Annotated in this window: 52 protein-coding genes and 3 pseudogenes; 30 read left to right on the top strand and 25 right to left on the bottom strand. The window is 69.2% G+C overall.

Annotated elements, in window-relative coordinates; translation table 11 throughout:
• Positions 1 to 326 precede the first annotated feature (326 nt).
• The gene (locus HCC78_RS10245; RefSeq protein ID WP_172328675.1) at positions 327 to 515 is read left to right on the top strand and encodes a hypothetical protein; all 189 of its coding nucleotides are present in this window, start codon (positions 327 to 329) and stop codon (positions 513 to 515) included.
• A 60-nt stretch (positions 516 to 575) separates the two neighbouring features.
• Positions 576 to 917, top strand: coding sequence for a TfoX/Sxy family DNA transformation protein (locus HCC78_RS10240; protein WP_172328674.1), 342 nt, complete (start codon positions 576 to 578; stop codon positions 915 to 917).
• 6 nt (positions 918 to 923) lie between these two features.
• Here the strand turns inward: HCC78_RS10240 and HCC78_RS10235 are convergent, their stop codons facing one another.
• Positions 924 to 1,349: a hypothetical protein gene (locus HCC78_RS10235; protein ID WP_172328673.1), complete on the bottom strand. Its 426-nt coding sequence runs from the start codon at positions 1,347 to 1,349 to the stop codon at positions 924 to 926.
• A 110-nt stretch (positions 1,350 to 1,459) separates the two neighbouring features.
• Positions 1,460 to 1,882: a nucleoside-diphosphate kinase gene (ndk, locus tag HCC78_RS10230; RefSeq protein ID WP_172328672.1), complete on the bottom strand. Its 423-nt coding sequence runs from the start codon at positions 1,880 to 1,882 to the stop codon at positions 1,460 to 1,462.
• A gap of 358 nt (positions 1,883 to 2,240) precedes the next feature.
• Here ndk and HCC78_RS10225 point away from each other — a divergent pair, with 358 nt between their 5' ends.
• From HCC78_RS10225 to HCC78_RS10190, 8 genes are all read left to right on the top strand, one after another.
• On the top strand, positions 2,241 to 4,094 hold the full coding sequence (locus HCC78_RS10225; protein WP_172328671.1) for an ABC-F family ATP-binding cassette domain-containing protein: 1,854 nt from the start codon (positions 2,241 to 2,243) through the stop codon (positions 4,092 to 4,094).
• A gap of 250 nt (positions 4,095 to 4,344) precedes the next feature.
• Positions 4,345 to 4,584 (top strand): glycerophosphodiester phosphodiesterase family protein, encoded by a 240-nt coding sequence (locus HCC78_RS34765; protein WP_371743804.1) that lies wholly within the window; start codon positions 4,345 to 4,347, stop codon positions 4,582 to 4,584.
• On the top strand, positions 4,476 to 4,916 hold the full coding sequence (locus HCC78_RS10215; protein ID WP_172328669.1) for a glycerophosphodiester phosphodiesterase family protein: 441 nt from the start codon (positions 4,476 to 4,478) through the stop codon (positions 4,914 to 4,916). Before HCC78_RS34765 ends, HCC78_RS10215 begins: the two co-directional genes overlap by 109 nt.
• A 2-nt stretch (positions 4,917 to 4,918) precedes the next feature.
• The gene (locus tag HCC78_RS10210; protein ID WP_172328668.1) at positions 4,919 to 5,449 is read left to right on the top strand and encodes a hypothetical protein; all 531 of its coding nucleotides are present in this window, start codon (positions 4,919 to 4,921) and stop codon (positions 5,447 to 5,449) included.
• 13 nt (positions 5,450 to 5,462) lie between these two features.
• Entirely contained in the window at positions 5,463 to 5,807 is a 345-nt protein-coding gene (locus HCC78_RS10205; RefSeq protein ID WP_172328667.1) for a hypothetical protein, read from the top strand.
• Positions 5,808 to 5,852: 45 nt separating this feature from the next.
• Positions 5,853 to 6,551 (top strand): L,D-transpeptidase, encoded by a 699-nt coding sequence (locus HCC78_RS10200; protein ID WP_172328666.1) that lies wholly within the window; start codon positions 5,853 to 5,855, stop codon positions 6,549 to 6,551.
• 223 nt (positions 6,552 to 6,774) lie between these two features.
• Entirely contained in the window at positions 6,775 to 7,407 is a 633-nt protein-coding gene (locus HCC78_RS10195; protein ID WP_172328665.1) for a MarC family protein, read from the top strand.
• A 58-nt stretch (positions 7,408 to 7,465) separates the two neighbouring features.
• A complete protein-coding gene (locus tag HCC78_RS10190) occupies positions 7,466 to 8,044 on the top strand; it encodes a TIGR02281 family clan AA aspartic protease (protein ID WP_172328664.1) in 579 nt (192 codons plus the stop codon).
• Positions 8,045 to 8,666: 622 nt separating this feature from the next.
• Here the strand turns inward: HCC78_RS10190 and HCC78_RS33155 are convergent.
• The 4 genes from HCC78_RS33155 to HCC78_RS10175 form a co-directional block, all read right to left on the bottom strand.
• Positions 8,667 to 8,897, bottom strand: a complete 231-nt coding sequence (locus tag HCC78_RS33155; RefSeq protein WP_216671103.1) for a hypothetical protein — start codon at positions 8,895 to 8,897, stop codon at positions 8,667 to 8,669.
• 5 nt (positions 8,898 to 8,902) lie between these two features.
• Complete coding sequence (locus HCC78_RS10185; protein ID WP_172328663.1) at positions 8,903 to 10,558, bottom strand: hypothetical protein; 1,656 nt, start codon at positions 10,556 to 10,558, stop codon at positions 8,903 to 8,905.
• A 125-nt stretch (positions 10,559 to 10,683) separates the two neighbouring features.
• Entirely contained in the window at positions 10,684 to 11,148 is a 465-nt protein-coding gene (locus HCC78_RS10180; protein WP_172328662.1) for a DNA polymerase III subunit chi, read from the bottom strand.
• Between the two features lie 4 nt (positions 11,149 to 11,152).
• Positions 11,153 to 12,619: a leucyl aminopeptidase gene (locus tag HCC78_RS10175; RefSeq protein WP_172328661.1), complete on the bottom strand. Its 1,467-nt coding sequence runs from the start codon at positions 12,617 to 12,619 to the stop codon at positions 11,153 to 11,155.
• A gap of 121 nt (positions 12,620 to 12,740) precedes the next feature.
• Here HCC78_RS10175 and lptF point away from each other — a divergent pair, with 121 nt between their 5' ends.
• From lptF to rsmA, 6 genes are read left to right on the top strand one after another with little or no spacing between them, the layout of a single operon-like run.
• Positions 12,741 to 13,877, top strand: a complete 1,137-nt coding sequence (gene lptF, locus HCC78_RS10170) for an LPS export ABC transporter permease LptF (protein WP_172328660.1) — start codon at positions 12,741 to 12,743, stop codon at positions 13,875 to 13,877.
• On the top strand, positions 13,874 to 14,968 hold the full coding sequence (gene lptG, locus HCC78_RS10165; RefSeq protein ID WP_172328659.1) for an LPS export ABC transporter permease LptG: 1,095 nt from the start codon (positions 13,874 to 13,876) through the stop codon (positions 14,966 to 14,968). The genes lptF and lptG overlap by 4 nt, the downstream gene beginning before the upstream one ends.
• Complete coding sequence (locus tag HCC78_RS10160) at positions 14,965 to 17,118, top strand: LPS-assembly protein LptD (protein WP_172328658.1); 2,154 nt, start codon at positions 14,965 to 14,967, stop codon at positions 17,116 to 17,118. The genes lptG and HCC78_RS10160 overlap by 4 nt, the downstream gene beginning before the upstream one ends.
• Positions 17,119 to 17,131: 13 nt before the next feature.
• Positions 17,132 to 18,337, top strand: coding sequence for a SurA N-terminal domain-containing protein (locus HCC78_RS10155; RefSeq protein ID WP_172328657.1), 1,206 nt, complete (start codon positions 17,132 to 17,134; stop codon positions 18,335 to 18,337).
• On the top strand, positions 18,337 to 19,311 hold the full coding sequence (pdxA, locus tag HCC78_RS10150; RefSeq protein WP_172328656.1) for a 4-hydroxythreonine-4-phosphate dehydrogenase PdxA: 975 nt from the start codon (positions 18,337 to 18,339) through the stop codon (positions 19,309 to 19,311). The genes HCC78_RS10155 and pdxA overlap by 1 nt, the downstream gene beginning before the upstream one ends.
• On the top strand, positions 19,308 to 20,150 hold the full coding sequence (rsmA, locus tag HCC78_RS10145) for a 16S rRNA (adenine(1518)-N(6)/adenine(1519)-N(6))-dimethyltransferase RsmA (RefSeq protein ID WP_172328655.1): 843 nt from the start codon (positions 19,308 to 19,310) through the stop codon (positions 20,148 to 20,150). The genes pdxA and rsmA overlap by 4 nt, the downstream gene beginning before the upstream one ends.
• A gap of 24 nt (positions 20,151 to 20,174) precedes the next feature.
• On the opposite strand, the gene HCC78_RS10140 is transcribed toward rsmA, so the two are convergent.
• Together HCC78_RS10140 and HCC78_RS10135 are read right to left on the bottom strand one after the other, a co-directional pair.
• A complete protein-coding gene (locus HCC78_RS10140) occupies positions 20,175 to 21,641 on the bottom strand; it encodes a hypothetical protein (protein WP_172328654.1) in 1,467 nt (488 codons plus the stop codon).
• Between the two features lie 528 nt (positions 21,642 to 22,169).
• A complete protein-coding gene (locus HCC78_RS10135) occupies positions 22,170 to 23,756 on the bottom strand; it encodes a hypothetical protein (RefSeq protein WP_172328653.1) in 1,587 nt (528 codons plus the stop codon).
• A gap of 142 nt (positions 23,757 to 23,898) precedes the next feature.
• On the opposite strand from HCC78_RS10135, the gene HCC78_RS10130 reads away from it, so the two are divergent.
• From HCC78_RS10130 to HCC78_RS10120, 3 genes are all read left to right on the top strand, one after another.
• Positions 23,899 to 25,200 carry a phosphatase PAP2 family protein gene (locus tag HCC78_RS10130; RefSeq protein ID WP_172328652.1) on the top strand — a complete coding sequence of 434 codons (1,302 nt, stop codon included), beginning with the start codon at positions 23,899 to 23,901 and terminating at the stop codon, positions 25,198 to 25,200.
• A 3-nt stretch (positions 25,201 to 25,203) separates the two neighbouring features.
• The gene (locus HCC78_RS10125) at positions 25,204 to 27,141 is read left to right on the top strand and encodes a hypothetical protein (RefSeq protein WP_172328651.1); all 1,938 of its coding nucleotides are present in this window, start codon (positions 25,204 to 25,206) and stop codon (positions 27,139 to 27,141) included.
• Positions 27,142 to 27,476: 335 nt separating this feature from the next.
• Entirely contained in the window at positions 27,477 to 28,133 is a 657-nt protein-coding gene (locus tag HCC78_RS10120) for a hypothetical protein (protein WP_172328650.1), read from the top strand.
• A 2,631-nt stretch (positions 28,134 to 30,764) separates the two neighbouring features.
• On the opposite strand, the gene HCC78_RS10115 is transcribed toward HCC78_RS10120, so the two are convergent.
• Positions 30,765 to 31,343, bottom strand: coding sequence for a hypothetical protein (locus HCC78_RS10115; protein WP_172328649.1), 579 nt, complete (start codon positions 31,341 to 31,343; stop codon positions 30,765 to 30,767).
• A gap of 108 nt (positions 31,344 to 31,451) precedes the next feature.
• Here HCC78_RS10115 and HCC78_RS10110 point away from each other — a divergent pair, with 108 nt between their 5' ends.
• Entirely contained in the window at positions 31,452 to 33,902 is a 2,451-nt protein-coding gene (locus HCC78_RS10110) for a ligase-associated DNA damage response DEXH box helicase (protein ID WP_172328648.1), read from the top strand.
• A 3-nt stretch (positions 33,903 to 33,905) separates the two neighbouring features.
• On the opposite strand, the gene HCC78_RS10105 is transcribed toward HCC78_RS10110, so the two are convergent.
• Positions 33,906 to 34,700, bottom strand: a complete 795-nt coding sequence (locus tag HCC78_RS10105; protein WP_172328647.1) for an enoyl-CoA hydratase — start codon at positions 34,698 to 34,700, stop codon at positions 33,906 to 33,908.
• Between the two features lie 265 nt (positions 34,701 to 34,965).
• Here HCC78_RS10105 and rplM point away from each other — a divergent pair, with 265 nt between their 5' ends.
• Both rplM and rpsI read left to right on the top strand, forming a co-directional pair.
• The gene (rplM, locus tag HCC78_RS10100; RefSeq protein WP_172328729.1) at positions 34,966 to 35,427 is read left to right on the top strand and encodes a 50S ribosomal protein L13; all 462 of its coding nucleotides are present in this window, start codon (positions 34,966 to 34,968) and stop codon (positions 35,425 to 35,427) included.
• A gap of 2 nt (positions 35,428 to 35,429) precedes the next feature.
• Complete coding sequence (rpsI, locus tag HCC78_RS10095) at positions 35,430 to 35,921, top strand: 30S ribosomal protein S9 (RefSeq protein WP_172328646.1); 492 nt, start codon at positions 35,430 to 35,432, stop codon at positions 35,919 to 35,921.
• Positions 35,922 to 35,996: 75 nt separating this feature from the next.
• On the opposite strand, the gene HCC78_RS10090 is transcribed toward rpsI, so the two are convergent.
• The 5 genes from HCC78_RS10090 to HCC78_RS10070 all read right to left on the bottom strand — a co-directional run bounded on the left by HCC78_RS10090 (position 35,997) and on the right by HCC78_RS10070 (position 40,024).
• Positions 35,997 to 36,581 (bottom strand): HNH endonuclease, encoded by a 585-nt coding sequence (locus HCC78_RS10090; RefSeq protein ID WP_172328645.1) that lies wholly within the window; start codon positions 36,579 to 36,581, stop codon positions 35,997 to 35,999.
• Positions 36,582 to 36,751: 170 nt separating this feature from the next.
• Positions 36,752 to 37,426 (bottom strand): alpha/beta hydrolase, encoded by a 675-nt coding sequence (locus HCC78_RS10085; protein WP_172328644.1) that lies wholly within the window; start codon positions 37,424 to 37,426, stop codon positions 36,752 to 36,754.
• Positions 37,423 to 38,055, bottom strand: a complete 633-nt coding sequence (locus HCC78_RS10080) for a DNA-3-methyladenine glycosylase (protein ID WP_172328643.1) — start codon at positions 38,053 to 38,055, stop codon at positions 37,423 to 37,425. Before HCC78_RS10080 ends, HCC78_RS10085 begins: the two co-directional genes overlap by 4 nt.
• Before the next feature lie 54 nt (positions 38,056 to 38,109).
• Entirely contained in the window at positions 38,110 to 39,129 is a 1,020-nt protein-coding gene (locus HCC78_RS10075) for an aldose epimerase family protein (protein ID WP_253949121.1), read from the bottom strand.
• Between the two features lie 82 nt (positions 39,130 to 39,211).
• The gene (locus HCC78_RS10070; RefSeq protein WP_172328642.1) at positions 39,212 to 40,024 is read right to left on the bottom strand and encodes a 2-dehydro-3-deoxygalactonokinase; all 813 of its coding nucleotides are present in this window, start codon (positions 40,022 to 40,024) and stop codon (positions 39,212 to 39,214) included.
• 130 nt (positions 40,025 to 40,154) lie between these two features.
• Here HCC78_RS10070 and HCC78_RS10065 point away from each other — a divergent pair, with 130 nt between their 5' ends.
• Positions 40,155 to 41,246 carry an ABC transporter ATP-binding protein gene (locus HCC78_RS10065; protein WP_172328641.1) on the top strand — a complete coding sequence of 364 codons (1,092 nt, stop codon included), beginning with the start codon at positions 40,155 to 40,157 and terminating at the stop codon, positions 41,244 to 41,246.
• A 249-nt stretch (positions 41,247 to 41,495) separates the two neighbouring features.
• On the opposite strand, the pseudogene HCC78_RS33640 reads toward HCC78_RS10065, so the two are convergent.
• A pseudogene (locus HCC78_RS33640) lies at positions 41,496 to 42,160 on the bottom strand (IS5/IS1182 family transposase); the annotation flags it as partial.
• 350 nt (positions 42,161 to 42,510) lie between these two features.
• On the opposite strand from HCC78_RS33640, the gene HCC78_RS10055 reads away from it, so the two are divergent.
• Entirely contained in the window at positions 42,511 to 42,804 is a 294-nt protein-coding gene (locus HCC78_RS10055; protein ID WP_172328640.1) for an antibiotic biosynthesis monooxygenase, read from the top strand.
• Positions 42,805 to 42,893: 89 nt separating this feature from the next.
• On the opposite strand, the gene HCC78_RS10050 is transcribed toward HCC78_RS10055, so the two are convergent.
• From HCC78_RS10050 to HCC78_RS10040, 3 genes are all read right to left on the bottom strand, one after another.
• Positions 42,894 to 43,670, bottom strand: a complete 777-nt coding sequence (locus HCC78_RS10050; protein ID WP_172328639.1) for an ATP-binding cassette domain-containing protein — start codon at positions 43,668 to 43,670, stop codon at positions 42,894 to 42,896.
• Entirely contained in the window at positions 43,670 to 44,749 is a 1,080-nt protein-coding gene (locus tag HCC78_RS10045) for an ABC transporter permease (RefSeq protein WP_172328638.1), read from the bottom strand. The genes HCC78_RS10050 and HCC78_RS10045 overlap by 1 nt, the downstream gene beginning before the upstream one ends.
• A gap of 92 nt (positions 44,750 to 44,841) precedes the next feature.
• Positions 44,842 to 45,861, bottom strand: a complete 1,020-nt coding sequence (locus HCC78_RS10040) for a sugar ABC transporter substrate-binding protein (RefSeq protein WP_172328637.1) — start codon at positions 45,859 to 45,861, stop codon at positions 44,842 to 44,844.
• 166 nt (positions 45,862 to 46,027) lie between these two features.
• Here HCC78_RS10040 and HCC78_RS10035 point away from each other — a divergent pair, with 166 nt between their 5' ends.
• Genes HCC78_RS10035 through HCC78_RS10015 form a run of 5 tightly spaced genes read left to right on the top strand, consistent with a single transcriptional unit; the run spans position 46,028 to position 49,829 of the window.
• Positions 46,028 to 47,200, top strand: a complete 1,173-nt coding sequence (locus tag HCC78_RS10035; RefSeq protein ID WP_172328727.1) for an ROK family transcriptional regulator — start codon at positions 46,028 to 46,030, stop codon at positions 47,198 to 47,200.
• A gap of 42 nt (positions 47,201 to 47,242) precedes the next feature.
• On the top strand, positions 47,243 to 47,950 hold the full coding sequence (gene pdeM, locus HCC78_RS10030) for a ligase-associated DNA damage response endonuclease PdeM (RefSeq protein WP_172328636.1): 708 nt from the start codon (positions 47,243 to 47,245) through the stop codon (positions 47,948 to 47,950).
• Positions 47,947 to 48,396, top strand: a complete 450-nt coding sequence (locus HCC78_RS10025) for a PaaI family thioesterase (protein ID WP_172328635.1) — start codon at positions 47,947 to 47,949, stop codon at positions 48,394 to 48,396. The genes pdeM and HCC78_RS10025 overlap by 4 nt, the downstream gene beginning before the upstream one ends.
• A 33-nt stretch (positions 48,397 to 48,429) precedes the next feature.
• On the top strand, positions 48,430 to 49,083 hold the full coding sequence (locus HCC78_RS10020; protein WP_172328634.1) for a hypothetical protein: 654 nt from the start codon (positions 48,430 to 48,432) through the stop codon (positions 49,081 to 49,083).
• Positions 49,080 to 49,829, top strand: coding sequence for a DUF1036 domain-containing protein (locus tag HCC78_RS10015; protein WP_172328633.1), 750 nt, complete (start codon positions 49,080 to 49,082; stop codon positions 49,827 to 49,829). Before HCC78_RS10020 ends, HCC78_RS10015 begins: the two co-directional genes overlap by 4 nt.
• 2 nt (positions 49,830 to 49,831) lie before the next feature.
• On the opposite strand, the gene folD is transcribed toward HCC78_RS10015, so the two are convergent.
• From folD to HCC78_RS09990, 6 genes and pseudogenes are all read right to left on the bottom strand, one after another.
• Positions 49,832 to 50,734: a bifunctional methylenetetrahydrofolate dehydrogenase/methenyltetrahydrofolate cyclohydrolase FolD gene (gene folD / locus HCC78_RS10010; protein ID WP_172328632.1), complete on the bottom strand. Its 903-nt coding sequence runs from the start codon at positions 50,732 to 50,734 to the stop codon at positions 49,832 to 49,834.
• Positions 50,735 to 50,756: 22 nt separating this feature from the next.
• On the bottom strand, positions 50,757 to 51,122 hold the full coding sequence (locus HCC78_RS10005) for a chorismate mutase (RefSeq protein WP_172328631.1): 366 nt from the start codon (positions 51,120 to 51,122) through the stop codon (positions 50,757 to 50,759).
• A 61-nt stretch (positions 51,123 to 51,183) separates the two neighbouring features.
• Positions 51,184 to 51,795, bottom strand: coding sequence for an MOSC domain-containing protein (locus HCC78_RS10000; protein WP_172328630.1), 612 nt, complete (start codon positions 51,793 to 51,795; stop codon positions 51,184 to 51,186).
• A 3-nt stretch (positions 51,796 to 51,798) separates the two neighbouring features.
• Complete coding sequence (locus tag HCC78_RS09995) at positions 51,799 to 52,593, bottom strand: methyltransferase domain-containing protein (protein WP_172328629.1); 795 nt, start codon at positions 52,591 to 52,593, stop codon at positions 51,799 to 51,801.
• 430 nt (positions 52,594 to 53,023) lie between these two features.
• Positions 53,024 to 53,350, bottom strand: a pseudogene (locus tag HCC78_RS33635) (hypothetical protein); the annotation flags it as partial.
• A 106-nt stretch (positions 53,351 to 53,456) separates the two neighbouring features.
• Positions 53,457 to 54,165 (bottom strand): annotated as a pseudogene (locus HCC78_RS09990) (transposase); the annotation flags it as partial.
• Between the two features lie 153 nt (positions 54,166 to 54,318).
• Between HCC78_RS09990 and HCC78_RS09985 the strand changes: the two are divergent.
• Positions 54,319 to 54,876 carry a hypothetical protein gene (locus HCC78_RS09985; RefSeq protein WP_172328628.1) on the top strand — a complete coding sequence of 186 codons (558 nt, stop codon included), beginning with the start codon at positions 54,319 to 54,321 and terminating at the stop codon, positions 54,874 to 54,876.
• Positions 54,877 to 54,966: the final 90 nt, after the last annotated feature.

Genomic DNA, 54,966 nt, shown 5'->3' with positions numbered 1-54,966 from the left:
CCGGACTGCCCCGGAACCGCCACATTCCTGTCACGTTGGCTCCCCGATCCCGCGCCATAACGGTGCTGCAACCCAATGGAGGAACCAGAGATGCCGACCAAACAGACCCAGAAGACCGTTGTCCCGGAGCCGAAGCAGACCGCCGGCGAGACCCGCAAGACCGGAACCCGCAAGCAGATCTTCTTCGACTGGGCCGCCATCTGAGCCTGCCCCATCCGGCCTGCAGCCCCTCGCCGTGCCATGGGCGGCGTGGGCTGGACGATCCTTCCGGGGAACCCGGGCCGCGCTGAGCCGTTGACCTGCCACAGAACAGGGAAACCGCAGAAATGAGCTCGTCCCTCATTGCCGACCATGTCGACCAGAATACCAGCCTGACCGAAATTTCGTCCTTCGACGAGTTCAAGGCCTATGTCGTCGCCAACCGCGCGGAAATCGAGCGCAAGCTGGTGCTGACCCTCATGAGCATCCTCATCAAGGAAGCCTGGGCGCTCTACAAGGAGAAGCGCGGGCTCTGAAGCGGCTTGCCCCGGCGCCGCTGTCCCGGCAAGGTGTGCCCGGGAACAGATGGGGAACAGATGCCGACACCGATTTCCGCCCTGCGCAACATGGGCCCGGCGATGGAAGCCGCCTTCGCCGCCGCCGGGATCGGCTCTGCCGAGGAGTTGCGCGCAATCGGCACCGACGAGGCCTATGCGCGGCTTCTGGCCAACGGCGCCAAGCCGCATTTCATCGCCTATTACGTGATCGAGATGGGCCTGCAGGGCCGTCCGTGGAACGACTGCAAGGGCGCCGAGAAGGATGCGCTGCGCAAGCGCTTCGACCGGATCAAGGCCGGGACGACAGCCAATGACCGCGGCGCACTGCGCGCGCTCGACCGCATCCTCGACGAGATCGGCGTCATCCCGAAGCGCGGCTGAACGGGCTCACGCCCGGAAGAACGCCTCCGCCTCGGCCAGCGATCCGCAGACCCGCGCGCTGACCCGGCTGGGGAATTCCGACTGGGCGTTCGCCTCCCGTGGCGCCACCAAGGCAGTGCCCCGGCCGGTCCCGGGCAGCGGCGGCAGCAGGACGAATTTCTGCGGCGGCGAGGCCGGCACGGCCGAACGGAACTCGGGGCCGCTCACCCAGGTTGAATCCGCCGCGGTCAGCGCGCGGGACCGGCGCGACACATCGGCCAGCCAGTTGCGCACGTCATGCGCCGCCACCCAGTCCAGCGCAGCCAGCACCGCATCGCGGGTCCGCGTGCCCTCGTCATGTTCGCTGGACAATTCCACGCGGACAGGCGCAAGCCCGGTCCGGCAGCTGACTTCGACCAGCCCTGCGGCCCCGTGAATCACCGTCCGCTCCATGGCCGCCGCCTCCGCTGCGCTCCGGGCAGTGTGGCAGCGACGCTCCGGAAAGGCAAAAGGCCGCGCCCGGAGGCGCGGCCCTGTCTCTCATCCCGTCGGGATCAGGCGGCTCAGCCGACCAGCTCGAGGCCCGAGAAGAAGTACGCGATCTCGACGGCCGCGGTTTCCGGAGCGTCGGAGCCGTGGACGGAGTTCTCGCCGATCGACAGAGCGAATTCGGCGCGCACGGTGCCGGCTTCGGCTTCTGCCGGGTTGGTTGCGCCCATGACTTCGCGGTTCTTCATGACTGCGCCTTCGCCTTCGAGCACCTGCACGACGACCGGCTCGGATGCCATGAAGTCGCACAGCTCGTCATAGAACGGACGGTCCTTGTGCACCGCGTAGAAAACGCCGGCCTGGGCTTTCGACAGGTGGATGCGCTTCTGGGCGACGATGCGCAGGCCTGCTTCCTCGAACTTGGCGTTGATCTTGCCGGTCAGGTTGCGGCGGGTTGCGTCGGGCTTGATGATCGACAGGGTGCGCTCGATGGCCATTTCAGTGTCCTCATAGGTTCTTGCCGGCCCGCCCGGCCTTCTGCCCGGCGGAACAGCGTTAGCCGGGCGTTAACCCGGCCAATCTGGCGATGCCGCTACCATGCCGCTTGCGGCTTGAAAAGCTCAGATTGACGTTCTGCCGGCAATGAGTCGCCGCAGCGGCTTGCAGGACCGCGCCCTGCCGTCGCATTCGCCACGCCGCACCGGACGCACAGTGTCCTGCCGCGGGACCGCCGCGGGCAGGACCATACGGCGGAAAAGCGGGCACGGCGGGGCGCATCCGACGGCAGAGCCCGGCCGCGCTCCGGGACGGCGGATAACGCTGGCCGTTGCCTTGGGGATTTGATACGCGCCAGCCATGCTGAAAATCGAGCACATTTCCTATTCCGTCGAAGGCCGTCCCCTCATCGAGGACGCCTCCGCTGTCATCCCCACCGGCCACAAGGTGGGTCTCGTCGGCCGCAACGGCACCGGCAAGACCACGCTGTTCCGGCTGATCCGGGGCGAGCTGACGCTGGAAGGCGGCGCCATTTCCCTGCCCTCGCGCTCCCGCATCGGCGGCGTGGCGCAGGAGGTCCCGGCCTCCGCGACCTCGCTGCTCGACACCGTGCTGGCCGCCGATACCGAACGCGCCCAGCTGATGGCCGAGGCCGAGACCGCGACCGACCCGGCCCGCATCGCAGACGTGCAGACGCGGCTTGCCGATATCGACGCCTGGTCGGCCGAGGGCCGCGCCAGCTCCATCCTCAAGGGCCTGGGCTTCGACGACGAGCAGCAGCGCATGCCGTGCTCGGATTTCTCCGGCGGCTGGCGCATGCGCGTGGCGCTCGCGGGCGTGCTGTTCGCCCAGCCCGACCTGCTGCTGCTCGACGAACCGACCAACTATCTCGACCTCGAGGGCGCGCTCTGGCTGGAAAGCTACCTGGCCAAGTACCCGCATACGGTCATCATCATCTCGCACGACCGCGGGCTGCTGAACCGCGCGGTGGGCGGCATCCTGCATCTGGAAAACCGCCAGCTGACCTACTGGCAGGGCAATTACGACAGCTTCGCCCGCCAGCGCGCCGCCGCCCGTGCCGTGCAGGCCGCCGAAGCCAAGAAGCAGGAGGCGCGCCGCGCCCATCTGCAGGCCTTCGTAGACCGCTTCAAGGCCAAGGCCTCCAAGGCCAAGCAGGCGCAGAGCCGGGTGAAGCTGCTGGAGAAGATGGAGACGATCTCCACCCCCGAAGAGGCGAAATCCCGCGCCTTCTCCTTCCCGCAGCCCGACGAGCTGTCGCCGCCGATCATCAATATCGAGGGCGGCGCGGTCGGCTATGACGGGCGCGCGGTGCTGTCCAAGCTGAACCTGCGGATCGACCAGGACGACCGGATCGCGCTGCTCGGCAAGAACGGCCAGGGCAAGTCGACCCTGTCGAAGATGCTGGCCGGGCGCCTGGAGCCGATGGCCGGCAAGATGGCGAAATCCTCGAAGCTCAGGATCGGCTATTTCGCCCAGCACCAGCTGGACGAGCTGGTCCCGGAGGAAACTCCGCTGCAGCACCTCCAGCGCGAGCGTCCGGGCGAGATGCCGGGCAAGCTGCGCGCGCGGCTGGCGGGGTTCGGCCTGATGGCCGATCAGGCGGAGACCGAGGTGCGCCGCCTGTCGGGCGGGCAGAAGGCGCGGCTGTCGCTGCTGCTGGCGACGCTCGACGCGCCGCACATGCTGATCCTCGACGAGCCGACCAACCACCTCGACATGGAAAGCCGCGAGGCGCTGGTCGAGGCGCTGGCGGGCTATTCCGGCGCGGTGATCCTGGTCAGCCACGACATGCACCTGCTGAGCCTGGTCGCCGACCGGCTGTGGCTGGTCAAGGACGGCGCCGTCGCGCCCTACGAGGAAGACCTGGAGGCCTACCGCGCCTTCGTGCTGACCTCCGACGCCCCGGCCAAGCCCGCCGAGGAAAAGCAGAAGCCGAAGCCCAAGCGCGCCTCGCGCGACGAGATTCTGGCGCTGCGCTCCGAAGTGCGCAAGTGCGAATCCCGGCTGGAGAAGCTGACCGAGATGCAGGACAAGCTGGCGACCAAGCTGGCCGATCCCGAGCTCTACGAGCCCGCCCGCGCCGGGGACCGCGCCGTCTGGCAGAAGAAATATGCCGAGGTGATGGACGGCATCGACCGCGCCGAGGCGCTGTGGATGGACGCCCAGGAAAAGCTGGAAGCGGCCGGGGGCTGACCGCTCCCGGCACCGCCGGCCAGCGCCCGGGAGTCGCTGCTCCGCTGCGCGGACTGCAACATTAACTTCACATTTTCATCAGCTTGCCATCAAAGAGCGGTCCTAGACGGGCGGCAGTTGCATTTGACAAACTGCCTCCGGAGGCCCGATCATCGCACCCAAGAGCCTGGCGCTTGCCGCGCTGGCGGCGGCGGCCGCGGCCCCTGCCCTTGCGGCCAGCTTCGACACGCTCGGCGGTGCCGCGCCGTTGGTGATCGCCCATTGCTGCGCGTCCGGCTACCTGCCCGAGCACACGCTCGGCGGCTACGAGCTGGCCATCGAGATGGGCGCCAACATCGTCGAGCCGGATGTCGGCACCACCGCCGACGGCCAGCTGGCGTCATGCATGACAGCTCCCTGGCGCGCACCACCAATGTCGACGACCTCTTCGCGCCGCGCAACGGCGGCTATGCCCTGGGAGATTTCACCCTGGCAGAGATCGAGACCCTGACGGTCGAGCTCTACGGCACCGCCGCGGAGACCCATCCCGGCTTCGTCCCGTCGATGGCCGATCCCTACAAGGTCACGACCTTCGCGGAAGTCCTCGGCCGCGTGAACGGCTACAACGCCGCCAACGGCACCACGATCGGCGTCCATCCGGAATCCAAGCCGCCCTCCACCAGCGCGCAGAACGCCGCCATCGTCCAGGCGATGCACAATCACGGCTTCACCGGCGCGGACCGGAACAGCTACATCCGGACCTTCGACCATCTCGCCGGCTTCGAGATCGTCGGCCCGGAATCCGGCCTGGGCATGGAGGTGCCGGTCGCCGCGCTCGGCTAGCGATGGAGAGCGGCGGCACCTTCGGCGTGCATGACTACGTCACCGGCGCCTTCACCGACCTGGCCAGCATGTCCGGCATCCCCGGCGGCGCCGGCGTCTCGCTGGGCAGCCCCGCCCTGACCGCGGAATTCATCGCCGCTGCCCATGCGCCGGGGCTGGAGGTCCATGCCTGGACCTTCTCCACGATGGATCCGGATGGCGCGATGGCGCAGTACCTGGACCATATCGGCATGGGGCTGGACGGGATCTTCCCGAACCATCCCGATCTCGCCGCGGCCGCGGTCTGGCAATACGCGGCCATTCCGCTGCCCGCTGCCCTGCCGGCGCTGCTGGCCGGGCTCGGCCTGCTCGGCGCGCTGAGCGCCCGGCGCCTGGCAAGAACCGGCAGCGCCCGCAGGTGGCGCCGTCCCCACGCGGAGCGATCCGGTCGCCTGCGGCGTGCCGCCCGGAGGCATCACTGTTTCGTGATCGGCAGGACGGCAACGGTCCGCGCATCCCGCGCTGCGGGAACTGGCTTGGCGCGCCAGACGTAGTATGATCATGGCCATGTCGCTGCTTCGCACCGCGCTCATCCACCTGCTCCTGATCGCGCTCCTCCCCTGGGGCGCCTGGATGCATGCCGTCCGCGCCGCCGAGGCGGGGCCGCTCCGCGCCATCGTCGCGGAAGCCGTGGAGGCGCGTGCGCCGTCGGCACCCAAAAGCGCCTCGACCCTGACCCGCTGCCGGATTTCCGGGCTTCCCGGAACGGCCTGCAGCTTCGATCCCGGCCATCTGGCGCGGGATCCGGTCGCGGCAATGCCCGCGCTGCAGCTGCCGCGTCCCGATCCCGATCTGAGGCTCTGGGCAAAGCACGATCCCGCCGGGCTGCTCGACCCTCCGCGGCGTGGCTGATCCGCCGCATCACGACCATCAGATCAGTTCATGAGAGACCCCCAAATGCTCACCCGACGTACCTTCATCGCCACGGGCGCGGCCGCGAGTCTGTCCGCCTGCGCCCAGACCCAGCCCGTCCAGCCGATCGCCCAGTCACCGGAGTTCCGCGAGGCGACCCCCAAGCTTCCGGATTTCTACGGCCCCGTGGACGACAAGTTCTACATCCCGGCCGTGCCCGAGGGCGTGGTGCCCCAGCGGCTCTGGCGCCAGGTGGTGGCCAATCCCTTCCCGGAATACCAGCAGGGCACGATCGTCGTCGATCCGGATGCTGGCTACCTGCACCTGATCCAGGAAGACGGCAACGCGCTGCGCTACGGCGTCGGCACCGGCGCTGCGGGCCGCGAATGGGACGGCGACGCAGTGGTGCAGTTCACCCGCTCCTGGCCGCGCTGGACCCCGCCCGACACGCTGATCGCCCGCATGCCGAAATACGAGCCCTACTCCGCCGCGAACGGCGGCATGGACGGCGGCCCGGGCAACCCGCTGGGCGCGCGCGCGCTCTACCTGTTCCAGGACGGCAAGGACACGCTCTACCGCATCCATGGCGGCTGCGAACCGCAGTATCTGGGCAAGGCCGTGTCCTCGGGCTGCATCCGCATGCTCGACCAGGACGCAATCGACATCCAGACGCGCGTCTCGCCGCATGCCACCGTGGTGGTTCTGCCCTCCTACAAGACCGGCCTCGACGTCCCTGTCTACTGACCCGGCAGTCCCGCGCCCCGGCCCCGCGCCGGGGCCGGATCCCGGCCCGGCAGCTTGACAGGACCGGTTCCGCCGGAAAAGCTGGTGCGGAACCCTCAGCCGGACCGGACATCTCCAGGGACCTACATGCCGCGGAAATCCTCCCCATCCGAAACGGGGCCCACCCCGTGACCGGGCGCCGCGACGCGGCCCGCCAGGCCGCAGTTGGCGGGGCCTAGCTGCCATGGATGCCGGGACCTTCGTCACCGCCTTCACCACGCTCTTCGTGATGATCGACCCGATCGGCCTCGCGCCGATCTTCATCGCGCTGACCCAGGGCATGGACAAGCGCCACCGCATGCGCGTCGCCGCCCGCGCCTGCGCCATCGGCCTCGGCATCCTCGTGCTCTTCGCGCTGGTCGGCATGTCGATCCTGGAGGCCGTGGGCATCACCCTTCCGGCCTTCCGCATCGCGGGCGGGCTGCTGCTGTTCCTGATCGCCATGGAGATGCTGTTCGAGCGCCGCACCCGGCGCCGCGAGGACAAGGAGGAGGAGGCCCCCGACGACCCCTCCGTCTTTCCCATCGCCACGCCCTTCATCGCCGGGCCCGGCGCGCTGGCCGCGACGGTGCTGCTGACCAGCGGCGAGAATGCCAGCTGGGCGGTCACCCTGACCGTGCTCGCGGCGATGATCTCGGTCGTGGCCATCGTGCTGGCCTTCTTCTCCGTCGCCGGGCTGATCGAGCGGCTGCTCGGCCGCACCGGGATCATGGTCGTGTCTCGGCTGCTGGGCATGCTCCTGGCGGCGCTGTCGGTGCAGTTCGTGCTCGACGGGCTGGCCCTGGCGGGGATCGGCGCGCGGTACCTCGGCGGATGAGGCTCGCAGCCGCGCCCGCGCGTCCCCATATCAGCGGCAGCGCTGTGGAAGGATGCCCATGACCGAAGACCAGATTGCCCATCTCGCGAAGAAGCTGATCCTCCTCGCGGTGATCGGCGGCGCGCTGCTGTTCGCCTTCCGCGGCAAGATGCTGGCGGCGCTGCGCCAGGCGGTGATCTGGGGGCTGCTGTTCCTCGGCGTGACCGTGGGATACGCGCTCTGGCAGGACGTGCAGCACGGGCTGCCGCAGACCCAGTTCTTCACCTCGGTCGGCCAGGTCTCGGTGCCGCGCGGCCCGGACGGGCACTACCACCTGACGATGCAGGTGAACGGCACGCCGCTCAGCTTCATCGTCGATACCGGCGCCAGCGACATCGTGCTGAGCCTCGAGGACGCGCGCAAGATCGGCATGGACACGGACAGGCTCGCCTTCTTCGGCAACGCGCGCACGGCCAACGGCACGGTGGAGACCGCCAAGGTGGTGCTGAAGGAGGTAAAGATCGGCGACATCACCGACCGCAACGTGCCCGCGCGGGTCAATGCCGGCGAAATGACCGGATCGCTGCTGGGCATGCGCTATCTGGAAAGCTTCGCCGCCATCGAGATCCGCGACGGCCGCATGACGCTGACCCGCTAGCTGCCGCGGGGGGCGCCGGAACCGCAGGACGATGGTGGCGCCGTGCGGGCCGAAGGACGGAACTGCCCTAGAGCGGCAAATCCGCCGAGATGCACCTCTCCGGGAATATCCGCGCAAGCGGATGCGCCAAGGCGCATGACGCTGCGTCCGACAGGACCAGGGGAGCCTCCTGTCGGCAATCTCCCTGTCCAAATCGTCCGTCATGAACTGGGTCAGACATGGTCAGCTTGGAGTTCCGCCCGCCGCCGCAGCGCAAGCGGCATGAGTTGCAGCCCCTTCTTGCGCCAGGGCGTGCCGACAGGCGGAGATGCCGCCGCATTGCGCCACGGCCCCAAGGCGGGATCGGCAAAATTTTCCTCGGCTGCCCATAGCGTGTCGCATGTCCGGCGCGACGGACCGGACTAGGCGAACAGGGCATGACGGATCCGGAGCAGTTGCGCCACGACCATCCGGTTCTCGCCTGCTGCTGTCCCGGATGCGGGCATATTGGAGGACATTAGCTGAGCCGCAAGGATTGCTGCCCCGGCCGCGTCAGGCGTTGCCGCATTCCCATGGCAAATCTTCCCCTTGCCGGACCGCGAACGCGTCTTTGGCGCGGGGACATTCCGATGGCCCGCAAACCTTACCCCGTTGCGCCGGGCCGGGCGCAGGGGCAGCCGGAGATCGCGGATGACGGGCAGATCGTGGCGCTGCCGCAGCAGCGGAGCCCGTTCGCCATCACGCAGCAGCATTTCCCGGCTGCGCTGTCGCAGGGCGGCGGCTGGCCGCCGGCGGAGGGTCCGGTGGCCGGAACCGCCCCTGCCGAGGCCAGCAGCAGGGCGAGGGACAGGAAGGCAAGGGCATGGCGGATCATCGGCATCACCAGTTCGGCGGGAAATCGGAGTCGTAGTCGAAGGCCGCGGCCAGCAGAAGATGCACGAAGAAATCGCGGATCTGCGGCTGCTGGCGGCGCGGATAGTACTGCAGCAGCTGCTTGAGCTGCGGCATGTCGTTCGACACCACCTCGCGCAGCGCGTCGCGCCACAGGTAGTAGCCGACATGGTCCACGATCCGCCAGAACCGCCCGGTCCGGACGATCTGGGCGTCACGGGTGGAGGCGAAGGCGACGTTGCCGTAGCGCTCCAGGTACCGCTCCGAGAAGGACTCGTCGGCGTCCAGGCTCTCGTAGCCGTCTGTGAGGTCGTAGTAGAAGAGCGTGATCGACGAGGGCTTCTCGGGCGTGCCGGCACCGTCGCATTGCACCCGCGAGACGATGTCGAACACCCACAGCTTCTTCTCCTCTCCCTCCAGCGGGATCGGCTGCACGAAATAGGTGCTGTAGGCGAGGAAGACATTCTCCGGGATGGTCGCGGTGAAGCGGGTCGCCCTGGCCCGCGCCGCGTCCACCGAGAGCTTCAGCGCATCCAGCGGGATGACCTTGCCCAGGTCGAAGCCCGCCGCGCCGCCGAGCGTCAGGCTGTTGGTCTCCTCGATCTTCTGGCCGCAGCGCTTCTCGCTGCCCAGCTGCACCGTCAGGATCTGGCGCATCGTCTCGGCGACGTGCTCGGCCGACAGCGCCTCCGGATCGAAATCCTGGGTGCTCTCGCCGAAGCGCCGGTGGTACGACCCCCAGAGCCCGTCGCCGAAACGTTCCTCCGCCCAGGCGGTGTCGACCACCTTGAACCCGGCCAGCGAAGACACGCCGTCCTCCCCGGCGGCGATCTCGCTGCACAGCGACAGGTAGACGGCCACGTCCTGATGGCGGGTTCCGCCGGCCTTCCAGGGTGTGACCGGGAACGGCGTGCAGACATCCTTCATCGCGTTGCGTTGCGACGACTCGTCCTCGTAGCGCACCGCGGGCAGCAGCGGATCGCGGTAGAGCCTGGCGTATTCCGCCAGCGCCTTCTGCGCCTTGGGGTTCTGGCTGGCCGCCGAGGCATAGCCGCCGAGCGCCGAGATGTCGTAGCGGCAATTAGCCGAGGGACAGGCGATCTGCCGTCCGTCCGCCAGCGTCCAGGGGGCGAGATTGCCGCCGCAGGTATCCTCGTGGTTGCACATGAAGGCCTTGGCGGCGGAATCGGGCAGGATGTAGGTGGTGTTCTCCGCCATCTCGGTGATGTCCTCCAGCGGGAGGATCTTGCGGTGCCCGTATTCGGTCTCCACCAGGACCGGAGTGCCGCGGTGGTAGTTCGGCAGCTTGAGCTGGCGCAGCGGCTTCACCACCATGCCGATCGGATAGAATTCCTGCATCTCGTGGCCGAAGCGGCCGCAGGTCAGCCCGTCGAACTGGCCGAAGCGCGTGGTGAACCAGTACTTGCTGTCGCTGATCCGAGACGGCTGGGACGGGTCGTCGCGCCGGAAGAGATCGAAGAGCGCCGCGAAATTGACCGTCAGGATGCGCCCCTCGGCGCTTTCCTTTTCCTCGACCAGTTCGGCGCAATAGGTTTTCGCAGCGGCCGGAGTGCCCGCCGCCAGCAGTGAAGCCAGTCCTGCCGCCGCCAATGCGGCCCGGACCATCCGCTCCGGAAACACCATCGCCAAATCTCCGTCTCCGGAGACAAGCCGCGGAGGGCCCGTCCCGGACAAAAATAATTGACGTTAGGTTAACATCCGTCGGCGGGCATGGGAAGGCCATTTCCGCCGCGGCCCGGCAGGCTTGCTCAGCCCGCCGTGCTCATCTTGCGTTCCCAGCGGCCGTCATCCTGCGCCCAGTACTCGGCGACGGTGCCGGCGCCCGTCAACGCGCGCCACTGGGCGCGCGCGGCAGTCAGCTGCATGTCGTCATGGCCGTCGAAAAGGATGCAGACGCGCTCCATCCGCGCCGCCTCCTCCGCGGTGACCTCGGCCGCGTCGATCGCCATCAGGCAGGCGGTTCCCGGCCGCGCCTCGGAAGAGGTGGTCAGCAGCACCGGCTGGCGGGCGTCATGCGCCCCGCCCTCCAGCCCGTGCGGCAGGAAACCTTCCTCGGCGCCCAGCCAGAGCCGGTCGTCGAGCGTTTCCAGCCGCGCCCGGTCGCGGCCCCGCAAGTCGACCTGCCAGCCCGCCTCCAGAGACCGTTCCAAGAGCCGCGGCAGCGTGGCCTCGAGCGGCGTCCCGGTCAGGTGGTAGAACATGGCGCGGCCCACGCTATCAGGCCTCGAACCGGTCCCGGATCATCCGGTCGAGCGACAGCACGCCCCAGCCGGTGCAGCCCTTGGGCGAGAGCACGGAATCCGTCTTGATCGCCGCGACGCCGGCAATGTCGAGATGGATCCAGGGCGTCCCGTCCTTGACGAAGCGCTGCAGGAACTGCGCCGCGGTGATCGAGCCCGCCGGACGCCCCGCACTGTTCTTGATGTCGGCGATGGAGGACTTGATCATCCTGTCGTAGCCGGGCGCCAGCGGCATGCGCCAGGCGCCCTCGCCCTCGGCCTTCGCGGCCGCCAGGAAGTCCGCGGCGAAGGCGTCGTCATTGGAATAGGTCGCGGCCATCTCGTTGCCGAGCGCGACGATCGCCGCGCCGGTCAGGGTCGCCAGATCGACGATGGCGGCAGGCTTGTAGGTCTCCTGCGCGTACCACAGCACGTCGGCCAGCACGAGCCGCCCCTCGGCATCGGTGTTGTTGATCTCGACCGTGGTGCCCTGGGCCGAGGCCACGACATCGCCCGGCCGCGTCGCCATGTGCGAGGGCATGTTCTCCACCAGCCCGACGAAGCCGATCACGTTCGCCTTTGCCTTGCGCAGCGCCAGCGCCCGCATCACGCCGGAGACGACGCCCGCGCCGCCCATGTCCATGGTCATCTCTTCCATGCCCTGGGCGGGCTTGAGGCTGATGCCGCCGGTATCGAAGACCACGCCCTTGCCGACCAGCGCCAGCGGCGCCTCGCCGCCGCCGCCGTTCCAGCGCATCACCACGACGCGCGACGGGCTGGCCGAGCCCTGCCCGACCGCCAGCAGCAGCCGCATGCCGAGCTTCTCCATCGCCGCCTCGTCGAGGATGTCGATCTCCAGCCCGAGCTCTTCCATCGCCTCGAGCTGGGCGGCGAACTCCAGCGTGCCCAGGACGTTCGCCGGCGCCGAAGTCAGGTCGCGGGCGAAGAACACGCCCTCGCAGACCGCCGCCTGGTCCCCGGCCTCGGCGGCGACTTCCTCGGGCTTCGCGACCATCATGGTCACGTCGCCCTGCGCCTCGGCGGGCTTCGACCTCATGTCGCCATAGGCATAGGCGCGCAGCGCCAGGCCGAAGGCCAGCTCCGCGGCATTGCCGATCGGACCGGCCAGCACCAGCACCGGCTTCGTGCCCTTGGCGCGGGCGATCGCGGAACCGGCGGCGCGGGCATCGGCGACGCGCGGCTTGCGGCCGAGCTTGACCACCTGCACCGCATCCGCCGCCATGCCGGCCGGAAAGCCCATCTCCAGCGCCTCGGCGGTGCCGAGCGCCGCGAAGGCCGGGCTGGAGGCCGCCCGTTCGAGCGCGCCCTTGGTCAGCCGGTTGACCCGGCGCCCAAGCTGGTCCAGACGGCCGTCGGCGGTGACGAAGGTCACGACCCGCCCCTCGAAAGTGGCCAGAAGTTCCAGGTCGGGCTCGCGGAAATGGATGCTTGCAGGTGTCGTCATGTCACGTCCTTGGTCTGTCACGCGGACCCTAGCCCGGCCCGGAAGGATTGGCCAGTTAGGAGTTTTCCCCTCCCGGGCAATCCTATAGGGTGCGGGCAAAACGGAGAAACGAGGGCAGCGCATGGGACGGTTTGACAGATACCTGCTGTCACAGCTCATGCTCGTCTTCGGCTTCTTCGCGCTGGTGCTGGTGGGCGTCTACTGGATCAACCGCGCGGTCATCCTGATCGACCAGTTCATGGGCGCGGGCGGCTCCGGCATCCTGGTGCTGGAACTGACGCTGCTGACGCTGCCGACCCTGGTCAAGCTGGTGCTGCCGATCGCCGCCTTCCTGGCGGTGATCCAGGTGTGCAACCGGCTCTATTCCGAAAGCGAGCTGGTGGTCGTGCAGGCGACCGGATTCTCGGGCTTCCGCCTGGCGCGGCCGGTCCTGGTCTTCGGCTGCATCGCCGGGCTGCTGATCGGGGTGCTGGCGCATGTGCTGGTGCCGGTCTCGATGTCGCGTCTCAACGACAAGGAGGCGGCGCTGGCCGATGCGGCCTCGTCGCGGCTGCTGGTGCCCGGCACCTTCCAGCATCCGGTCAGCGGGGTGACGATCTACGTGCGCGAAATCGACGCCGAGGGCGTGATCCGCGGCCTGATGATCTCGGACCGGCGCGACCCCGAACAGGCGGTGACCTACACCGCCGAGCAGGCGCTGTTCCTGCGAGACGACACCGGGCCGAAGCTGGTCATGCTCGACGGCATGGCGCAGACGCTCGACATCGAGACGGAGCGGCTGGCGATCACCCGGTTCAGCGACTTCACCTTCGCCGTCGACGGGCTGGTCGGCGCGCCGTCCGAGCGCAGGCTCGATCCGCGCCAGGTCTCCACCCCGCGGCTGCTGGCGGCCTCCGAAAGGCTGCAGCAGCAGACCCGCCGCGACACCGCCTGGCTGCGCCGCGAGGCGCACATGCGCTTCGCCGAAAGCACGCTGACCCCGGCGCTCTGCGTCATGGGATTCTCGGCGCTGCTCCTGGGCACCTTCAGCCGGTTCGGGCTGTGGCGCCAGATCGTCCTGGCCGTCCTGCTGGTCGTGGTGGTCAAGGTCTTCGACAATGCCGCCGCCGACATCGCCAAGCGCGCGCCTGCCGCCTGGCCGGTGATCTATGCGCCCAGCCTGCTGGCCGGGGCGATCGCGGTGCTGCTGCTGTGGCTGGGCGGCGGGCGGCTGCATGCGCTGAGCCTCGCGCTGAAGCGGCGGAGGCGCGCGGCATGATCCTGCATTTCTATTTCGCGCGGAAATACCTGACGATCTTCTCGATGATCCTGGCAGGCTTCACCGTCTTCATCTGGCTCGTCGACCTGCTGGAGCACATCCGCCGCTACGACGCCTCTGACCTGGGCTTCCTGCGGCTGAGCTATCTCGCCGCGCTGCACCTGCCGGAAGTGCTCTACCAGGTTCTGACGCTGGTGGTGCTGCTGAGCACGGTGACGATGTTCATCACGCTGGCGCGCACCTCCGAGCTGGTGGTCACCCGCGCCACCGGGCGCTCGGCGCTGCGCAGCCTGATCTCGCCCGCGGCCACCGCCTTCGTGCTGGGCTGCCTCGTCGTCGCGCTGGCCAATCCGCTGGTCTCGGTCTCGTCGAAAGCCTACGAGCGCGAGATCAACCGCCAGGCTGGAAACGAGCGCGTGCTGTCGGTCTCCAAGGAGGGGCTGTGGCTGCGCCAGGGCGTGGACGACCGCCAGACCGCGATCCGCGCCACCCGCACCAACCTGGACGGCACCGTGCTCTACGACACGGTGTTCTACGGCTTCGACCGCGACGGCACGCCGGTCTACCGCATCAATGCCGCCGAGGCGGCGCTGACCGCGAAGGGCTGGGCGCTGAAGAACGCCAAGATCTGGGACCTCGACAATGACGAGATCCCCGAAGCCACGGCCGAGACCGCCGAGAGCTACCTGCTGCCCTCCGACCTGACGCCGGAGCAGATCCGCGACAGCTTCGGCACGCCGTCGTCGATCTCGATCTGGGCGCTGCCGGCCTTCATCCGCCAGCTGGAGGCGGCGGGCTTTTCGGCGCGCAACCACATCGTCTGGTTCCAGGCGGAGCTGGCGCGGCCGCTGAGCTTCGTCGCCATGGTCTTCATCGGCGCGGTCTTCACGCTGCGCCACACGCGGATGGGGCGCACGGGCCTGATGGTGCTGCTTGCGGTGCTGTCTGGCTTCCTCGTCTATTTCATCGCCAACCTGACCCAGCTGATGGGGCAGAACGGCCAGCTCCCGGCGGCGCTCGCCGTCTGGAGCCCCTCCATCGCGGCGATCTGCCTGGCCATCGCCGCGCTCCTGCATTTCGAGGACGGATGACCCCGACCCCTTCCCCCCGCCCCCGGAGCTTCCTCGCCGCCGCGCTCCTGGCCTTCTCCCTTGCCGCCGCGGCCCCCGCCGCCGCGCAGGAGGGCCCGGTGACCCTGGTGGCGGATTCCGTCGTCGTCGAGGACGGCAGCGTGCTGACCGCCGAAGGCTCGGTCGAGGTCTTCTCGGACGGCATCCGCATGACCGCCAGCCGCCTGACCTACGACCAGGAGGCGAACCGGCTGTCGGTCGAGGGACCGATCACGCTGAGCGACGGGCCCGGCACGCTGGTCATCGCCGATGCCGCCGACCTGTCGGCCGACCTGCGCGAGGGCATCGTCGAGGGCGTGCGGATCATCCTCGGCCAGCAGGTGCAGATCGCCGCCAGCTCGGCGCAGCGCCAGCAGGGCCGCTTCACCGACCTGCGCGACGGCATCGCCACCAGCTGCGAGATCTGCACCCCCGGCGAAACGCCGATGTGGCACATCCGGGCGCGGCGGGTGATCCATGACGAGGAGCGCAAGCGGATCTACTTCCAGCACGCGCAGTTCCGCATCTACGGCATTCCGGTGGCCTACCTGCCGGCGATCTCCACGCCCGAGCCGGGCGTCGAGCGCGCCCGCGGCTTCCTCGTGCCCTCGATCGAGAGCTCCAACCTCTACGGCAACGGCATCAAACTGCCCTATTTCGTGCCGCTGGGCGACCATGCCGACCTGACCTTCACGCCCTTCTACGCCACCGATTTCGGCGGCAAGGAGACCAAGACGCTGGAGGGCCGCTACCGCCAGGCCTTCGCCACGGGCGACATCCAGTTCGACGGCGCCGTCACCCAGGACACGATCGAGCCCGGCACCCGCGCCTACCTGTTCGGCACCGGCCAGTTCGACCTGCCCTGGCAGACGAAGCTGTCCTTCGGCGTCCAGCTCGTCACCGACGACACCTACCTGAACGACTACGACTACTCCGGCGCGGACCGGCTTAAGAACCGCCTGTCGTTGACCCGGATCGTCGGCGACAGCCGTGCCGAGGGCTCGGTCACGGTGTTCCATTCGCTGCGCGACGACGAGGACAACGACACCATCCCGACGCTGACCGGCAATGCCCGCTACGACCGCCGCTGGCAGGTCGACGGCGTGCCGGGCTATGTCGATTTCGCGCTGATCGGCCACGGCCACGAACGCACCTCCACCGAGGACATCGTCGGCCGCGACATGGCGCAGGGCCGCGCCTACCTGCGCTGGGGCAACGAGGCGACCTTCGGCCCCGGCATCCGGCTGGCCGCGGATGCCCGCGCCATCGGCGACGTCAAGCACATCATCCAGGACAGCCGCTACGAAAGCTACCAGGCGGCGCTGACCCCGGGCGCCTCGGTCACCGCCTCGCTGCCGATGAAGAAGGCCGGAAAGGATGGCGTGTCCTACCTGTTGGAGCCGATGGCCCAGGCGGTCTGGGTCGGTCCCTACGACATCGACAGCCCCAATGACGACAGCACCCAGCCGGCCTTCGACCTGGGCAACCTGATGGGCTACCAGCGCTTCCCCGGGCTCGACCGGGTCGAGGACGGGCTGCGCGCGAACCTGGCGCTGCGCTGGCAGCGCTACGCGCCGTCGGGCTGGACGCTGGGGCTGACCGGCGGCCGGGTGCTGCGCGCCCAGGCCGACGGCTCGTTCTCGCCGGGCACCGGGCTTGCCGGGACGCGGTCGGACTGGCTGACCCAGATCGACGTCGACTACGAGGCGCTGAAGCTGCGCAACCTGGCGCTGATCGCCGACAACGGCTCGGTCACGCTGAACGAGCTGCGGCTGGCCTACATCTCGACGAAATTCGACCTTGCCGCGGGCTATGTCTGGCAGATCGAGGACCCGGCGCTGAACCAGGACGAGGATCTGAGCGAGGCGACCTTCGACGGCACCTACCGGATCAGCGACGCCTGGGAGGCGCAGATGGATCTGCGCCGCGACCTGATCTCGTCGCGCACGACGCGCGCGGGCTTCGGTCTGACCTGGCGCAACGAATGCGTCAGGGTTGATCTTTCCGGCGCGCGGCGTTTTAGAAACAACGACGGCGCCGAACCGACCTATACCTACGGGCTGACCGTGTCGCTGACCGGGTTCGGCACGGGCGGGTCGGACAGCCGCCCCCGCACCGGCCGGTGTTCATGATGAGGACGAGCGTATGCTGAAGAAACTCCTGCAGGGCGCCGGCGCGGCGCTGGTTCTTTCCCTTGCCGCGCTGGCCCAGCCGGCCGGAGCGCAGTCGCCTTTCGACCCGGTGGTGCGCGTCAACGAAAGCGTCATCACCCGCTTCGAGGTCGAGCAGCGGATGCAGTTCCTGACAGTGCTGCGCCAGTCCGGCCTGACCCGCGACGGCGTGATCGACGCGCTGATCGACGAGCGGCTGGAACTGGCCGAGGCCGCGCGGCTCGACGTGACCCTCAGCGAGGACCAGCTGCAGCAGGCGATGGAGGAATTCGCCTCGCGCGCCAACCTTTCGGCCGACGAATTCGTCGCCGCGATCGCCCAGCAGGGCGTGGACCCGGAGACCTTCCGCGACTTCGTCCGCGCGGGCACCGCCTGGCGCGATGTCGTGCGCAGCCGCTACGCCTCGCAGGCGCGGGTCTCTGACGAGGAGATCGACCGCGCCATCGCGCTCGGCACCGGCCAGGGCTCGGTCCAGGTGCAGCTCGCGGAAATCGTGCTGCCGCTGCTGCCCGAAACCGCCGGGCTGGTGCGCGAGCAGGCCGACGCGATCCAGCAGATGAAGGGCTTCGACGAATTCTCCCGCGCCGCGCGCGACCTCTCGGCCTCGCCCTCTGGCGATTCCGGCGGCGCGCTCGGCTGGATGCCGCTGTCGAACCTGCCCGAGCAGATCGCGCCGCTGATGCTGTCGATGGCGCCGGGGGACGTGACCCCGCCGCTGCCGCTGCCGAATGTCGACGCGATCGCGCTGTTCCAGCTGCGCGGCCTGCGCGACTCGCGTCCCGGCGTCATGCAGAACGTCACGCTCGACTACATGCTGCTGCGCACGCCGCAGGGCGCCGCCCCGGCCGAAATGGCGCGGCTGGAGCCGCTGGTGAGCACCTGCGACTCGATCTACTCCCATGTCTCCGACCCGGGCGGAACCCGGATCGAGCATGTCACCGGGCCGCGCGCCGAGACTGCCGCGGGCGTGCGCGGGGTGATCGACCGGCTCGACCCGCTGGAAATGGCGGTGCTGCCGGGCAATTCCGCCGTGGTGATGCTGTGTGCGCGCACGCCGATCGCCGGAGCGGATCTCAGCCGCGACGACCTGCAGCGGCGGCTGTTCTCGCGCAAGCTCGAGGACCTGGCCAACGGCTACCTCGCCGAGCTGCGCGCCAACGCCTTCATCGAGCGGCTGTGATGGCCCGCGCCCCGATTGCCCTGACCTGCGGCGAGCCCGCCGGGGTGGGTCCGGAGCTTGCGCTGCTGGCGCAGGCCCGGCTCGGCAGCGAATTGCCGTTCTTCTGGATCGGCGATCCCCGCCACCTGCCCGAAGGCGCGCTCTGGCACGAGATCGCCTCTCCTGCCGAGGCCATGGAGCCCGCGGGAAGCCTGGCCGTGCTGCGCCACGATTTCGCCGGGGCCGCCGTCCCGGGCCGCCCCGACCCGAAGAACGCGCTCGGCGTGATCGAGGCGATCGCCCGCGCGGTCCGTTTGGTGCAGGGGGGCGGGGCCTCGGCGGTCTGCACGCTGCCGATCCACAAGAAGGCGCTGAAGGACGGGGCGGGCTTCGCCTTCCCCGGGCATACCGAGTATCTCGCCCATCTCGCGGGCACGGACCGGGTGGTGATGATGCTGGCCGCGCCGGAACTGCGCGTCGTTCCGGTGACGATCCACATCCCCGTCGCCGAGGTGCCGCGCGCGCTGACCGCGGAGCTGCTGGAAGACACCATCCGCATCACTGACGCCGCGCTGAAGCGCGATTTCGGCATTGCCGCCCCGCGGCTCGCCGTGGCCGGGCTGAACCCGCATGCCGGCGAAGGCGGCGCAATGGGCCGCGAGGAGATCGAGCTGATCTCGCCCGCGCTCGAACGGCTGCGCGCCGAGGGCATCGGCCTTGCCGGTCCGTCCTCGGCCGACACGATGTTCCACCCGGCGGCGCGTGCCCGCTATGACGCGGCGATCTGCATGTATCACGACCAGGCGCTGATCCCGATAAAGACGGTCGATTTCGCGGGAGGCGTCAACGTCACGCTGGGCCTGCCCTTCATCCGCACCTCGCCGGATCACGGCACCGCCTTCGACATCGCCGGGACAGGCACCGCCGATCCGACCTCGACCATCGCGGCGCTGCGCCTCGCCTGGAAGATGGCCGGGCGGAGGGCCGCGGCATGAGCGGCATCGACAGCCTGCCGCCCTTGCGCGAGGTGATCGCCGAGCACGGGCTTTCGGCGCGCAAGTCGCTGGGGCAGAACTTCCTGCTGGACCTGAACCTGACGGCCAAGATCGCGCGCTCGGCGGGCGACCTGACCGGCTGCGACGTGCTGGAGATCGGCCCCGGGCCGGGCGGGCTGACCCGCGGGCTGCTGGCCATGGGGGCCCGCCGCGTGGTGGCGATCGAGAAGGACACCCGCTGCCTGCCCGCGCTGCAGCAGATCGCCGAGGCCTATCCGGGGCGGCTGGAAGTCATCTCGGGCGATGCCCTGGAGGTCGACTGGGCAGCGCATCTGAACGGGCCGATCCGGGTCTGCGCCAACCTGCCCTACAATGTCGGCACCGAGCTGCTGGTGCGCTGGCTGACGCCGGAGACCTGGCCGCCGCTGTGGCAGAGCCTGACGCTGATGTTCCAGCGCGAGGTGGCCGAGCGGATCGTGGCTGCGCCCGGATCGAAGGCCTACGGGCGGCTGGCGCTGCTGGCGCAGTGGCGCGCCGAGGCCCGGATCGTGATGGACCTGCCCGCCCGCGCCTTCACCCCGCCGCCCAAGGTGAATTCCGCCGTGGTGCATGTCACCGCCCTGCCCGAGCCGCGCTATCCGGCCCCGGCCGAAGGCCTGTCGAAAGTCGTGGCGGCCGCGTTCAACCAGCGCCGCAAGATGCTGCGCTCCTCGCTGAAGGGCTACGCGCCGGATATCGAGGCGAAGCTGGAAGAGGCCGGGATCGATCCGACCGCACGGGCCGAGACCGTCTCTCTGGAGCGCTTCTGCGCGCTGGCGCGGGTGCTGGCGCGGCGCTGACCCTGCCGGCCCGCGGCGGCCGGATCAGCCGGGCTGGTCGCGCGTCCACCAGCCGGCGAAGGCATCCTGGGAGCCGTTGATCTCGGCCAGGGTTTCCGCCCGGTCTGCGACCAGCCGCACCAGATCGCCGTCGAAGCTGCGGAAGCGCAGGCTGGCCGGCCCCCCGCGGGCCGCAAGCCGGGCGCGCAGCATGCCGACCGCCACGCGTTCGCCGAAGCGCAGCCCGTCGAAGCAGTCGGAATGGTAGCTCACCCCGGCCATCATGCCGCCCATGGCGACATTCGCGGCCAGCTTGTCGAGCTCGCCGGTGACGGTCAGCTCCGGCGCGTCCGGCACTGCCTCGAGCAATGTGCCGCCCGCGGCGGCCCGGAAGACGCCGCCCATGCCGATGCCGGCCATCGTCCTGTCCTGCCAGCCGCCGCCCGCGCGGAACATCGACAGGCAGGCCTTGATCACCGTCACGCAGGCCCCGGCCGCCGCCGCATGGCCCGAACCGTAGGACGGCGTCATCGGCGATCCCTCGATGAAGGCCTGCGGCAGCAGCCAGGATGCGGCGAGCCAGCCGGGGTTGCCCCGGCCCGCCAAGGGATTGGCCACCTGCGCCAGCGACCGCGCGTTCATCGCCGCAACCGCAGCCGGAAGGCCCGTGGCGCCGAGCGCGGCAGCCATCTGCTCCGCCGCGCCTTCCTCCGCCCCCAGCCGGCCACCCCGGCCGTTGGCCGCCAGCGTCAGCACCCCGCCGATCTTCTCCGGCCGCGCCCGGCGGTGATGGCCGGATTTCTGCCGCTGCATCGCCTCCAGCGCCAGGCAGGAAACGTCGGCAAGAGCCGCCAGAAGTCCCGGCGCGCCGCACCCTGCCACCGCCCCCAGGCCCGGATCGGCAGGCAGCCCGTAGCTCAGCAGGATCAGCGCTGCGTTCAGCCCGGCCTGGAAGGGCCGGTCGGCGCGGACATGGGCCGCGAGGTCCCGAGGCGTCTCCGGAAAGAGCGGATCGGCCCGCAGCACCTGCAGCCCGGCCGGGTCCGCGCCGTTCTGCACGTCGAGCCAGCTGTGCCAGTCGCCCATGTAGTCGAGCCCCGGCGGGAAGCCCGTGCAGCGCTGGTCGATCGACTGCGCGCCATAGGCGATCCGGCCGGAGCGCGCCTGGCCCGCGCTGCCCTGCAGCAGGAATTGAGAGAGGTAGGGCCCCGGGCGGGCGCCGCAGGCTGCGCCGCGGAACGCGGACGCCCCGGACAGCGGACCGCCTCCCATGCCAAGCCGCACGGCGAGCCGGCGATGCGCCTGGCCGTCGAGATCGCCCGGTTCGGCCGCGAAATGCTCCAGCCGGTTCAGCGCGGCGATCACCTCTGCGGGCGAGACCCCGGCCGGTCCCGGCGACCCGGCTTCGGCCTCGATGTCGCAAAAGCGCATGTCGCGCAGCAAGGCGAGCCCGTAGAGTTCCGCCATTTCCGCGGCCAGTTCGTTGCTGCCCAGCCGCGGCGCAGGTGCCATGGCAAGACCGGCCGATGCCGATGCGGCGCCATCCTGCGCCTGTCCGGCCGGCGGGGGGGGCCGGAGCCGCCGCCCATGCGGCAGTCCGGCATGGCTGGTGCGGAAGGCATCCTCGCGCGCGACGGCGGCGGCGCGTTCGGGCGCCAGCGCCGCCAGGCCGTTGCTGTCATGGGGCAGTCCCTTTGCGAAGGCGGCCGCCGATGGCGGCGCATGGCCGGCCGCCCCGGGACAGGGCGGAACAGCGGCCCTGCCGCCGGAACGGCACGTGCGGCTTCCGCATCCGGAGTCCTGCAGCGCCGGTCCTTCGGCGGGCGGCCCCCGCCTGTCTTCGCTCATTCCGTCTTCTCCCTTGTCTCCCTCTGGGCGGTGCAGCCGCCGCCGCGGCGGGAAGGAGAAGCGTTTCGGACTGGCCTGTCCTCCGGCAGGGAAGCTCCGGAGGACCGCCTCGGCACGCGGCAGCGGTCTGCGGAAACAGCCTGGACCGCCAGGGGGGAAAGCAGCGTGAATCGCGGCCGCGCGGACGGTCCGCTAGATCAGGCCGGAGCGGGTCACCGCCATCAGTCCGGCGGCGCGCAGGGTGAAGACCGGGTAGCTGTCGCCGGCCATCAGGTCGAGCGAGAAATCGGGCTCGAGCGCGCGCAGCGCCTGCAGGCTGCGCAGCGCGGTCTCTTCCTCTCCCGCGTCATAGGCCAGCGCCGCCACGAAGCGGTGCGCGGCACGGAAGCTGGGCGCGCCCTGCACCGCCAGGATGCCCCAGCGCAGCGCGGCCCGCCGGTCGCCCACCCCGAGCGCGGACTTGGCGTTGCGGATATGGAAGAGCGGAGGCGCCAGCAGCGCCATCCGGTTGCTGCGCGCGGCATTCGCCTCGGCATGCGCCTCCTCGGCATGGCCGGTGAAGGACAGCGCGACGGACAGGCTCTGGCGCACGAAGGCATGGTCGGGATCGGCCCGCTTGGCCATCACCGCCAGTTCCAGCGCCATCTCGTCGCCATGGACCAGCCCGGCGGTCAGCGACGCGACCGACAGCGCGAAGGGATCCTGCGGCGACTGCTCCAGCGCGTGATGCGCCAGCCGGTCCGCCTCGTCGAGGCATTCGTGCGGATCGGCAACGAAGCGTTCCATCAGCTGGTTGTGCCGCACCATGGCGCGCAGCGCCAGGATGCCGCCGCTGCCGCCGCCCTCCTGCAGCACGGCAAGCTGCGCATCCGCCCGGGCCAGCCGGTCGCGGTCGAAGCTGAACACATCGGCGAAGGGGATCGCCGCCTCGGTCCGTCCCGGCCCGCCCGTTCCTTCCGCCCCGCGCAGCTTGGACGCGGCGGAGACCAGCGCGACGGTGGTCGCGGCCACCGCATCGGCCAGCATTTCGGCCAGCAATTCGTCCGGCGCGGCGAAGAACTGGGACCAGACCACCTTGCCGTCTTCCGCGCGGACCACCTGCGGCTGCAGGATGATCCGGCCGTATCCTCCCGCGGCCCGGCACCCCAGCAGAAGCCCCTCCGCCGGAGCGGCCGGGCCGGATTCGCAGATCTCGCCATGCATCAGCGGCGCCGCCCGGTGCGCCGCATCGCGCAGCAGCATTTCGGCATGGATCCGCTGTCCGTCCTCGGCGCAGTCGCAGGCCCCGATGGTGATCCGCACCGGCACGGCCGGACGGGACGGCGCGCGCCCCTCCGGCGGCGCCTCGGGCTCAGGCGGCCGGAAGGCCGGGCCCGGCGGCGCCATCGCCTGGCGGCAGTCGCGCAGCCAGTCCTCGAATTCCGGCTCGCGGATCGTGTCGAGATCGTCGCAGAACTCGGCCGGGCCGAACCCGTCCTGCGGCGAGGCGGACTCGACCGCGACGACGCTGCGGTCCAGCCCGACCCAACCGGTGCCGCCGAGGAAGATGTCCGCCCCGGCAGTCATCCGCAGCTTGCGCAGTTCCTGGCGGAGGCTCTCCTGTGCGCGCCCGCGGCTCCAGAGCAGCTCCATCAGCCGGGCGCGCTGGCAGCGCGCGCCGTGGGACATGGCCAGAACGGCAAGCAGTGCACGGGCCTTCACCGATTTCACGGGAAGTTCGGCCCCCTGGCCGTCGACGAGGCGCACGGGTCCCGCCAGGTGCAGAGTCAATCGATGCATGTTTCCAGGCGGCCGCCCCAATGAAAATGCCGGAACCTCGACGGTCAGGATCCAAAAATGTTTACGCTAGGTAATATGTAGTTAATAATCGGCATGCGCAAGACATTGCGGGCGCATTGATCGAATTCATTGGACCGAAAGAATGACTACATTTACCTCGAAGACTTCGAAAACTTCGAAGACCTCCAAGAGCGGGCGCAGTTCCGGCGCCAGCACCGCGCATGATTTCGACCATGCCGGCGGCGAGGACTCCATGCTGATCGGCGAGGCTCTGATCGCGACGCGGGACGGTCTGATCGGGGTGGAATCCGTACAAGTGACGCCACCCAGTGCGGGAGAATTGCCTACTTCCTATGATCCGGCAAAGCGGCTGTTCCGGCTCAGCGACAGCGAGCGTGACGCCGTGGTCAAGGCCGAGCTGGCGGAAACGATGCGCGTCTGCGTGACCAAGGAAATTCTTGGGACGGGAATTCCCGAAAAACCCGGGACGGAAGGCCCAAAGAAGCCAGGGACGGCAATCCCCGAGACTGTCGAGGTCCAGACGCTAGACCATGGCCAAAATGGGACCATGCAGCCCGTCGCCCGGATCACGCGTCCCCAGATCGCGGAGTTCCAGGCCGCACTCGAACTGGTCGCCGCGCATGCCGACCTGCGCGAGGACCGGCTGCCCGAGATCCACCTGCAGATGTCCGACCTGCTGTCCTTCTTCGGCTCGGTCACGCCGCTGCAGCCTGCGGGCTACCGCAAGACGCTCGACATGCTGGGCTCGGCGCTCGATTTCGGCACGCTGATGGTGCAGCGCGTCAAGCTGGAACTCGGCTGCCCCCGCCCCGAACTGCTGTCACCGCAGCTCCAGCCGGTCATCCAGACGCCAAGCCATGGCAGCTTTCCCAGCGGCCATGCGACCCAGGCTTTCTTGCTCGCGGAACTGCTGGTGCAGCTGCGCTTTCCGAAGGTCGCGGCCAAGATCACGCAGGCACTGATGAGCGACGGCTCTGACACACAGGATGGCCGTCGCCGGAACATCGAGGATGTGCTCAAGGGCGAGTCAAAATCGGTTCCGCATATCTACCGGCTCGCCGCCCGCATTGCGATCAACCGCACGGTCGCGGGCGTGCATTATCCCGCAGACAGCGCGGCCGGGGCGCTTCTCGGCATCAGCCTGGCAAGGCTGCTGGTGGCACGCGTGAAGCACCGCGACCCGACCGAGACCGGAGCGGCGCTCGGGTTCGCCTTCGCAGGCGGACAATACACGGAACTGGACCCGAACAAAGTCCCCGTCCCGCGCAACTTCCACATGCAGGAACTGCTGCGCCTCATCACGCAGGCGAACCAGGGCACCAGCGTGGCCAGCATTCTGCAGGTCGCAGATCCGGAACCAGCCCGGCTTTTCGGAGCCCTCTGGGACAAGGCCAAGGCGGAATGGGAAGAGCGGTGGTCCTGAACCATGGAACAGCATCCGACGCTCTGGTCGATCTCGCCCTATCTGCACCACGCCATGCAGCTGCGCTCTGTCGGCCGCGGCGGTGAAAACACCGCGGCCTTGTCCGTCAACCACCCCGGACATGTGCGCCGGGCCCTCGGCAATTGCCCTGGCGACCCAGCAGCCAGGAAGGCCTATGAACATGCCTATGACATCCTGATCGAGGCGCTTGCCCATTACCGCGATGTGTTCGTGGCCGAGCCCAGGCTCCTGGAAGGCGCTATCCGCGGTCTTCCGGATTCGCCGATCAACGATGACGTCAGTCCGAGCCATCTCACTGCCACGCCAAAGGCCATTCTCGCAATCATGGACGAAAACGTGCCGCTGGCCACGGCCCGGTACGGAAACCGGCTGGCATCCGTCTGGCTCCAGCAGGGCCTGCCCCCAGCCCCGGCCAAGCAGCCGGTGCCCTTCGGCTACGAGTTCCGGCCAGGAATGCTCAAGTTCATCGAGGGCTTTTCGGTAAGCAGGGGCGGCGGTGCCGTCGATATCAGCAGCGAGTCCGCCTATCCCGGCGTCCGAAACGCAAGGCGCAAGCTTAGGCTGGAAAAACGCTTCGGCCACGGATCCGCGGTCCTCGGCACCGCGTTAGACCCGGCAAACAGGGAGCCGGAAGATTCCGATATTCCTCTGGTCATGGTTGGCCTGCCGTCGCTGGCGGTGCGGGACACCTCGGGACGGCTCCTGCCCTATTTTCTGATCACCGGCCTGCTCTACATCATGGTTGCTGCGCGGCGCATCGCCGAGGCGACTGCCGCAACCGAACCGCTGCCCGTCGTGGTCAATCTCAGCTTCGGCATCCTCGCCGGGGCGAAGGACGGCACCGGTCGGCTGGAGCGGATCTTCGACGCGCTCTGCAACCCGGCGCTGGAACTGGAAGGATTGGGGCCGCTGCATCTGGTGCTGCCGATGGGCAATGCGAGGCAATGGCAGTGCCATGCCGAGCTTGCGCCCGGAAAGGGCGAGAATCTGGGCTTCCTGCTCCAGCCCGACGACCGCACGCCCACCTATGTCGAGATCCGCAGCCATGGGGTAGCGGATCCCTGGATCCAGATCGCCCGGCCAGGCAGCTACCTGGAAAACGAGGACAGCTGGATCGACCTGCCGGAGCACGGCCAGGACGTCGTCAAGCTTGAGGGCAGCCTGCGGCACGGACAGGTCCGCGGCCGCGACTTGGGGGTCACAGTCTACCAGGATGTCGAGACCACGACGATAGGCGGCTGCCGACGCCTCCGCATCCTGGCCTTCTCGCCGACCGCCAACCCGGAACTCGGCGGACAGGAGTCTCCGGCCGGGCTCTGGCATATCCGGCTTGCGCCGGGATCCTCGACCGCGGCGGGCGGCATCGTACTGGACGTCCAGCGCGACGATTCCATCCGCGGCCTGTCATCGGGCGGGCGGCAAGCGCGCTTCACCCATCCGGACTATCCGCTCCATGACGATACGGGCCGCCTGAGGCTCGACGACGAAGGGAACGGCAGCCCGGTGAAGCGCAGCGGCACGGTCAATGCCTATGCGACGGCCAAGCATGTCTGGCGGGTCGGCGGCAGCTACGGACGGGTGGCCGAGGCCGACCGGCGCAGCCGGGTCGTGCCCTATTCCGGACTTGCGCCGGGCAAGGATCCCGACGGCGATGTCCTCGCCCCATGCGAGGAGAGCCGGACCCGCCACGGCCTGCCTGCGGACTCTATGCAGGGCGGCTTCAAGCTTCGGGCGACCGGCACCAGCCTTTCTGCCCCCGCCGTTGCCGCCTGCCTGGTGCGGGTGCTGGCCGAGGGCCCGCCGAGAACGGCGGCAGCAACGGCCAGTGGCAGATGGGACCCCGAGGCCCTGAAGGCGGAGGTCAAGAACCGGCTTGCCCGGGAGCGCCCCCCGCCCGCAAAAGGGGCCAGGCCCTACTGAACGACCCCGGCACCGGCGGGACGCGGGTGCCATCGGGAAGTCCGGCCATGCAGGCCGCCGGGGAGCGTCCCTTCCGGGCGCGCCCTGCTGGCGGCTGTCTCCGGCAGACCGGCAAAAAATATCTCGGCAGCGGCAGTGACGACGGGAACTGAGGGCGCCTCTGCACGTTCTGCAGGGCTCCGGGGAGGCCCCGGTCTTGACGCGGCATGGAGGCTTCGCGAAACGGTGACCTGGTACGCAAGAGCGTATACAATCTGGTCAACAAAAATTCTCGATTCCGTGCACGGAATGGCATAAAAGTACATACTTTGGTACCGATTCTGGAATTTTAAACCATGCACAACTTCTTGGGCGACACGCTTTCGGGCTACGCATTTGCAATGGCCCTGATGGTCGCGCGTTCGGCACTTCCGGCACATGTCAGGGCGGTCCCGCCCCAGGCGCAACCAAGCGCCATCGAGAAGTTGCGTGCGGCTGCAAACCGGGCCGTCGCCGCCAAGCTGGAACTTGATGCCCTCGCGCCGAGCGGAGACGGGACCTGGGGCCCGTCTTCCGGAAATTGGGTCGAAATCGACCTTCCGCCGAGCCGCCCGGACGGCAACTGGGTTGCCTGGAAGTACCGCAGCGGCGCGATCGCCGTGAGGGGCACCAGCCGCCATGCCCCCGAGATCGACGGATTCATCCGCGCGGTGATGAAGCCGTTCGAGCCGTCGAAGGACCTGATCGAGATCGAGCTCCACCGCGAGCCGGACGGCCCGCACGGACCCGGCGGCATATCCGTCGGTGCCACCGTGATCTTCGGCCACCAGGCCAGCTATTACGTGCTGGGCCATCTGGACCGCGGGGCCGCGGCCTGGCTCGACGAGACCTACAGCCGCGACATGCCGGTCGCAGCCGAACTTGTCCGGCTGGCCTCCGACGGCAAGCGCTACGTCATCAATCTCGCCTGCCTCATGCCCTCGAAAGAGCAGCGGGCCCAGTTCGAGCTCTGACGGGAACGCCCGCGCGGGTCAAAACGGCGGCCGGGCGAATTTGGCAGCTTCGCCAAGCCAGCCTAGGGAACTTGCCGGCCAGGCCGCCGGCAAAGCGCCTCCGCCGCCGCCTGCCCAGCCGCACCGCCACGCGATGTCGCCTGCCGCCCGGGACCGGCTCGGAACCCTGCGCCTTGCCCGGAGCCAAGGCTGAAAACGGGTGATGGCTCCGCGGATCCAGGAGCCCGCCGGACCTTCGCAAAGGACTGGTGCGCCCATGGCCGGTGATGCTGCAGCCACTGCGTGCCTCCCGGACCGGGGTCACCCCTTCCGGTACAGCACCGGAAGCGGCGCGGCAGGGCCGCCAGCACGGGAATTCGGGTCGGTCCGGGGTTCATGCCTCAATCGTCGCGCCGGTCGCGCAGCCGCTAAGCGCTGCTGCTGGTGCTCCGCCTGCGCGGCGTTTCCGAAAAAAGTTCGGGCGTGGCTCCGGACCGGCCTTGATCGTTCGTCCTGAACACCGGGCAGTCCATTGGCATCCTGCGGATTTGGCCTGTCTCCTTTGCCATGCCTTGCAGCGTTCGGCATGATCCAGGTCGCCCCCCTGCAATTTCAGTCCGCCGATGGAACGCCCTTCCCGGCCGCCGGCACATTCGGGGGACTGTCGTGCCGACGGCATAGCGCAAGCCCGCCGAATGCCCTCTTGCCCCCAGGTCGAGAGGATCGATCAGCGCCACGAGCATGCGGAACGCGCCGGGCTGATCGCCGGGAAGGTTTTCGAGCGCCAGTGGCCTGGGTTTCTTCCGTCGAGGAGTGGCCGTCCAGCGTCGTCGCCGCGTCCGGTTGCCGGACTGCCGCGCTTGCATCACGCCTGTCGGACGAGGCTGTTGCCATGCGCCGGATCGAGAGCCCGGACCATCGGCCGTTTGCGGGAAAGGTGTTCTTCCCGCCCCTGCGCCCATCGCCCCCCGTCCTTGGAGCGATGGCGCAAGCGGACCGGCGGGGGAAGGCGCGGAGCGGATATTCGCGTAGGCCATCTTGGCCGGGAAACCATCCGGAACCATTGGCGACAGCAGCCTGAAGCGGGCGGCCGTCGGCACGATGGTGAGAGAGTCCGGAGGGGATCGTGGAGCCGCCGGCGCCGCGAAAGTCCCGCGGGACGCCATTGCCCCTCCGACGGGCTCGCGGCGCTGCGGGCGCGCCCGGGCCCAGCTGGCGGCCATGGCGCAGGCAGCCGGGGCGGAGTTGTGCCAGACCCATGCCGGGCTTGCCCCGCGCCGGGCCCGGCGGTTGGGCCGATGCGCCCATGCCCGGCAGATCAACCGCATGCATAAGCCGTTGAAAATGAGAAGGGATGTACCGGAAGGGTTAGGCGGAACTCGCACCGCCAGTTCGTCGGCATCCCGGAAGGCGGCCTGCGCGATCGCATCGCGGCGAGGATCAGGCCGGTGCTGCGGGGGCCGCACTGGGAGCCGAAAGGCCGGAGAAAGATCCGCGCGCTGCACGAGCCGGCGGCAGGCTGCATCTTGAAGGGCAAGGCCCGCATCCGCCACAATTCCGGCCGCAAGGCGAGCATGGCGACCGCAATCGGCGACGGCTTCGAGGTCGGCGCGCGCAGCGTCCCGGGCAATCGGCATGACTGCGACATCCCCGGCAGCCGCGGCGGAACAGGCGGAGGTTCTCACCGGGATGAAAGCGGGGCTCGCGGTGGCCGGCCGCGGCTGCCGGGGGCGCAAGGTCACTGCCGTCCGCATGCTGATCGGCGCGCAGCGTCAGGGCGTGGCATCGGAGCTGGCGGCGGAATGGCGGCACCGGAGTTCCAACGATCCGGCAATCGGCCACATGAAGACCGATGTCCGCCGAAGGCTACCGGCGGCGGCGCGCTCTTCGCAGTGCCCAGCGACCGCGGCCGCAACATCCGCAAGGTCCCCGCCCGTCTCCGGGTCATTCAGGCCCGGCCCATTGCTGCCGTCATTGCCTCCGTGACCATGGGCAAAACCCGGACCAGACCCTTCCCGCTGACTGATGGCCGCGTTCAAGGCCGACAATGTACCGCCAGATGCAGCGCACGATTTCCCGCCGGGTCCTGCCCTCGGCTACGCGTCGCTCGGCATTGGGGGCACGAGGGTGGAAGGGCCATCCATGACTCACCGCGCCGCTGGAGCACGCTCCGCGGAGTGCAGCCGATGCGGCGGTCCTCTTCCCACACCCTTGGCCAATTGCAGGGAATTCGGAACGTCCGCCGCGGGACATTGCGCGCAAGACACCCAAGCCTTGGCGGAAAACGGCAGCGCGGACCAAGTCGGCCACCATGCTCCGACGTCCGGAACCTGCAGCCGGCGCGCGGGACTGCAGCAAAGCCCGGATGCCGATGCGCTGCGGGACAGGGTCTGCAGAAAGGGCGCCACCACGCGAAAGTCCCTCTGCCCTTCAAGCGGCAGTCAGAGGGGACAGCGCGGCCCTCCGGCGACCGGTTGCCTCCATCGACTTCCGACGCCGCAGCATGCACCGGATGTTCCGCCGGGATGGTGGATCTGCGCAATGTCCGCCGCGCCGCAACCAACACCGCCAGCGCAGCGGTGCCACCTCGGGGCGTGCCGACGGCAAGGGACGCGGGCGGCGCCGGGCCTCCGCCGCACTTGGCCTGCCTTGCTAGGGCCGGTAGCGCCGGTTCGCTTCGATCGAGAGCGGCGAAAGCGGCTTTGCCTCGGTCCCGCCCCAGCCCGAGCTGCCCCGGCCGACAAGATCGCGCATCGCAACCGTGTCGCTGCCGTCGAGCATGGACATGGCCACGCCGCTGCTGCGCAGCCGGTCCTGCAGCGCATGCCGCTCGCCGATCAGCCACAGCCGGTGGACATAGGGTCCCAGCGCTTCCGCCGCCGGCAGGCCGCAGAGCAGCTCGAAGCTGCGCATGCCGTGATGCTTCATCGCCACCGTCGCCTTGTCCTGGGCGCGGCGCCCGGTGCAGGTCACGCTGGCCCTCAGCCCGAGCGCCTCGCAGAGCCACAGCCCCCAATCCTGCGGCAGGCCGGTCAGCAGCTGGATCTGCCCGCGGAACCGCCGCCAGAGCCGCAGCAGCTCCAGCGCCGGACGGTGCAGGCGCAGCTCGGCCGGATCGGGCGCGCTCAGCTGGGTCTCCGGCACTGCCAGAAGGGCTTGGTCCACATCGACCACCAGCGGCTTGGGGAAGCGCAGGTGGAATGGCGGCTGGGGAAGGCTCGGTGCAGGCAAGACGCGAAACTCGGAAAACACGGTACCGCGCCACCATGCGCCTCCGGCGCTAATTTTCGGTTGCCGCCGCCACTGGCCGGAGCCGCCGCCGCGGGCTAACTGAGGGGCGTGAGCGCGCTGCCCGATCATATCGCCCAATGGATGGCCTCCCGCAGCTGGTCGCTGCATCCCCACCAGGCGGAGATGCTGGCGCGGAAGGACCTGCCCGCCCAGCTGCTAATCGCACCGACGGGCGGCGGCAAGACGCTGGCAGGCTTCCTGCCGACGCTGGCCGAGCTGGGTCCTGCCCCGGGCAAGGGGCTGCACACGCTCTATGTCTCGCCGCTGAAGGCGCTGGCCGCCGATATCCGCCGCAATCTCGAGGCGCCCATCGCAGGCAGCGGCGCCGCGATCCGGGTGGAGGACCGCACCGGCGACACCTCATGGACCGCCAAGCGGCGACAACGCGCCGACCCGCCGCATATCCTGCTGACCACGCCGGAAAGCCTGGCGCTGATGATCTCCTACCCGGATGCGCCGCGGATCTTTGCCGGGCTGCAACGCATCGTGCTGGACGAGATCCACGCGCTGGCCGAGTCGAAGCGCGGCGACCAGCTGATGCTGGCGCTGTCGCGGCTGCAGGCGCTGTGTCCCGGGCTGCGCCGCGTCGGCCTGTCGGCGACGGTGGAGGACCCGCCCGCGCTGGCCCGCTTCCTCGCCCGCCATCCCGATCCCTGCCCCGTTCTGACCGCCGATCCGGGGCCGGAGCCCGACATCGCGATGATGCAGCTGCCGGAGCCGCCGCCCTGGGCGGGGGGCGGCGCGCGCTACGCCATCGGCCAAGTGCTGGAGGAGGTGAAGCGCCACCGCACCACGCTGATCTTCCACAACACCCGCGCCCAGGCGGAGATCTTCTTCCGCGAGCTGTGGATGCAGAACGCCGAGGGCCTGCCCATCGGCATCCACCATGGCAGCCTCGCCCGCGAGCAGCGGCAGAAGGTCGAGGCGGCGATGGCCGAGGGCGCCCTGCGCGCCGTGGTCTGCACCGGCTCGCTCGACCTGGGGATCGACTGGGGCGATGTCGACCTGGTCATCCAGATCGGCGCGCCGAAGAACGTCAAGCGGCTGGTGCAGCGGATCGGCCGCGCCAACCATCGCTACAACGCGCCGTCGAAGGCGCTGCTTGTGCCTGCCAACCGCTTCGAGGTGGTCGAATGCCGGGCCGCGCTGGAGGCGGTGAAGGCGCGCGACCTCGACGGCGCGCCGCGCGGGCCGGGACCGCGCGACGTGCTCTGCCAGCACATCCTGGCCGTTGCCTGTGCCGGGGATTTCGAGGCGGATGCGCTTCATGCCGAAGTCGTGCAGGCCGGACCCTATGCCGGACTGGCGCGGGCGGAGTTCGATGCCTGCCTCGATTTCTGCGCGACGGGCGGCTACGCCTTCCGCGCCTATGACCGCTGGCAGCGGCTGAAGCAGCGGGAGGACGGACGCTGGGGGCTGCGCGATCCCCGCGCGGACCGGCTGATCCGGATGAACCTCGGCACGATCCAGGACAGCGACCTCGTCAAGGTGCGGATGCGCGGCCGCGGGCCGTCCCTGGGCGAGGTCGAGGAAGCCTTCGCCGCGACTCTGACGCCGGGCGACACGTTCCTGATGGGCGGCCAGGTGCTCCGCTACGAGGGGCTGCGCGAGATGACCGTCGAGGTCAGCCGCGACAAGGGCCGCGAGCCGAAAGTGGCGGTCTTCGGCGGCACGAAATTCGCCAACTCGACGCAGCTGTCCGACCGGATCCTGCAAATGCTGGCGCAGGAGGACTGGCCCGCCCTGCCCGGCCATACCGCCGACTGGCTGCGGCTGCACCGCGAGGTATCGCAGATGCCGCGGCGCGACCGGCTGCTGGTCGAAAGCTTCCCGCATGACGGACGGCACCATGCCTGCATCTACGGGTTTGCCGGGCGCAACGCGATGCAGACCCTGGGGCTGCTCGCGACGCAGCGGATGGAGAGCCTCAAGCTGGCGCCGCTGGGCTTCGTCGCCAGCGACTATGCCGTCCTGATCTGGGGTTTGGAGCCGCTTGAGGACCCCGCGCCGCTTTTCGCCGCCGGCAACCTGCGCGAGGGGTTCGAGACCTGGCTGCAGGGCAATGCGGTGATGAAGCGGACTTTCCGCAGCGTGGCGACCATCGCCGGGCTGATCGAGCGCAACCACCCGGGCAGCCGCAAGACCGGACGGCAGGCGACGTTTTCCACCGACATCCTCTATGACACGCTCAGGAAATACGATCCGGACCACCTGCTGATGCAGATCACGCGGCAAGAGGCGCTGAAGGGGCTGGTCGATTTCGGCCGGATCGAGGAGATGCTGGCGCGGATCGGCGGGCGGATCGACCATGTGCGGCTGGGCCGGATCACGCCGCTTGCCGCGCCCCTGTTCCTCGAAGCGGGCCGTGTCCCGGTGGATGGCGCCGGGCGCGAGCGGCTGATGGAGGAACAGGCGGCGCGGGCGATGGAGGCGGCGGGCCTCGCCGCGCTCGACCGCCCCCCAGCCCTGGCGCCCGCCCCGCCGCGGCGGATCGGCTGAGCCTCAGTCCTGGCGGTAGGCCGGCGCGCGCTTCTCGAGGAAGGCCGAGATGCCCTCGGCCGTGTCCGGTTCCAGCATGTTCGCCACCATCGCCGCCGAGGTCAGCTCGTAGGCCCGGTCCAGAGGCAGCTCCAACTGGTCGTAGAACACGCCCTTGCCGATCCGCACCGCCGCGCCGAGCTTGGCCGCGATGCCCTCCGCCAGCTCGTCCGCCGCCGCGTCGAGCCAGTCCACGGGCACGACCCGGTTCACCAGCCCCAGCTCCTGCGCGCGGGCGGCATCGAGGAACTCGCCGGTCACAAGCATCTCGAAGGCCTGCTTCCGCGGCAGGTTGCGGCTGAGCGCCACCATCGGCGTCGAGCAGAACAGCCCGATATTGACGCCGTTGACGCCGAAACGCGTGCCCTCGGCCGCCACGGCGAGGTCGCAGCTGGCCACCAGCTGGCAGCCCGCTGCCGCAGCCACGCCGTGAACCCGCGCGATCACCGGCTGCGGCATGGTCCGGATCAGCTTCATCACCGCCGAGCAGCGGGCGAAGAGATCGGCGAAATAGGCCGCGCCGCCATCCGGGGACTGCCGCCCGGCCGTCATCTCCTTCAGGTCGTGCCCGGCGCAGAAGGCCTTGCCCGCCGCTCCCAGCACCACCACGCGCGCCGACGGATCGGCGGAAATTTCCTCCAGGCGCGCCTTCAGCTCGGCCAGCATCGCATCCGACAGCGCGTTCAGCCTGCCTGGATCGTCCAGCACCAGATGCGCCACCGCCCCCTCGCGGCGGAGCCGGATCCGTTCTTCGGTCATGGAACCCTCCCGTTCTCCCTCCGCCGGAGCTTCGCCGGCGCGCCCCGCCCCCGCAAGCCCGCCGCCGTCCCTGCGCGCCGCGCGATTCCGCCAATTTTGTGAGGTAACTAATTACCTTTCTCGCAAGTGACTGCGAACACGTAATAAATTTCGGCAATTGCGCTTGCAAAGGCTGCGGGGTTTTGGCACATACCCGCAACGCGAGTCGGGCGCCCTCCGGGGCACTCCCGCGAGACATTCATCGGAACCCACCAAGGTGCCCACCATGAAAACCTACACAGCCAAACCGGCTGACATCGACAAGAAGTGGATCCTGATCGACGCCGAGGGCGTGGTTCTGGGCCGTCTTGCCTCGATCGTCGCCATGCGCCTGCGCGGCAAGCACAAGGCAACCTTCACTCCGCATATGGACATGGGTGACAACGTCATCATCATCAATGCGGACAAGGTCAAGCTGACCGGCAAGAAGCGCACGGAAAAGACCTACTACCGCCACACCGGCCACCCGGGCGGCATCAAGTCGACCACCGCGGACAAGGTCCTCGACGGCCGCTATCCGGGCCGCGTCGTGGAAGCTGCCGTGAAGCGCATGCTTCCGGGCAACCGCCTGTCCCGCCAGCTGATGACCAACCTGCGCATCTACGCCGGCACCGAGCATCCGCACGAGGCCCAGGCGCCGGAAGTGCTGGATGTCAAATCCCTGAACGCCAAGAACGCGCGGAGCTGATCATGGCCGAGGAACTCAAGTCCCTGGAAGACCTGAACCAGGCCGTCGCGGGCACTGTCGCCACGGCTGCCGTCGAAGAAGCCCCGCGCGCTCCGGTGCGTGACGAGCTCGGCCGCTCCTACGCGACCGGCAAGCGGAAAGACGCTGTCGCACGCGTCTGGGTCAAGCCGGGCTCCGGCAAGGTCGTCGTGAACGGCAAGGACCAGACCGTGTATTTCGCACGTCCGGTGCTGCGCCTGATCCTGCGCCAGCCCTTCACCGTGGCCGGCGTGGAAGACCAGTTCGACGTCTATGCAACCGTCACCGGCGGCGGCCTCTCCGGCCAGGCAGGCGCGGTCAAGCACGGCATCTCGAAGGCCCTGCAGCTCTACGATCCGTCGCTGCGCGGCGCGCTGAAGGCGGCAGGCTTCCTGACCCGCGACAGCCGCGTCGTCGAGCGGAAGAAATTCGGCCGCCGCAAGGCACGCCGCTCCTTCCAGTTCTCGAAGCGCTGATCGGCAGCGGGCGCAAGCCCCATGCTTTCGAACGTCCGCAGGAAACTGCGGGCGTTTTTTCCTGCCTGGCGGCCGTCAGCTGTCCAGCTCGGCATCCCAGTAGAGATAGTCGACCCAGCTTTCGTGCAGGAAGTTCGGCGGAAACCGCCGCCCCATGTTGCGCAGTTCCTCCGAGGACGGCCGCCGCGGGGGCTTCTGAAGCGAGAAGCCGACCTGCTTCAGCGTCTTGGAGCCCTTCTTCAGGTTGCACCGCCCGCAGGCCGCGACCACGTTCTCCCAGCTGGTGATCCCGCCGCGCGCCCTCGGCACCACGTGGTCGAAGGTCAGGTCGCCCTTCGCCCCGCAGTACTGGCAGCAGAATTCGTCCCTCAGAAATAAATTGAAGCGCGTGAAGGCCACGCGCTTCTGGGGTTTGACGAACTCTTTGAGGACCACGACCGACGGTATTCGGATTTCGATGGTCGGACTTCTGACCACGTGGTCGTATTCGGCTATGATGTTCACCCTGTCGAGGAAGGCAGCCTTCACGGCTTCCTGCCACGGCCAGAGTGACAACGGATAATAGGAGAGCGGACGGTAATCCGCATTCAGCACCAAAGCCGGATGGTGTTTGAGACTGTTCGGTTCTCGGACGAAAGCCGTCCTGAAATCTGCCTGCATGGGTGAAGCATCCTCGCCCTGTCTGCCCGTCGCGGCACCAGAGCGGGCCGTCCCGCCCTAGCTGTTCTGACTATATATCGCGTTTGCAACGGCACAAGCCCCGCAACATGCGGTATAGTTCATCTGCCTTCTAGTCAGGATATGCGACGATGGCGTGACAGCGAGGAGACTCACCCCTCCGGCGGCGCATCCATCTGCTGGCGCAGGAAGGCCAGCGCGACGCTCAGCCCCTCGGGATCGATGCCGTGGCCGGTGCCCTTCATCGTGTGCGCGAAGACCTGGAACCCCGCCGCGGCCAGCGCGTCCCCGGCCTCGCGCAGCGCCGAATAGGGCACCACCTCGTCGGAATCGCCATGGATCAGGATCACCGGCGGCTTCACCTTGGCCTCGGCTTCCAGTGTCTCGGGGCGCAGCAGGCGGCCGGAGAAGCCGACCACGCCGCCGATCGCCTCGTCCCGGCGCGGCGCCACGTACAGGCTCAGCATCGTGCCTTGAGAGAAACCGAAAAGGTAGAAGTTCTCGGGACTTACTCCGGTCTCCTCGAGAACGTCGTCGATGAAGGCCTGGACGTCCTCGACGGACCGCTCCATGCCGGCGCGCGATGCCGCCTCGCTGGAGCCGTCGATCCAGGGGATCGGGAACCACTGGAATCCCATCGGGCTGCCGGCGCAGGGATCAGGCGCGTCGGGGGCGAGGAACAGCGTGTCGGGCAGGTACTGGGCGAGCGGCTGGGAAAGGCCCAGAAGGTCCGCGCCATTGGCGCCGTAGCCGTGCAGGAAGGCGACCACGCTCTTGGTCTCGCCCGATTGCGGCTCCGCCCGTCCGACGTTCAGCTTGCGCGTCATCTTATGCCCTCGCGTTGCTTTGCCACCCGGTAGTAGGCCCAGAGCAGCCGTGCCGCAACCGCGCGCCACGGGCTCCAGGCTGCGGCCATATCGCGCAAGATCCTTTCGCTGGGCCGGGAATCCAGCTCAAAAAGCAGGCGCACCGCTTCCTGGAGTGCCAGATCTCCGGGCGCGAACACATCTGCCCGCCCCAGGCTGAACATTGCGTAAATCTCCGCCGTCCAGCGGCCGATTCCCGGCACCGCCACCAGCGTGGCGATCACCTCTTCCAGCGGCGCGTCGCGCAGTTCGCCGAAGCGGATCCGCGCCGCGGCTAGTTCGCGGGCATAGCGGATCTTCTGGCGCGACAGGCCGCAGGCACGCAGCTCTTCTTCGGTGGCTCCCAGGATTTTCCGCGGGCCGGTCAGCTTCGCCGTCCGCAGCCGCGCCCAGATCGCGTCGGCCGCCGCAACCGAGACCTGCTGCGAGACGATTGCCGACAGGAGCGGCTCGAACCCGTCCCTGCGGCGGCGCAACGGCAGCGCGCCGGTCAGCTCCAGCGCCGCGGCGAAGCGCGGCTCCTGCCCGGCCAGCCAGGCGGCGCCTTCGGCCACGCAGGCGGGCGTCATGATGATCCGTTCGCTCGGCATGTCCCGGCGTCGCACGCGTCCCGGAGGCGGTCAATCCGGATCCTGCGCCTGCGCTCAGGGCGCGGAGAAGCGCCAAGTCGTGACCTGCTCAACCGCGTGGCCCTCGTCCAGCAGGATCGGCGGGAACTCCGCGTGGTTGCAGGCATCCGGCCAGCCCTGCGGCTCGATTGCCAGCCCGCAATAGGGACCGTTGCGGCGCCCGTCATGGCCCGTTGCGCCGCCATTCTTGAAATTCGCGCCGTCATAGACCTGCACGCCCGGCTCGGTGCTGGACACCGTCATGCACACGCCGGAGCGTCCGGTCAGCGTCAGGATCTCGGTCAGCGGGCGGCGGCGGTCCGCCAGGCAGAGATTCAGGTCGATCTGCGGGTCCTGCCCGGGGTGCAGGATGGTGCCCTGCCGGAAGTCGAAGAAGCTGCCCTCCACCGGAGCGATCTCGCCGGTGACCAGCGAGCCTTCGCCCATCACGCAGCGCCGGTCGGCCGCGACCTCGAGCCGGTGGCCCTCGTAGGTGTCGGTTCCGTCGAGGTTCCAGTAGCCGTGATTGGCGAAATTGACGATGGTCGGCCGGTCCGTGGTGACGGCGACACGCATTTCCAGCACGCCCGGCGCGACCAGCGCATAGCGCGCCGCCACCGCGCGGTTGCCGGGAAAGCCGCCCTCGCCATCCGGCAGGCCCAGCTCCAGCGTGACCGAGCTGTCGTCCATCTCGCTGATCTCCCACAGCTTGTTCTGCGTGCCGGCCGCACCGGAATGGCGTGTGTGCCTGCCGTCCTGGTTGCGCTCGAATTCGAAGGTCTCGCCCGCGATCACGGCGCGCCCTTCGGCGATGCGGTTGATCACCGGCCCGATCAGCGAGCCGCAGGAGCGCATGTCGGCCAGATAGGGATCCAGCGTGTCCGTGCCGATCGCCAGCCCGTGATCGACGCCCTTGAGGCGGACATCCTGCAGGATGGCGCCCTGGGTCAGAACGGCGACGTCCAGCATGCCGTCAGACAGCACGACGCGCTGCACCGCCTGGCCGTCCGGCCGCGTGCCGAAGGGATAGAGGCCGGGGATCATGGATGCCATCATGGTCGTTGCTCCGCGTCTGGGGTCCGTCGTCCCGGTCTGGCCCGGAGCCCGCCGCCTGTGCAAGGCGCGTTGCGCCGCAGGGTCAGCCGAGCAGCTTCCACGCCGCGGCCAGCCCTGCCACCGTCATCGCCGCGTCATCGGCCTCCGTCGCCGGGACGCCCTGCGCGCGGAACGCCGACAGCCACGGTGCCGCCCGTTCCCGGGGAGCGATCACGGCCACCGGCTGGCCCAGCCACCAGGCTCGCGCCGCGGCCAGATCGGCGCCGATCAGCAGCCCTTCCAGCTGGCTGGCGCCCAGGCCCGGCGCCGCCTCGCCCAGCCGCGCCGCTGCGCGGATGCGGGCCAGCCCGGCCATCAACGTCTCGGGACGGCTGCGGGTGCGGTCGAGCGCCTCCAGGAACGCCTCCTCGTCCCACGGTCCGGGCGCGGCCTCCGCCGCCATCGCCCGCCGCAGCGGCCCGGACAGCGCGGACTGGAAGCTGACCGCCTCTCCCGCCGAGACATGGACCCAGTGGGTTTCCTCCCCGGCGATGCAGAGCACCCCGTCCCAGCCCGGATTGAGCGCGAGGAAGCCCGCCGCCCGCGTCTCCGCCCCGGCCATCAGCGCTGGCCCGGCAGCGCGCAGCCCCGGCACCGCCGCCAGCACCAGCCCCTGCCAGTCCGCGACCGGCAGGCTTTCGGGAAGCGGCGCGGCGGGCACCTCGCGCGGCAGCGGCGCGGGCAGCATTCCGGCCAGCGGCCCGCAGGCCACCACCAGGCCGCCTGCCCCGGCCAGTTCCGTCAGCCCGCCCGGCGGCAGCGCCGCGGCGGGTCCTCCGGCGCGGTCCTCCGCCATGTTCCAGGCGCGCGGCTCCGGCCTGCCGGTGTCGAGCGCAATCCACTGCCTCTGCCTCATCTCGGGCCTCCTGATCTTGTCCCTGGCCTCGCGTGCAAACGCAAGTGACTGTTGCGTCACGCAAAAAGGGGATGACGCCGCCCCGCTTTCCGGCTAGGTGCAGGTTGGGGACAGCGCATCGGAGGACCATATGGCGCGCATCGAACTGCAGCAAGTGTCGAAGCGCTTCGGCGCGTTCGAGGCGGTCGGCCCCCTGGACCTGGTGGCCGAGGACGGCGAATTCGTCGTGCTGCTCGGCCCCTCCGGCTGCGGCAAGACCACGACGATGCGGATGATCGCCGGCCTCGACGATGCCAGCGGCGGCAAGGTGCTGTTCGACGGGCGCGACATGGCGGGCATTCCCCCAGCCGACCGCGACATCGCCATGGTGTTCCAGAGCTACGCGCTCTATCCCAACCTGACCGTCTTCGAGAACATCCGCTTCCCGCTGAAGATGCGCAAGATGGACCGCAAGGCGCAGGAGGGCGCGGTGCGCGCGGCGGCCGAGAAGGTCGGGCTGGCCGACCAGCTGTCCAAGCGTCCCTCGGCGCTGTCCGGCGGCCAGAAGCAGCGCGTCGCGCTGGCCCGCGCCATCGTGCGCGAGCCCTGCCTGTTCCTGATGGACGAACCGCTCTCCAATCTCGACGCGCGCCTGCGGCTCTCCACCCGCGCCCATATCCGCCACCTCACCCGCGAGCTCGGCGTGACGACCATCTATGTCACCCATGACCAGGCCGAGGCGATGACGCTCGCCGACCGGATCGTGGTGATGCAGAAGGGCCGGATCGTGCAGACCGGGACGCCGCGCGAGATCTACGAACGGCCGGCCAATGCCTTCGTCGCGGGCTTCATCGGCAGCCCGGCGATGAACCTCATGCGCGGACGCATCCGCGCGGGCGTGTTCCGCGGCGAGGACGTCCAGATCGAGGGGCTGGAGGCGGAGGACGGCGAGGTGATCCTCGGCTTCCGCGCCGAGGAGGCGCAGGTCCTGTCCGAGCACATGGGCTTCACCGGCTGCGAGATCGGCGCGCCGCTCTACGCGCTGGAGCAGCTCGGCGACGCGGTGATGGTGCTGGTGCCCGCAGGCGGCGCGATGGTCTCGGTGAAGGCCGAACGCAGCTTCGAGGCGCTGCCGGGCGACCGCATCCGCATCGTCGTCCCGCCCGATGCCTGCCACGTCTTCGACGCGCAGACCGGCCGCCGGCGCGACCGCACGGCACCGAGCCAGAGCTGGGGCTTCTGACCGGAGCTGCCTCGGAAACTGCGCCCCGACGCCGGTTCGCCTCCCGCGCCGGAGTTTCCACGGCCGAGGCTTTTCCGGAGGAACCGGGCGGCCCCGGTATCGCCGCGGGCAAACGGAAGGCCATCCATGGCCGGACAGGCCGCGCGCATCGCTGCCGGACCTGACCGCCGGACCTTCGGGACCGCCGACTGGCACTGCAACGCAACCGATGCCCGGCCTGCGCGCCTGCCCCAGGCTCGGGACTCGCGGCCAGAACGTCACCGCTGCCGCGGGATCGCCAGCGGAGACGAAGCCCACTGGGCACATATCCTAACGTGTCGCAACTCGCCGCCAGTCCTTCGGCCTCCCGAACGTGATCTCGATGCAGTTCCGGCGTCCGCAGCCTCTCCTGCCGTCCTTGACGGGCATGCCTCAGGACATCCCGGGCGGGATGCAGGGCTTGATCCCCTTGCCTTTCAGGACACCGCCGAACCAATCCGCGTCACGGCCCCGGCCAGCAAGCAGGTTCCCAAGCAGCGCGTCCGCACCAGTATGGCCGCTGACCTGGCCGACCGTCATGAAGAACTTGAGTGGGTGGCCAATGGCATCCGCGACGGCATGCTGCTTGGGGGTCCTGCCGCCCTTGGTTCGCCTTGCCGGGCGTCCACGCACCTTTTGACCGCAGGCTCGACGCCGTGCGATGTGCATTCAGAGACGTCGCGTCCGAGGACAGCCCGTCGAAGCTCCCGGCAAACACGTACCGCTCTCCGGCGCTTCCACCCGTTGCGCAGCATTTTTGGCGGACCAAACTCGCTGGACTCATCGCACTATCGCAGACCATTGCGATTGACGAAAATGCTGCCGCTCAACGCGCGCCGGTCATCGACCCTCGGCTTGCCATGGCTCCGGGGAAAGAACGGCTGGAGCCGCGGCATCTGCCAGCCAGAAGACGTTGCCCAGAGATCCGTCTGCTCCTGGAGGCTGAATCACCCCTTGAGCGGATCATCAATCGGTCCCGAGGCCAGGGCAACGTGCGGGAGAGATCCGAACGGCTGCCCCGCGCCCCGGCCTGCGCAACACCCTGGCGGCGGCTTCAAGCGGGGGCCTGGACAAGGCGCAGGCCTCTGCCCGACATGCGGTCACGGCGCGCCCGCCGGGCCCGGACGTCCGCATGGCGCCCCGGAGCGGCCCCGGGCAGAGGCCCTTCGACGCCGGACCGGCAGGGCGCGCGCCGGTCTGCTATGCTGGTTCCGGCGGCACGGGCCGCCGCAAGGGAGGACAGCAGATGATCATGCGCATTTTCCAAGTCGTCACCCGTCCGGGCAAGGAAGAGGAATTCGCCCGCTTCTTCCACGGGACCGCCATTCCCCTGATGAAGGGCACCGAGGGGATCGTCAGCGTCCTGCCCGGCGCGGCGCGGCCCGAGACGCCGCGCGAATTCAGCTTCGTCATGGTCTGGGAAAGCCTCGGGGCGCTGAAGGCCTTCGTCGGCGAGGACTGGGCCAGCCCGCATGTCGATCCGGCCGAGGCGGAGCTGGTCGAGTCGCGCAGCATCCGCCACTACGACCTCGCCACCTGACGCAAGGAGGCCCCCCGGGGGATGCTCCGGGGGGCCGTGTCCGGCACGGCGGCCGGGCCAGGCTGCCGCCAGGCGGCAGCCGGAGGACCTCAGGCGGCCTGCATGTCGGCGGGCGGCTCGGCTGCGCCGGTCATGAAGCCGACGGCATCCGACATCGTGTAGTCGCCGGGCCGGATCACGCAGAGGCGGCTGCCCAGCCGGTGGACATGGATGCGGTCGGCCACCTCGAAGACATGCGGCATGTTGTGCGAGATCAGGATGATCGGGATCCCGCGCGAGCGCACGTCCTGGATCAGGTCGAGCACCCGGCGGCTTTCCTTGACGCCGAGCGCGGCGGTGGGCTCGTCGAGGATGATCACCTTCGATCCGAAGGCGGCGGCGCGCGCCACCGCGACGCCCTGGCGCTGGCCGCCCGAGAGGGTCTCCACCGCCTGGTTGATGTTCTGGATCGTCATCAGCCCCAGCTCGGAAAGCTTCTCGCGGGCGAACTGCTCCATCGCCGGGCGGTCCAGCATCTTGAGGTACTTGCCGCGCCAGTCCTTGCGGCGCAGCTCGCGTCCCATGAACATGTTGTCGGCGATGCTGAGCGCGGGCGACATGGCGAGCGTCTGGTAGACGGTCTCGATCCCGGCCGCGCGGGCGGCGATCGGCGACGGGAAGGACACCTTGCGGCCCTCCAGCCAGATCTCGCCGCCATCGGGCTGGACCGCGCCGGAGATCGCCTTGATCAGCGTCGACTTGCCTGCCCCGTTGTCGCCGATCACGGCGAGGATTTCCCCGGGCATCAGGTCGAAGTCGCAATGGTCGAGCGCGGTCACCTTGCCGTAGCGCTTCACGAGGTTGCGGGCCTTGAGAATGGGTTCCATCAGGCAGACACCTTTCTGATCCACTGGTCGACGGTGACGGCGACGATGATGAGCGCGCCGATGAGCAGGTAGGTCCATTGCGGGTTGGCGCCGGCCATGCGCAGCCCCAGTTCGAACACGCCGACGATCAGCGCGCCGAAGAAGGCGCCGAGGATCGAGCCGCGCCCGCCGAAGAGCGAGATGCCGCCGATCACCACGGCGGTGATCGCCTGGATGTTGCCGATCACGCCGGTCGTGGCCGAGGGCGAGACCGAGCCGAAGCGGCCGATCATCACCCAGCCCGCCAGGCCGCAGATCAGCCCGACCAGCATGTAGACCGACATCAGCGTGCGGTGGACGTTCACGCCCGCCAGCGCCGCGGCATCGGGATCGTCGCCGACGGCATAGACATGGCGGCCCCAGGCGGTGGAGCGCAACGCATAGGCCAGACCCAGCACCAGCGCCAGCATCAGCAGCACGCCCAGCGTGAAGGTCGCCCCGCCGATCTCGAACTTGGTGCCGAGGAACTGCAGGAAGGCGGCATCGGACTCGATGTCCTGGGCGCGGATGGTCTCGTTGGCGGAATAGAGGTAGTTCGCGGCCAGCACGATCTGCCACATGCCGAGCGTCACGATGAAGGGCGGCAGCTTGACCTTGGAGACCAGCCAGCCGTTCACCGCGCCGATGCCGGTGCCGAAGGCCAGCCCCGCGATCACCGCGAAGAAGGGCGGGATGCCGTAACGGAAGGTGAACTGCCCCATGATCACCGATGTCAGCACCGCGATGGCGCCGACCGACAGGTCGATCCCGGCAGTGAGGATGATCAGCGACTGCGCCGCGGCGAGCACGCCGACGATCTGCACCTGCTGCAGGATCAGCGTCAGCGCGAAGGGCGAGAAGAACTTCGAGCCGAGGATCGTGCCGAAGAGCGCGAGCGCCACGATCAGGACGATCAGCGGAACCAGGGCGGGCGTGGAATGCAGCAGGTCATGGCAGTGTCCGACGAAGCCCTTTCGATGGGGCTGGAACGAGGCGACGTCGCGCGAGGCGCCCTTGGCCGCGGCCTCGAAATTCTCCGGACTGGCAGTGTGCGAGGACATTTTGTTCCCTTCCATGATGTGGAGAGGTCCCGAAGCCGCCGGGACCGGAACGGTAAGGTGCGGGGCGCCGCACGGGGTGCCCCGCGCGGGGCTCAGCCCCAGCACATATCCTTGCCGTCGGCGACGGAGATGGACTCGACGCCGTCGACCGGCTGGTCGGTGACCAGCGACACGCCGGTATCGAAGAAGTCCTTGCCTTCGGTCGCGGCGGGCTTGGTGCCGTCCTTGGCGTACTGGGCGATCGCCTCGATCCCCTTCGACGCCATCAGCAGCGGATACTGCTGCGAGGTCGCGCCGATCACGCCGTCGGCCACGTTGGCCACGCCCGGGCAGCCGCCGTCGACCGACACGATCAGCACGTCGTTCTCGCGGCCCATAGATTTCAGCGCCTCGTAGGCACCCGCGGCGGCCGGCTCGTTGATCGTGTAGACCACGTTCACGTAAGGGTCGGAGGCCAGCAGGTTTTCCATCGCCTTGCGGCCGCCCTCCTCGTTGCCCTGGGTCACGTCGTGGCCGACGATGCGCGGGTCGGTCTCGTCGCCCCATTTGTTCGGGTCGCCCAGCTCGATGCCGAAGCCCTTGAGGAAGCCCTGGTCGCGCAGCACGCCCACCGTGGGCTGCGACACGTCGAGATCGAGCATGGCGATCTTGGCGTCCTTTGCCGCGTCGCCCAGCTTCGCCGCCGCCCATTGGCCGATCAGCTCGCCCGCCAGGAAATTGTCGGTGGCAAAGGTCATGTCGGCCGCGTCGATCGGATCGAGCGGCGTGTCGAGCGCGATCACCAGGATGCCTGCGTCGCGGGCCTGCTGGACCGAAGGCACGATGGCCGAGGTGCTGGACGCGGTGATCAGGATGCCCTTGGCGCCGTTGGCGATGCAGGTCTCGATCGCGTTCACCTGGGCCTCGTTGTCGCCGTCGACCTTGCCGGCATAGCTGTTCAGCTCGATGCCCAGCTCGGCCGCCTTGGCCGCGGCGCCCTCGCGCATCTTCACGAAGAAGGGGTTGGTGTCCGTCTTGGTGATGAGGCAGGCGCTGACATCGTCGCCGGCGGCGAAGGCGCCGGTCGACAGGCAGGCAAGCGCAATGGCGCTGGTGGCCAGAATCGTCTTCATGGATGTCCTCCCTTTGGCAATCCGCAGCGGTCCTCCCCGCCACGAGTCGCGTGTTCTCCTCTCCGGAGATGTGCTCAGTTAGGGATGTTGATGGTGCCCTGTCAATAAATAAATCCAGTTGATTTATTAATCGGCAGGAGCAAGAGTGATGATCGGGAGGACGCAGATGGACGGAAACGAGATCAGGGACCTGGGGGCCGGGGCCAACCAGACGGGCGTGCGCGCCCACAACGAGCGCCTGATTCTCAGCCTGATCCAGCGCCACGGGGCGATGGCGGGCTCCGACATCGCCAAGCGCACCGAGCTTTCGGCGCAGACCGTCTCCAACATCCTGCGCAAGCTGGAGACAGAGGGCTTCCTCCTGCGCGGCGAGCCGCAGCGCGGCCGCGTGGGCAAGCCTTCGGTGCCGATGGCGCTCGATCCCGACGGGGCGCTTTCCTTCGGGCTGAAGATCGGCCGCCGCTCCTCGGATCTCGTGGTGATGGACATCGCAGGCGAGGTGCTGGGCCAGAGCCAGCTGACCTACCGCTACCCGATGCCGGACCAGATCTTCGGCTATCTCGAAACCGGCATGGCGGCGCTCTCCGAGGCCCTGACCCCGCATCAGCGCGACCGGCTCTGCGGCATCGGCATCGCCGCGCCGCTGGAAATCTGGAGCTGGCTGGAGCCCTTGGGCGCGCCCGAGGACATGGCCGTCTGGCAGGGGCTGGTCTTCGAGGAGGAGGTCGCGCGCTTCTCCTCCCTGCCCCTCTTCACCGTCAACGACGCAACCGCCGCCTGCCGCGCCGAGCATGTCCATGGCCGCGGGCGGCAGTTCCGCGATTACGCCTATTTCTATATCGGCTCCTTCATCGGCGGCGGCATCGTGATGAACTCGACCGTGATCGAGGGGGCGCAGCGCAATGCCGGGGCGCTCGGCTCGCTGCGCGTCTCCGACCCGCAGGGCAATGTCCGCAGCCTGCTGGACATGGCCTCGCTCTACCTGCTGGAGGCCGCCATCGAGGAATCCGGCGGCGACACCGCCGCGCTCTGGCGCCAGCCGCAGGACTGGACCGGATTCGCCGGCGAGCTGGCCGACTGGATCGACCTCGCCGCCCCCGCCATCGCGCGGGGCGCCCGGGCCGCCTGCGCGGTGATCGATTTCGAGGCCGTGCTGATCGACGGCGCCTTTCCCACGGCAGTCCGGACCGTGCTGGCCGAACGCGTCGCGGCGGAACTGGCGCAGCTCGACATGCGCGGTCTGGTGCCTCCGCGGGTGGTGGAGGCCACGGTCGGCTTCAACGCCCGCGTCATGGGGGCCGCCGCCGCGCCGATCCATGCGCAATTCTTCCTGAACTGACGCCCCTTGCGCGGGGCTGCAGCCTGCGGCACCACGGGCGCCATGACCGCCCATTCCTTCCACCTGGCCGGCGCCGCGCTGGAGGCGCGCCCCGCGGGCACGCTGCACTGGCCCGCCGAGCGGCTGCTTTGCGTCTCCGACCTGCATCTTGGCAAGGCCGAGCGGATGGCCCGGCGCGGCGGCGCGATGCTGCCGCCCTACGAGACGCTCGACACGCTGCACCGGCTCGCCGCCGAAATCGATGCGGTCTCCCCCGAGACGGTCGTCGCGCTCGGCGACAGCTTCGACGATCTCGCGGCGGCGGATCACCTCGGCGAAGAGGCGCGCGGCCTGCTGATGCGGATGGCCGCCGGGCGGCGCTGGATCTGGATCGAGGGCAACCACGATGCCGGGCCCGTCGACCTGCCGGGCAGCCATCTGGCGGAGCTGGCCCGCGGTCCCCTGGCCTTCCGCCACATCGCCGCCCTTGGCGCCGCTCCCGGCGAGATCTCGGGCCATTACCATCCCAAGGCGCGGCTCGGCGGGCGGCGGCATGCCTGTTTCCTGATCGACGGCACCCGCGCGATCCTGCCCGCCTTCGGCACCTATACCGGCGGGCTCGACTGCACCGATCCGGCCCTTGCCCCGCTGCTGGGACCGGAGGCCTGCGCCGTCTTGACCGGCAGGCGCGCGCTGCCGGTGCCGCTCGGCGCGCAGCGGCAAGATGCCCGCTCCCCCCGTCCCCGTGCCCGCCGCAGCATGGCGCCATGAGCACGCCCGACAACTCCGCCCGAATCGCCGAGAATTTCGCCCGCCAGGGGCTGATGCAGACGCTGGGCGTGTCCATCGAGGAGGTCTCCCCGGGCCGCTGCGTCCTGTCCATGCCGATCACCCCGGCGGTCTCGCAGCAGCAGGGCTTCGCCCATGCAGGCGCCGGATTCTCGCTGGCCGACTCCGCCGCGGGCTATGCCGCGCTGAGCCTGATGCCCGATGGCGCCGACGTGGTTTCGGTCGAGGTGAAGATGAACATGCTGCGCCCGATGGTAGGCACCCGGCTGATCGCCACCGGCACCGTGCTGCGTGCGGGCCGGCAGATCACCGTCGTGCGCGCCGATATCGAGGCCGAAGACGCGGCGGGCAACCGCAAGCTGGTCGGCGCGGTCCAGGGCACGATGATGGCCGTCCAGGCCGGATTTCGCGATGTCGTGAATTCGTGATATCCTTTCCGCAGCGCGCGGAGAGGAACGAAGATGCCGTCATCCGTCCTTAAGCCAGTCTCGGTCGCCTGCAGCATCCTTCTCGTCATCATCGGCCTGCTGGCGCTCGAATGGATTGCCACCGGCCCCCTGCGCGGCAGCCCGCCGCCCGCCGCGGAACTGGGCGTGCAGCAGGACGAAATCGCCCTCGAGGCCTCGTCGCGCGCCGCATACAACGCCTGGGCCTATTCCCATACGCGCAGGGTCTTCGAATGGCAGCTGCGCAGCGCCATCTACCTGTTCTGGGTCTCCATGCTGATCACGGTGAGCGGCGTGTCCTTCGCCTTCTGGCAATTCGCGCAGGCCGCGCAGTTCGAGCGCATCGTGAAGGACGCGGACGAAGTGACGTTCAAGGCGGGAATGGCCAGCCTCGCCTTCCGCACCCGGTCGGTGGCGAGCTTCGTGATGCTGGTCTCGGTCATCTACCTGCTCATCTATGTGATATTCATCTTCAAGATCCACGGCGGCGGCGTACCGACGGCCGCCACCGCAGCCAGCGACGCTTCGGCCGTGGCCGCCTCCGCGGAGGGCAGCGGATATGGCGCGGATCCGGCAGAGAAACCCGTGGACGACATTTCGCTGGAAATCAGGGAGACGCCGCAGCCGGGAGGCGGCAACGACATCGACATCGAGGAGACAGGAGAATGAACACGCTCCATCCGGCTCTCATGCAGGCCGTCGTCGTCGCGGCAAGCTGCCTAGTGCCGCAAGGCGCCGCCGCAGGCTCAGCTCAGCGGCCGCAGATTCTGGCGGACATGCCCGGAGCGGTCCTGCTTCCGGTCCAGTTCGACGATGTCGGCGGCACGGGCAGGCCCGGACAGAGCCGCGAAACCTATGGCGGCACGGCCGGCATGAGCCGCTCCGGCGACTCAACCGATCCGGGCGATCCCGGCGATCCGGGCGACCCCAGTCCACCGGACGACGATTTCGGCGGCCCCGACACCAATCCGACGCATTTCGATCTTCCCGACAGGCCGGGGTCCGGCGGCGGCGGCGGCCGGTCCGTCTCCGGCCTCCAGACGCCGACCCTGGCTGTCGGGCCTGCCGCCTACAACCGCGCCGGGCTGCCCGTGCCCTGGACGATCTGCAACCGCAACAAGGCCAACCCGCTGACGGTGGTGATCGCCTGGCAGGACAATTCGGCGTGGAAAAGTTCGGGCTTCGTGAGGATCGCGCCGGATGACTGCCAGTGGTTCTTCGGCACGCGCCGCGTCGCTGCCTGGCTGCATGCGAAAACGGCGCGCGGGGAAATCGCGGGCGATGCCCGGTTCTGCCTCAACCCGAAAAGCGGGACGGTCTCGCCCGGCAGCCGCTGCGCAGCTGGCCGGAAACCTGCCGAATTCCGCAAGATCACGCCTGCCAGCGTGTTCCGCCAGCAGATCGGAATCCGCTGACGTCAGACCGTCAGCACCTCGGGCACCGGAAGGCCATTGGCCTGGCAGGTCGCCGTCACGGTATTGGCCAGAAGGCAGGCGATGGTCATCGGCCCGACCCCGCCCGGCACCGGGGTGATCGCGCCCGCAACTTCAACGGCCTCGCCGAAGTCGACGTCGCCGACGAGGCGCGTCTTGCCCTCGCCCTTTTCCGGCGCGTCTATGCGGTTGATGCCGACATCGATCACCGTCGCGCCCGGCTTGATCCAGTCGCCCTTGACCATCTCGGCACGGCCCACGGCGGCAACGACGATATCGGCGCCGCGCACGACGTCCGGCAGGTCCTTCGTGCGCGAATGCGCCACCGTCACCGTCGCCGAGGCATTGGTCAGCAGAGTCGCCATCGGCTTGCCGACGATGGTCGAGCGGCCGATCACCACCGCGTTCAGCCCCGACAGGTCGCCCAGCCGGTCCTTCAGCAGCATCATGCAGCCCAGCGGCGTGCAGGGCACCAGCGCGGGCATGCCCGCAACGAGGCGGCCGACATTCTGCGGATGGAAGCCGTCGACATCCTTGGCCGCGGAAATCGTCTCGATCACCTCCTGCTGGTCCAGCCCTTTCGGAAGCGGGAACTGCACGAGGATGCCGTTGACGGAGCGGTCGGCATTCAGCGTGCGCACCAGCGAGATCAGCTCCTTCTGGCTGACATCGGCAGGCAGGCGGTGGGCGTAGGAGTTCATGCCGACCTCGACGGTCATCTTCTCCTTCGAGCGGACATAGACCTGGCTGGCCGGGTCCTCGCCCACGAGCACCACTGCCAGGCCGGGGGTCAGGCCGTGCTCGGCCTTCAGCCGGGCCACCTCTTCCGCCACCTGCGCCCGCAGCCCTGCCGCGAATGCCTTGCCGTCGATCAGTTCCGCCGTCATTTCGGAGCTCTCCGTTGCCGTCTCACGCCTTGCCGCCGGAGCGTGGCCGCGTCTCGGGAAGCTCCGCCGCATCCGCGGCCGGCCGCCCGGCATTGCCCTCGCCCAGCTCCGCCTGCTCCCGCGCGATAGACCATTCGATCAGGCTGCGCCAGAGCGATGCCGCCAGATCCGGGTCGACGCCTTTCGCCACGGCCGAGGCGCGCACATTGGCAATCACCTGCACGACGCGCGACTCGATCCGCGCGGGCAGCCCCTCGGCGGGCTTCAGCTGGATTGCCCGGTCGATGCAGTCCTGCCGCAGCCGCAGCATTTCGATCAGATGCCGGTCCAGCGCGTCGATCGTCATGCGCAGCTCGGACATGGATTGGCACTCGGATGGCGCTTTCATCGCGTCTCCCCAAAACACACACGCGCGCAAAATGACGGCCATGGCACGGGAATTCAAGGCTTCAGCGTGCCGCGCCCCGCGCCGCCGCCAGATGCGGCCAGGCCGGCTGGGCCGGGATGTGCAGCCGCAGGACATCGCCTGGGAAGAGCTCGCCCTCGCGTTCCACCCAGGCGGTCACCCCGCGCTTCTGCCGCGCCGCGGCGCGGAAGGACCTGGCCAGCGTCTCCCGTCCGGTCCCGGCGCGGATCACGCGGTCCGGCAGATGGCAGGGCTGGTTCTGCATGTCGACGACCAGCGTCGCGCCGTCCGGCCCCTGCAGACGGCTCGACGGCGGCAGCAGCGACAGATCCGGCAGCCCCGCAAGGCAAAGCGTGGCGCCGATCCAGGCCGGGTCCAGCCGGTCAATCTCCAGCGCCGCGGCGATCCCGGCCAGTTCCTCCTCCGAAACGATCGAGATCTGGCGGACATTGCGGATCGGCGTGCCCTTCGGATGCTGCTTCGTCACGCGGCTGCACGAGGGGCGGACAGTGCCGCCATGCGCCTCGCCCTCCGGACCGCCGAAGCCGAGCCGCAGCGACGGCACGGGCTCCGACGCCAGTGCCCGCTTGCGGTCGGCGACGCGGCCGATCCAGACGATCCGCCCGGCGAAATCCGTCGGTTCCAGCGCGGGCAAGCCTCAGGCCTCCGGCACGCGCAGAACGAAGAAGCTGCGGCGGAACGGAAACAGGACCGAGCCGTCCGGCCGCCGCGGATAATGCGCCTCCAGCTCGGCATCGTAGCCGGACAGGAAGGACTCTGTCTCCGGGCCGGCCAGCCGGTCAAGCACGCGCCGCCCCGCGGTCGACTCGGTGAAGCGGCGCACCGGATGCGCGCGGCCATCCGGCGGCAGGAGCTGGGCATAGGTCGTCTCCCAGAGCGACAGTTCGCCGAGCCCCGAGAGGATGCGGTCGTATTCCGCCAGCTCCTCGACATCGTCGCGCCAGGCGCTCCAGTCGAAGAGATGCGGGTAGAGCGCGCCGGAGATCTCGCGCAGCAGCCGGTGCGACGGCGCCTCCTGCTGGCGCGGCGACTGAACTGCCAGGACGCCTCCCGGCGCCAGCATGCCCGCGAGCCGCGGCAGCAATTCGGCATGGCCGGGCACCCAGTTGAGCGCGGCATTGGAGAAGATCAGCGCGACCGGCGCCTCGGCGGTCCATTCCGAGATATCGGCCTGTTCGAGGCGCTGATAGGCGCCGGTGGCCTCGGCCTCCTCCAGCATTGCCGGCGAACGGTCGACGCCGTGCAGCAGGCGGCCGGGGAAGCGCTGCGCCAGCGCCGGGCCGACCGCGCCCGAGCCGCAGCCGAGATCGACCGCGGCTCCCGCAGGCAGCGGCGGCACCTGTGCCAGCAGGTCCAGCGCCGGTCGCAGGCGCAGGCCGCGGAAGCGGTGATAGGCTTCCGGATCCCAGTCGCATTGCGGCGTGGCGGACATGTCGTTCTCCCTCTCGGCCTCCGCCCGAGCCTAAGTGCTCCGGCCCGGCGCGCCAAGGTGCTTGATCGGCAAGGCAGTTGGCGGCGCGCCGACCGGAGGAGGAGGAGAGTGATGCTGACCCGCATACCGCCTTCGATGATCATGCCGGCGTGGCGGTCGGCGCCGGGATCGTGACGGGCGACCGGCATGGCAGCGGCAGCTTCTCCCGGCAGACAGATGCCATTTCAGCGACGTCCGGCGCACGTCCGGGAGAAATCACTGCGGATTGGCCCAGGAAATAGGCGGTGCACGTTCGGCCCCGGCGGATCCTGCGGTCGGGTGCGCCATCGCCGCCCAAGCCAGTGCGGTGCGGGAATTGGAGCAGGCTTCCGCGCAGCATTGTTGCAGAAGTCAGCGTCGGGACGTGATGCCCCTTCCCCAGCTGAGGTCGGGCCAAGCGCTCGATCTCGGCCGTACCGAGGGCATTGAAGCGGTTCATGAATGAGCGGCAAGCGCCATCGGTCCGAGCGCAGCCGCGAATGACACGGATGTGGATTTCGGCGGCCTGCCGGCCGGGGTCCCTCGAAGCGATCCGTTCGCCGGAGGACTCGAGGTTCCCCATCCTGGCCTCGATCCTGCTCCGGACGTGGCAGCCGGACCACCGCTTGCAGATCGTCCGGCCGGGCCGCCGGGCGGCCCGCGGGATGGCGTTGCGCGCCAGCGCAGCAGGGCAGTCCTCCTTCCCCAGGCGGCCGTTTTTCCGGATGGGATCGAGGGCATGACGGCCGTCGGCAGCGGTGCTCGGAGTTGCCCATCGCGGCGCCATCGGTCCGAGCCCGATGGGCGACGGCGCATCCGCCGGCAACTCCGAAGGAATGCCCGGGCGCCGTGCCTCCGCGCGCCAGGATCGCCACATGGCACCGGCGGGTGCCGAAGGCGTCGCCAGCGGTGCTCGGAGTTTCCCATCGCGGCGCCATCGGTTCGAGCCCGATGGGCGACGGCGCATCCGCCGGCAACTCGCCGGCGACAGGGCCGGTTTCCCCGTCTTCCGGGATCCGGGCGGGCAATTCGGGACGGACAGGGCTGCCGCCCCCGCGGCTGGAGGCGAACTCCACCGCCCGGATGTCGCTGGTGCCTGTGTCCATCGCCAGATGGAGCTGGCGGCACTGGCGGCGGCGGTGGGTGCCGTGCTTCCCGGCCAGCCACTCACTGACCGGGCTTTCGCGGCGCCGCTGGGGCCACGGCCCCGTCTCGCTCGGACGTCGGCCAAGCGCGGAAAAGTCCGGGACCGGCCAGTCCGGGCACGCCATCTCGAGGATGCTGGCGGCCATCCCGGCCGTTTGCCTGGGCGGCAGGCCGAACAGGACCTTCACCATGAGACGGAATTGGATGGCAGCGTCGGAGAACACGGGTGGACGCCCGGGCTTGCCTGCCTTCGGCGCGAGCCAGGTCATGTCCTTGTCCAGCCAGACGAGCAGGGACCCACGCCGCCTAAGCGCGTTCGCCATTGTGCTCGAACCAATGGCGCATCAATGGCTCACTGCAGGATTTCCGGTTGACCGTACGGTAGCGGGCAGGTTCCGGCTTGCTCATGGCAGGCTCTTGACCCACCGGAGTCACGCCGTGACTCCAGGAAACCGCGGAATTCTGCAACAACGCCCCGTGAAACACTGCGCGAAGGAGGGACACCCGACCAGCGCGCCGGAGGTCTGGCTGCCGAAGGAGAGCGCCGCGAAGGAGCGCTTCATGAGCCGCCGCGAAGTCGTCTACCTCCTGCGCAGCGCACGCAGCCTCTGCATTGACGGTCGGCACCTGCAGTGGTTCATCATCCTCGGGATCTACACGGGCGGCCGGAAGGCCGCGATGCTGGCCACCCGCATCAGCTCGGAGCCAGTGCTGAACTCGGGACGTCTAGACCCGGACGGCGGTCTGTTCATCCGCCGTGCTGCCGGACAGAAGGCGACGAAGAAGGAGCGCAACCCATGCCGAATGCCGCGCCAGCTGCTCGGACATGTCCGGCGCAAGGCACGCCTCGGCCATCGCTGCTTCATCCAGGGCAACCGCGGCTGCCAGATCGGCGACATCAAGAAGGGCTGGGCCGGGACGATCGAGGCGGCCCAGCGGATCGCCAGACAGGACGGCGTCGAGCGCGACCTGAGCGACGTGACCCCGCACACGCTGAAGCACACAGCCTGCACCTGGTCGATGCAGCGCGGCGCCGACATCCACCAGGCCGCGGCGTACTTCTCGGCCAGCGTCGAGACCTTCACGCGGACCTGCGCCCACCACCACCCCGATTTCTAGGCTCTGGACACATTGAGTTTCACAGCCAGTAGATAACGACTGCCGCGAGGGCGATAGCTGAGAAGAACACCTTCGGGCATCTGTCGTATC

It is taken from the genome of Mangrovicoccus sp. HB161399 (assembly GCF_013184745.1).
GTDB lineage: Bacteria > Pseudomonadota > Alphaproteobacteria > Rhodobacterales > Rhodobacteraceae > Mangrovicoccus.
This window is presented reverse-complemented; position numbering and strand designations above follow the sequence as displayed.

What these genes read in the sequence shown, in the direction of transcription:
- HCC78_RS10120 (WP_172328650.1), top strand. Translation starts at nt 27,477, where the DNA reads ATGCACAACTTCTTGGGCGACACGCTTTCGGGCTACGCATTTGCAATG.
- HCC78_RS33155 (WP_216671103.1), bottom strand. Translation starts at nt 8,897, where the DNA reads ATGATCCGCCATGCCCTTGCCTTCCTGTCCCTCGCCCTGCTGCTGGCC.
- HCC78_RS10175 (WP_172328661.1), bottom strand. Translation starts at nt 12,619, where the DNA reads ATGACGACACCTGCAAGCATCCATTTCCGCGAGCCCGACCTGGAACTT.
- HCC78_RS10205 (WP_172328667.1), top strand. Translation starts at nt 5,463, where the DNA reads ATGTCGCTGCTTCGCACCGCGCTCATCCACCTGCTCCTGATCGCGCTC.
- HCC78_RS10215 (WP_172328669.1), top strand. Translation starts at nt 4,476, where the DNA reads ATGCATGACAGCTCCCTGGCGCGCACCACCAATGTCGACGACCTCTTC.
- rplM (WP_172328729.1), top strand. Translation starts at nt 34,966, where the DNA reads ATGAAAACCTACACAGCCAAACCGGCTGACATCGACAAGAAGTGGATC.
- rpsI (WP_172328646.1), top strand. Translation starts at nt 35,430, where the DNA reads ATGGCCGAGGAACTCAAGTCCCTGGAAGACCTGAACCAGGCCGTCGCG.
- HCC78_RS10055 (WP_172328640.1), top strand. Translation starts at nt 42,511, where the DNA reads ATGATCATGCGCATTTTCCAAGTCGTCACCCGTCCGGGCAAGGAAGAG.
- lptF (WP_172328660.1), top strand. Translation starts at nt 12,741, where the DNA reads ATGGGACGGTTTGACAGATACCTGCTGTCACAGCTCATGCTCGTCTTC.
- lptG (WP_172328659.1), top strand. Translation starts at nt 13,874, where the DNA reads ATGATCCTGCATTTCTATTTCGCGCGGAAATACCTGACGATCTTCTCG.
- HCC78_RS10065 (WP_172328641.1), top strand. Translation starts at nt 40,155, where the DNA reads ATGGCGCGCATCGAACTGCAGCAAGTGTCGAAGCGCTTCGGCGCGTTC.
- HCC78_RS10155 (WP_172328657.1), top strand. Translation starts at nt 17,132, where the DNA reads ATGCTGAAGAAACTCCTGCAGGGCGCCGGCGCGGCGCTGGTTCTTTCC.
- HCC78_RS10200 (WP_172328666.1), top strand. Translation starts at nt 5,853, where the DNA reads ATGCTCACCCGACGTACCTTCATCGCCACGGGCGCGGCCGCGAGTCTG.
- HCC78_RS09995 (WP_172328629.1), bottom strand. Translation starts at nt 52,593, where the DNA reads ATGTCCGCCACGCCGCAATGCGACTGGGATCCGGAAGCCTATCACCGC.
- HCC78_RS10210 (WP_172328668.1), top strand. Translation starts at nt 4,919, where the DNA reads ATGGAGAGCGGCGGCACCTTCGGCGTGCATGACTACGTCACCGGCGCC.
- HCC78_RS10190 (WP_172328664.1), top strand. Translation starts at nt 7,466, where the DNA reads ATGACCGAAGACCAGATTGCCCATCTCGCGAAGAAGCTGATCCTCCTC.
- HCC78_RS10020 (WP_172328634.1), top strand. Translation starts at nt 48,430, where the DNA reads ATGCCGTCATCCGTCCTTAAGCCAGTCTCGGTCGCCTGCAGCATCCTT.
- HCC78_RS10005 (WP_172328631.1), bottom strand. Translation starts at nt 51,122, where the DNA reads ATGAAAGCGCCATCCGAGTGCCAATCCATGTCCGAGCTGCGCATGACG.
- HCC78_RS10075 (WP_253949121.1), bottom strand. Translation starts at nt 39,129, where the DNA reads ATGATGGCATCCATGATCCCCGGCCTCTATCCCTTCGGCACGCGGCCG.
- HCC78_RS10085 (WP_172328644.1), bottom strand. Translation starts at nt 37,426, where the DNA reads ATGACGCGCAAGCTGAACGTCGGACGGGCGGAGCCGCAATCGGGCGAG.
- HCC78_RS10045 (WP_172328638.1), bottom strand. Translation starts at nt 44,749, where the DNA reads ATGTCCTCGCACACTGCCAGTCCGGAGAATTTCGAGGCCGCGGCCAAG.
- HCC78_RS10235 (WP_172328673.1), bottom strand. Translation starts at nt 1,349, where the DNA reads ATGGAGCGGACGGTGATTCACGGGGCCGCAGGGCTGGTCGAAGTCAGC.
- HCC78_RS10090 (WP_172328645.1), bottom strand. Translation starts at nt 36,581, where the DNA reads ATGCAGGCAGATTTCAGGACGGCTTTCGTCCGAGAACCGAACAGTCTC.
- HCC78_RS10195 (WP_172328665.1), top strand. Translation starts at nt 6,775, where the DNA reads ATGGATGCCGGGACCTTCGTCACCGCCTTCACCACGCTCTTCGTGATG.
- HCC78_RS10140 (WP_172328654.1), bottom strand. Translation starts at nt 21,641, where the DNA reads ATGGCACCTGCGCCGCGGCTGGGCAGCAACGAACTGGCCGCGGAAATG.
- HCC78_RS10050 (WP_172328639.1), bottom strand. Translation starts at nt 43,670, where the DNA reads ATGGAACCCATTCTCAAGGCCCGCAACCTCGTGAAGCGCTACGGCAAG.
- HCC78_RS10105 (WP_172328647.1), bottom strand. Translation starts at nt 34,700, where the DNA reads ATGACCGAAGAACGGATCCGGCTCCGCCGCGAGGGGGCGGTGGCGCAT.
- HCC78_RS10160 (WP_172328658.1), top strand. Translation starts at nt 14,965, where the DNA reads ATGACCCCGACCCCTTCCCCCCGCCCCCGGAGCTTCCTCGCCGCCGCG.
- HCC78_RS09985 (WP_172328628.1), top strand. Translation starts at nt 54,319, where the DNA reads ATGAGCCGCCGCGAAGTCGTCTACCTCCTGCGCAGCGCACGCAGCCTC.
- ndk (WP_172328672.1), bottom strand. Translation starts at nt 1,882, where the DNA reads ATGGCCATCGAGCGCACCCTGTCGATCATCAAGCCCGACGCAACCCGC.
- pdeM (WP_172328636.1), top strand. Translation starts at nt 47,243, where the DNA reads ATGACCGCCCATTCCTTCCACCTGGCCGGCGCCGCGCTGGAGGCGCGC.
- pdxA (WP_172328656.1), top strand. Translation starts at nt 18,337, where the DNA reads ATGGCCCGCGCCCCGATTGCCCTGACCTGCGGCGAGCCCGCCGGGGTG.
- HCC78_RS10245 (WP_172328675.1), top strand. Translation starts at nt 327, where the DNA reads ATGAGCTCGTCCCTCATTGCCGACCATGTCGACCAGAATACCAGCCTG.
- HCC78_RS10035 (WP_172328727.1), top strand. Translation starts at nt 46,028, where the DNA reads ATGGACGGAAACGAGATCAGGGACCTGGGGGCCGGGGCCAACCAGACG.
- HCC78_RS10080 (WP_172328643.1), bottom strand. Translation starts at nt 38,055, where the DNA reads ATGCCGAGCGAACGGATCATCATGACGCCCGCCTGCGTGGCCGAAGGC.
- folD (WP_172328632.1), bottom strand. Translation starts at nt 50,734, where the DNA reads ATGACGGCGGAACTGATCGACGGCAAGGCATTCGCGGCAGGGCTGCGG.
- HCC78_RS10225 (WP_172328671.1), top strand. Translation starts at nt 2,241, where the DNA reads ATGCTGAAAATCGAGCACATTTCCTATTCCGTCGAAGGCCGTCCCCTC.
- HCC78_RS10240 (WP_172328674.1), top strand. Translation starts at nt 576, where the DNA reads ATGCCGACACCGATTTCCGCCCTGCGCAACATGGGCCCGGCGATGGAA.
- HCC78_RS10070 (WP_172328642.1), bottom strand. Translation starts at nt 40,024, where the DNA reads ATGAGGCAGAGGCAGTGGATTGCGCTCGACACCGGCAGGCCGGAGCCG.
- HCC78_RS10040 (WP_172328637.1), bottom strand. Translation starts at nt 45,861, where the DNA reads ATGAAGACGATTCTGGCCACCAGCGCCATTGCGCTTGCCTGCCTGTCG.
- HCC78_RS10125 (WP_172328651.1), top strand. Translation starts at nt 25,204, where the DNA reads ATGGAACAGCATCCGACGCTCTGGTCGATCTCGCCCTATCTGCACCAC.
- HCC78_RS10135 (WP_172328653.1), bottom strand. Translation starts at nt 23,756, where the DNA reads ATGCATCGATTGACTCTGCACCTGGCGGGACCCGTGCGCCTCGTCGAC.
- HCC78_RS10185 (WP_172328663.1), bottom strand. Translation starts at nt 10,558, where the DNA reads ATGGTGTTTCCGGAGCGGATGGTCCGGGCCGCATTGGCGGCGGCAGGA.
- HCC78_RS10130 (WP_172328652.1), top strand. Translation starts at nt 23,899, where the DNA reads ATGACTACATTTACCTCGAAGACTTCGAAAACTTCGAAGACCTCCAAG.
- HCC78_RS10025 (WP_172328635.1), top strand. Translation starts at nt 47,947, where the DNA reads ATGAGCACGCCCGACAACTCCGCCCGAATCGCCGAGAATTTCGCCCGC.
- HCC78_RS10015 (WP_172328633.1), top strand. Translation starts at nt 49,080, where the DNA reads ATGAACACGCTCCATCCGGCTCTCATGCAGGCCGTCGTCGTCGCGGCA.
- rsmA (WP_172328655.1), top strand. Translation starts at nt 19,308, where the DNA reads ATGAGCGGCATCGACAGCCTGCCGCCCTTGCGCGAGGTGATCGCCGAG.